Raw genomic sequence first — 57,671 nt, 5'->3', positions numbered from 1 at the left:
CGGTCGCTCGGAATACGCAGGGTGAGGAACTGCCCGGGCTTGTAGGTGAATTTGTCCTTGGCGTCTTCGGGGATATCGAAGACGATCGACCGCGCATCGGCCGATTCTTCGATTACATCCGCCACCGTGAGCAGTACGGATCTGGAGCCGTGGGGCACGTCGACTGTCGTCATTCGGTGGTGTCCTCTCGATCAATTGTAACGTGTTCTAGTTTAGCCATCTCGTCTCGCTTCTGTCGATCTTCGCCTGTCCTGTTCGGCCGTGCAGCACCGGGACCTACCCGATCGGATAGTTCACCTCCGGCGAAGGCAGGGTTCGCGTCGGTATCTGTTCACAGACCGCCTCCCGGCCGACAGAGTTGCCATCAGTGAGACGCCGATCACAGCCGGTGTCCACGCAATCCATCCACACCGAGGAGATACCGATGGCAATCGAGCTCAACCAGATCTGGGAGTTTCCGATCAAGGAGTTCCACCCACTGCCCCGCGCCAAGCTGGGAGTCGGTGCCCACGACATGCTCGGTGTCGAGGCCAAAGAGCTTGGATTCAAGCGCGCCTTGCTTGTTACCACCGGACTTCGCGGATCCGGAATCATCGAGGAACTGATCGGCAAGATCGAATACCAGGGCGTCGAGGTTGTCCTCTACGACAAGATAGAGAGCAACCCCAAGGACTACAACGTCATGGATGGTGCCGCTCTGTATCAGAAGGAAAAGTGCGACAGCGTCATCTCCGTAGGTGGTGGCTCCAGCCACGACGCAGCCAAGGGCATCCGCGTCGTCGTCGCTCATGACGGCCGAAACATCAACGAGTTCGAAGGATTCTCCAAGTCCACGAACAAGCAGAATCCGCCGCATATCGCCGTATCCACCACGGCCGGAACCGGTTCGGAGACTTCCTGGGCCTACGTGATCACCGATACCTCCAATATGGACAAGCCGCACAAGTGGCTTGCTTTCGACGAGGCGTCGACTCCGACTCTGGCACTCGATGATCCGCTCCTGTATTACACCTGCCCGCAACAGTGGACGGCATTCTGCGGATTCGACGTCCTCGCTCACGGCGCCGAGCCGTACGTGTCACGTCTGGACTTCGCACCCTCACTGGGTAATGCCATCTACTCGATCGGCTTGGTGTCCAAGCATCTTCGCGAGGCCGTGTACGACCCGGGCAATCTGAAGGCTCGCGAGGGCATGATGAACGCCCAGTACATTGCGACTCAGGCGTTCAACTCCGGCGGACTCGGCGTCATCCACTCTATCTCGCACGCCATCAGCGCCTTCTACGACAGCGCGCATGGACTGAACAATGCCATCGCCCTGCCGCGGGTGTGGGAATACAACCTGCCTTCTCGCTACAAGCGCTACGCCGAGATTGCCGTAGCCATGGGCGTCGACACCAAGAACATGACTACCGTTCAGGCTGCCGACGCCGCTGTCGAGGCCGCGATTCGACTCGCCAAGGATGTCGGTATTCCCGACAACTTCGGCTCCATCCGATCGGCAACCTACGGCAAGAACCGGATGAACACCGGCAAATACGCAGGCAAGGGCGACGTGATCAAGGGCGACGAGAAGTCGGTACTGAAGATCTCCGAGCATGTCCAGGACGACTGGTGCACACCGGGCAATCCGCGGGAAGTCACCGTCGAGTCCATGCTCCCGGTGATCTCACACGCCATCAACGAGTCCTACTAGTCGGCAGTCTCCAACGTGCTGTCGGTGTGGTCGGGTGCACCCACGTGCACCCGACCACGTCGGCAGGAACGCGGTCGTTCGGGCCACAACTACGAGAAGGACACCAATGACAAGGTTGTCGACAGTGCATAACGACGACGACGAGGGGACCGTCCGATTCGTCGACGCGACGGATCTACAACGAGCATTGGGCGAGCAGAACTACATCGCCGATGACGATCTCGCCACCGTAGTTCATCTGGCGACCGCCTTGGATCGTCCATTGCTGCTGGAAGGCCCAGCGGGCGTGGGAAAGACGGAATTGGCGAAGTCGCTCGCGGCGGCGAGCGGGCGCAAACTCGTACGGCTCCAGTGCTACGAGGGCCTCGATGACAACCGAGCCCTGTACGAATGGGATTATGCCAAGCAGCTCCTGCACGTGCAGATGCTGCGCGAGCATATCGGCGCGCTGACCGAACACATCACCGACATCGACGAAGCGTCGAAGTTGCTGGCAGCCAGAGACTTCGGTCTGTATTCCGAGGCATTCCTCGCCGTTCGACCGTTGCTCGAGTCCGTGCTGTCCGAGGAACCGGTGGTGCTCCTTGTCGACGAGGTCGACCGCACCGAGGAATCGATGGAAGCGCTGCTGCTCGAGGTTCTGGCCGAAAAGCAGGTCACCATTCCCGAAGTGGGCACCTTCACAGCCCGTAGTGACCCGTGGGTCATATTGACCTCCAACGATACTCGCGAACTTTCCTCTGCGCTCAAGCGTCGCTGCTTGCACTTTCATCTCGACTACCCGACGCCGCAGCGAGAGCGGGAGATCGTCACGGCCCGCGCCCCCGAAGTGCCGGTGAAGGTTGCCGCCGACGTCGTGGCTTTGGCCGCCGAGCTGCGCGAACTCCCGTTGCGCAAGAGCCCCTCCATCTCGGAGGTCATCGACGCTGCTCGGATAGCAGCCGTTCTCGGTCATACCGAAGAAACCAAGAAGTACTTGCTTGCCGCCCTCGTCAAATATTCCTCCGATATGAAACTGGCGCTCGCAGGGGCTGTGCCGGACAAGCTCACGACTGCTGAGAGCTCACTCGGAGCACCGATGAATACCACCGCCTCCGCTTTCCGTGGCCATGGTGGCCGCGAAAAGGGCGGCATCGGGATACGAAAATGACTGGTGCACCGACATTTTCACCGTCGATTGTGTTGGATGTACTGTCGGCGGTGTTCGGACGTACGTTGCGGGTCAACAGCGTCGCCTCCTCTCCAGCCGAAGTGATCGAAGTTCGACGCGTCCTCGGCCTGGTAGGAGCCCGCGACCTCACCGTTCTTCGTGCGGCTCTTCGGGCTACGTGCGCAAAATATGCGCACGAGCAGGTGGGTTTCGATCGGGCGTTCGATTCGCTGTTCCTCGTCGCCCGAGGGTCCGCGACGGAGTCGGCCCGTCGAGCGCTGGGTGCGCAGGTGGCCGGTGGGTTGCCGAGTGATCTCGATGTCGGCGCGGATCAGGAAGCGGCGAAGTACGCCGAGTACAACGAGCGAGCAGTGGAAATCGGTGATCTTCTCGACGCCCCGGAAGCGGACAAGGGCTTCAATCCGCACAAGGACGATGACGACATCAGCCTGTCCTCCGAGGATCATGACCTTTCGGTCGACACCGATGGTGACATGGGTAGAAGGGGTGTGACGTACACCGTCGATCTCGAGCGCTCTGGATCGACTGCCGCGGGGGAGTTGGCGTCGAGTACCAGCGGTGCCGTGGCGGGGACGCTCAGTTGGGACGATCCGGCGAGCATTCTGGCGTGGTTCGACGCCTACGACCCGCGCAGCGTTTACGGCGACGGTACCGACTCGGGCCCGTTGTCGGCGGCGCAACTCGACAAAATCACCGACGCGGTCGAAGCTTTCGTAGCTGCGCTCGCCGAGCTGACCGGGACCATGTCCACGCCCGACCCGTTGGGCGTGGCCGATCGTGCCACCGAGCGTCACGCCGAGATCGATCGGGCAAGCCACGAGGTGCTTCGTCGGATGCGAGGCAAGCCACGTCCGAGGCCTCGGGAGCATTCGCGAGGGCCCCTCGACATGCGTCGGACAGTCAGAGCGAGTCTGGGGACCGATGGCATCCCGTTTCACTTGGTGACCAGAACGCCGGTGTCGGACAAGGTCCGGCTGTTGGTTTTGGCAGATGTGTCGCTGTCGGTCAGGCCGATCACGGCGTTCACGCTGCGGCTCGCACAAGCCATGCACAGGAGGGCCCATCGGTGCACCGTGATGGGTTTCGTCGATTCGCCGGTAGATGTGACCACCACACTGCTCGGTAGCACCGGCGATGGTGCATTGGCAGCAGTGTTGGCCGACGAGCGTCTCGATCTCGAAGCGAGCAGCGATTACGGTAAGACTTTCGCGAATCTGCTCGCCGAGTACGGCGATGTTCTGAACAAGCGCACTGCTGTCATCATCGTCGGAGACGGTCGGTGCAACGGTCGACCGCCCGGAATCGACGAGCTCGAGAAGATCCGGTCCAAGGTGCACCGGTTGGCGTGGATCACTCCGGAATCACGACGCTACTGGGATCAGGCGTCCTGCTCGATGGGAGAGTACGAGCGGATGTGCGATCACGTGGTCGTGGCCCGTGACGGTCAGCAGCTGACTGCTCAGGCTGCAGAGTTGGGGCATGCGCTTTCCTGACCGACGCAAGCCCGTGACCTACCCGATCGGGCAGGTCAGCACCCCTCCTGGCGCCCGTGGGGATGATGCTCTTCGACTCGTATGGTTGTAACGTGCATCACATACGATTCGGACACGGTTACGACAGGCATTGCAGAGGCGAGAAGCGATGATCGAAGCGGCAGCGACACGTCAGGCGCTGCACGATCTGCATTCACATCGCAGTTCGGTGGAAACACCCAGAGTCCTCAAGTTCCATGCGCCCGAGATCGTGTTCGGACAGGACTCGTTGGGTGAAGTGGCACATTCGGCCCTTCGATTGGGGGCCAGGCGACCGATGGTGGTCACCGACGCCGGGCTCATCGAGACAGGCTGGGTTGCCCAGTTGATCCAACTGCTCGAAGACCAAGGCCTCGAACCGACTACCTGGAGCGCTCTGACGCCGAATCCCAAGGACGTCGAGATCGAAGCAGGACACGCCTCATATCAAGAGTTCGAATGCGACGTCCTGGTGGCCATCGGGGGTGGTTCGGTCATGGACGCGGCCAAAGGGATCGCAGTTCTCGCCGGCAATGGTGGATCGATACTCGACTACGAGGGAGTGGATCGAGCCACCCGCCCTATCCCGCCGCTCGTGATGGTCCCTACGACGTCGGGTACCGGCGCCGATGTCTCGCAATTCTGCATCGTTACCGATACCGCACGGTCGAGGAAGATCACCATCCTCGGCCGCGGGTTGGTTCCGGACATCACCGTCATCGATCCTCGTCTGTTGACTACGATGCCCGAGTGGCTCAACGCAGCAACAGGTTTGGATGCGTTGACGCACGGCATCGAGGCCTTCGTTTCGCTCGGTCACAATCAACTCACCGATCATCACGCGCTGCGGGCGGTCACCATGGTCACCTCTCATCTCGCTCGTACGATGGACGTGCCGTCGGACATCGTTGCCCGTACGTCGATGGCACAGGCGAGTCTCGAAGCCGGACTGGCGTTCACCAATGCCATTCTCGGAGCGACACATGCGATGAGTCACCAAGTCGGTGGGCTACTGGACCTCCCGCACGGGGTCATCAACGGAGTCCTTCTCCCGCACGTCATCAGGTTCAACGCCGAGGCCGATCCACTACCGTATGTGGCCATCGCGACCAGTCTCGGACTCGACGAGGCTCGCGGACCTGCGGAAGAAGCCGCCTTGGCTGTCGCAGCGCGAGTCGAGCGATTGGCGCGGCAAGTCGGAGTTCCCAAAGGCCTCGGCGACATCGGGGTCAGCGAGCACGATATCGACGTGCTCGCAACCAACGCCCTACGCGATGCATGCATGTCGACCAACCCGCGCCCGGCCACCCACCATGAGATGGCTGAACTGTTCAGGGCGGCGTTGTGACTGCCTCGCAGCCGGATCTCTCGCTACTGACAGGCCTGAGGTCCGGGAAGAACACGTTCTACCCGCAGTATCGCGGTGCGGCTGAGCGGCTGGAGCGGGTGGTGCACGCATTGGAACTGATTTCGCGCGCGCTCGTGCGCACCGTCGACGGCCCGGAAACTCTCATCTGCGCAGTCGCCGAGGCCGCCAGGGCGCATCTGAGCGCGCAATGGGTTGTCTTCGCGCTCGCCGACGGAGCGTTGGGCGACGCCGGCCCGCGGCGACTCGTTCTCGGCCCTGACGCCACCCCATTTCTCGTCGACAACGTAGAAGGCCCACCACTGCCCGAGGACGTCGTCGAGTGCCTGGAGTCGATCAGGCTCGCGACGATCGGCGACGGGCGTGACCCCGTCATCGCAGCCCATCACGCATTCGTCCCCATCGCGCTCGACGGTGGCGTCGTCGGCGCTTTTGCCGCATGGACACCCGACCACCGCGTACTCGACGCGACCGACTCTGCCGTGTTGAGCATTCTGGCGAGTCAAACTGCTGTCGCACTGCAGAACTCGGCGCTGTACCAGAGTCGAAGAGTCCTCCTCGAGCGCGCCGAGAGTGCCTACGACGAGGCACACCGGACAGCAGCCGACCTGGCGATCCGCAACGCCGAACTCGAAGCGACGCAACGCCAACTGGGCGCAGCTCATCGCCATCAGGTTCTCGATGACGAGCGTCATCGTATTGCCCGAGAACTACACGACAGTGTGACACAGGCGGTCCTGTCGGCCGGGATGCAAATCGAATTGTGCCGCAACGACATTCCGGCTGACGAGCGTAGAGAGCGACTCGATCTGGCGAAGGAGTTGACCCGGCGTGCCGTCGAGCAACTGCGTTCGGCGATCTATGCGCTCAACCACGCGCAGGACGCCGACCGCACCTCGCTGCCGGAGATGCTCGAACAACTCTCGATCGTGCGCATGCCGGACGAACTGCGGGTCTCGTTGCGGATAGAAGGTACCCCCCTCGAACTCAGTAGCGAGTGCGAGCACGGACTCCTGCGCATCGCGGGAGAGGCGTTGTTCAACACCGCCGTCCACGCTGGTGCGACGCGGGCGACGCTGCGTTTGGCCTACCGTGAAGATCACGTTCAACTGTCCATTGCCGATGACGGCCAGGGCGATCCCGCGCACCTACGCCTGATGCTTCGGATGGCGGAGAACAACGACGTCGACGGCAGACACCGAGGCCTGGCGAACATGGCAGCGCGGGCGCGTGAGCACGGTGGCGCACTCGAAATTCGTAGAGCCCGAATCGGCGGCGTACGCGTATCTGCGCGCATCCCGTACGAGAGAGTGAGCAAGCCGTGACCGCACATACCGACGTCGTTCGTATCGTCCTGGTCGACGATCACGCCATTCTGCGCGACGGCCTCAGGTCCGTGTTGGAACGTGAACTGGATCTGACCATCGTCGGGGAAGCGTCGTCGCGGGGTGAGGGTCTGGCGGTGGTGGATCGGGTGAAACCGGACATCGTGCTGATGGATCTTAAATTGTCTGCGAGTTCGGACTACGAGGGCCTCGCGCTGTGTGCGCAGCTGTCGGGCGCACACCCCGGCATCGGTCTTCTGGTGTTGACCACCTTCCTCGACGACCGACTGGTCGTGGAGGCAGTGCACGCGGGCGCACGAGGATATGTTGTCAAAGATGTCGACACCACCGAGCTCGTTCGTGCCATCCGCGCGGTGTCACGAGGTGAGAGTGCGTTCGATTCCCGGAGTGCGTCTGCAGTCGTTCGATCTCTCAACGGGCAAGGCTCGAGCGTCGGGAGGCTGACCGATCGTGAACTCGAGGTTCTGCGCCTGCTGGCAACTGGACTGTCCAACAACAGTATCGGCACCAAGCTGTTCATCTCGGCGACGACGGTCAAATTTCACGTCAGCAACCTGATGCGCAAACTCGGTGTCAGCCGTCGAGCCGAGGCGGTCTATGCCGCGAGCAAGCAAGGGCTGATTTGAGGTTTCGGTGCGATGCTTCGGCTCATACCGGAAGCAAAACGGGTGCTTTGTTCAGAACCAGCCACCCGCCGTGGAATTCGGCAACGTCGAAGTCGGTATGGGTAGATCGCCCTAGTTCGATCAAGGCTGCCTCGTCGAAGGTGCGGACGTGGCCATGGCATGCGGTGGCCACGTCTTCGAAAGGTACAGCGATGACCACTCTGGTCCGTGCGATGCGTAAGGCCTCTTCGATGATCCGCGTGCCGGTATCTGCGTCCACGTGCTCGAGGAGGTGCAAGGCCGTCACCGTGTCGACGCTGTTGTCCGCGAGTGGGACATCGGCTGCGTCACAGATCAGTGTCTCGATGGTGACGCCGAGGTGCGGCGCGACTGTATCGAGTAGGCGCATGGTGCCGGCCGACAGATCGGTCGCCGTCACAGTATGTCCGCTCAACGCAAGGCGGAGTGGGAAGAATCCGAAACACGAACCCAGATCCAGAACCGAACCGATCACCAAGTGTTCTGCGCGCTCGTGAATGGATGCGAAATCCGCAACTCCCGACAGCAATTCGTCGAGCGAGTTTCGGTAATACGTGGCCCATGCTTCGACCGGATCGGCAACTGTCGAGCGAACGAGGCCGACCATCACCAGCTCGAACTCCCGCTGAGACAGTTCGGCGTCGACTGCATGTGCGGTGATCTCCCGGACGAGTCTTTCGCCGATGTCCCTCGAGCTCAGGCCGTGGCGGACATCCACCGCGGCGCCGTGGCGCGTCACACCGATGTGTCCGGGGGCTGCCCGCGGAGTGAACGTGACGGTCGTATTTTCGTGAGTCCACGAACCGGGAACGCTGGGCGCGAGGGCGTCTAGTTCGGTCATGTCGATTCTTTCGCGTAAGTGATCGAAGCCGTCGGAGTGCTGGGAATACCGGAATACAGCGTTCTGGTGCCGTCGGACAGAAGCTCGGCGAGGTCGAGTGTGTCATCGGTGAGCCACTGCTCGTATGCAGACATTGCCACACCGAGAACCAGCCAGCCAACCGTTCGGGGAAAGTGATCGCTTGCGTTCGAATCCGTTCGCGCCGCCACGTATTCGGTGATGACACCCCGCCAGCCCTCGTACATGAGCATCGAGTAACCCTGGAGCGCAGGATTTCGCAGAATCAGCTCCATGCGTTGGCGGTGGACCGCGCGTTCGGCCTCGGGGAAAGTGTTGAAATGTAGAAGTGCAGAGCGAATTCCGTCGGCCAGCAAGATGTCATGGGGAAGTGCAGCAAGAAGGCTGCGAAGTGCACCGAGTTGTTCGTCGAAGTCCCCCCACGGAACGGCGTTCTTGGATGGGAAATATCGAAAGAACGTGCGGCGCGCGATGCCGGCGGCTTCGGCGATCTCGTCCACGCTGGTCTCGTCGAATCCGTTCCGAGCGAAGAGCTCGATGCCGAGATCGCTGATCTCACCCCTCGTTGTGGATGGGCGTCGACCTACCCGGCTGGACGGTTTCGTACGACTTTCCACTTTTTCTCTCCGATTGGTGTCATTCTGCACTCGATGCCATTATTGTAGTGAACCAAGTCACGTCCAGCACCGGGTGTGGCGGATCCACATATTTTCACCTGGAGGTAAGCGATGTCCCAGAATTCTAAGACCGACGTTGTCAACGCTGCAGTGATCGAGACCGACCTCGTCGAAGAATCCCTCGTCGAAGAGGTTTCCATCGACGGTATGTGCGGCGTCTACTGACATGTCCGCACCCGTGAAGTCGTCCCAGGAAGCTGCACTGGACCTGGATGCTCGATGGGCTCTTCACCCGCAGGTGGCGCTGCGTCCCGAGTCGTTCGGGGCGCTACTCTACCACTTCGGGACACGCAAACTCTCTTTTCTCAAGAACCGGACGATCGTGACGATCATCGAATCGTTACCCGATCATTCTGACCTGCGGTCCGCGATCATGGCTGCAGGAATCGCAGAATCGGCACTGCCCCAGTACACGCGCGCCCTCGCGACACTGGTCGGTTCGCACATGCTCGTCCGTATCGACGCCTGATCGCCGCACTCACCAGAGAACTCGAGCACGCCGGAAGCAGCCCCTTCCATCGTCTCGCCACACCCATACCGAAGAGGACAACCCGATGACCTCCATGCTTGAAAGGCCTGCGCCACCGCCTGCGGTCGGCAAACTGGTCGATCAGTTCGAACTCGGACTCGACGCACCCATCTGTCTGACGTGGGAACTGACTTACGCCTGCAACCTGTCTTGTGTTCACTGCCTGTCCTCATCCGGCCGGCGTGATCCCAACGAGCTCTCGACCGAGCAGTGCAAGTCGATCATCGACGAGTTGCAGAAGATGCAGGTCTTCTACGTCAATATCGGTGGCGGTGAGCCGACGGTTCGAAGCGATTTCTGGGAACTCGTGGACTACGCGACGGCCCATCAGGTCGGCGTCAAGTTCTCCACCAACGGCGTCAAGATCGACAAGAAGGTCGCTGCCCGCCTGGCCGCATCCGACTACGTCGATGTGCAGATTTCCATCGACGGCGCCACTGCAGAGGTCAACGATGCAGTTCGCGGGCCCGGATCCTTCGACATGGCGATCCGCGCCCTCGAGAATCTGCAGGAGGCGGGGTTCAAAGACGCGAAGATCTCTGTAGTCGTCACCCGCCACAACGTGTCGCAGCTCGATACATTCAAGGCGCTGGCGGACAAATACGGTGCGACGCTTCGGATCACGCGGCTACGCCCGTCGGGACGTGGCGCCGATGTGTGGGACGATCTGCATCCCACGGCCGGCCAGCAGCGAGAGCTGTACGACTGGCTGGTCGCGAACGGCGAGGGCGTATTGACCGGAGACTCTTTCTTTCACCTCTCGGCCTTCGGCGACGCGCTACCAGGCTTGAACCTGTGCGGCGCTGGGCGAGTGGTGTGCTTGATCGATCCGATCGGCGACGTCTATGCCTGCCCGTTCGCTATCCACGAGAACTTTCTCGCCGGAAACATCGTCCGCGATGCTCGTCCCGCGACAGCGACATCTGCGGCTATGGGCGGTTTCCAAACTGTATGGCAGACGTCCGAATTGTTCCAGGAACTGCGGTCCCCACAAACCTCCGGCGCATGTACCAAGTGCGCACATTTCGATTCGTGCCGCGGTGGCTGCATGGCAGCGAAGTTCTTTACCGGCCTCCCCATGGACGGCCCTGACCCCGAATGCGTGATCGGCAACGGCGAGATGGCGTTGGCGGCGGCGGGGGAAATCCCCAAGTCCAGCGTCGACCACTCCCGTACCGGGCAGCGTAAGACACCGAGAGCGTCGGTTCCGCTCACATTGATGATGCGGCCACCGGCCAAGATCTGCGACGAGAATCCTCTCGCAGGAATGGAATAGGAACATATAGCTATGGCCAAGAGTGAGTGGTTCGAGACCGTTGCCGAGGCGCAACGGCGTGCCAAGAAACGTCTTCCGAAGTCCGTGTACGCCGCACTGGTGGCGGGCTCGGAGCGGGGCATCACCGTCGACGACAATACGGCGGCATTCGGTGAGCTCGGCTTCGCGCCGCATGTTGCCGGATTGTCGGACAAACGTGATCTGTCGACAACGGTCATGGGACAACCACTCTCGTTTCCGGTCATGATCTCGCCGACGGGTGTGCAGGCCGTGCACCCGGAAGGCGAGGTCGCTGTGGCCCGTGCCGCAGCTGCTCGCGGAATCCCGGTCGGGTTGTCCTCTTTTGCGAGCAAATCCATCGAAGAGGTCGCGGCAGTGAACCCGCAGACGTTCTTCCAGATGTATTGGGTCGGCTCTCGGGAGGTTCTGCTTCAGCGCATGGAGCGGGCACGTGCGGCCGGCGCGGTCGGGCTGATCATGACGCTGGACTGGTCGTTCTCCAACGGGCGCGACTGGGGCAGTCCGTCGATCCCGGAAAAGATGGACCTCAAGGCGATGTGGCAGTTCGCACCCGAAGGAATCACCCGGCCGAAGTGGTTGTGGGAGTTCGCGAAAACCGGGAAGATCCCTGACCTGTCGACGCCGAACCTGACCCCACCCGGGGGCACTGCGCCCACATTTTTCGGTGCGTACGGCGAGTGGATGGGCACCCCGTTGCCGACCTGGGAGGACGTCGCCTGGCTACGTGAGCAGTGGGGCGGGCCGTTCATGCTCAAGGGAGTCATGCGCGTAGACGACGCCAAGAAGGCAGTCGACGCCGGAGTCACCGCCATCTCGGTGTCCAACCATGGTGGCAACAATCTCGATGGCACTCCCGCGCCGATCCGCGCGCTGCCTGCGATCGCCGAGGCAGTGGGCGACCAGATCGAGATCACTCTCGACGGCGGCATCCGTCGCGGTAGTGACGTCGTCAAGGCAATCGCGCTCGGTGCTCGTGCTGTCATGATCGGCCGGGCGTACCTGTGGGGTCTTTCGGCGAACGGTCAGGCCGGAGTGGAGAACGTTCTCGATATTTTGCGGGGCGGCGTCGACTCTGCTGTTCTCGGACTCGGTCACTCCTCGATCCATGACCTGACTGCGTCCGACGTGGTCATGCCGTTGGGGTTCGACCGAAAGCTTGGTGCAGAGTAGAGAGGTGACTCTGCTGACGGAGCCGATCGTCCTCGGTGGGCGGTCGGCTGCCAGTCGCGTGATGTTCGGTCCGCACGCTACCAATCTGGCCGATGGACGGGCTTTCTCGCCAGAACTGGTCGAGTATTACCGCCGTAGGGCGGGCGTCGGGATCATCGTCACCGAGAATGCGTCGGTGCATCGGTCGGACTGGCCTTACGAGCGAGCGCCTCTGGCATCGGAGTGCGGGCCGGGTTGGCAGGCTGTCGTCGATGCGTGCAGACCGAACGGAACGCTCGTCCTGGCAGGTCTCACTCACACCGGGTCCCAAGGTTCGACCGCGTACTCGCGGGAGGCACTGTGGGGGCCCTCGCACGTCGCCGACGTGGCTTCGCGTGAGTTGCCGATGGCGATGGAACCGGAACACATCCGTGCCGCGGTGGATGGATTCGCTGCCGCTGCGCGCGTTGCTGTCGATGCAGACGTCGACGGCGTCGAACTCGATGCAGGCCCGTCGAGCTTGATACGGCAGTTCCTCTCCGGCCTGACCAATCTACGAGAAGACGAATTCGGTACCGACCGAATGCTGTTCGTACGAAACGTGATTGCTGTAGTGCGGGCCGAGCTCGGGCCCGATCGCATCCTTGCGCTGCGGCTGAGTTGTGACGAGGGAGCGCCGTGGGCGGGTATCACTCCCGCGATCGGTGCCGACATCGCCCGCGAGATCGCGCCGGACCTGGATCTGCTTACCGTCGTTCGAGGTGGGGCGATGGACATGTCCTCCTATCGCCCGGACTTCCACACCGAGCCTGGGTTCAACCGCGACCTGTGCCGATCGGTATCCGACTCCGTCGACGCCGTGGTTCCCGTTGTTCTGCAAGGCAGCATCGTCGATACGGTGATGGCCGATGCCGCACTCTCCGAGGGCGTTGCCGACATCGTCGAGATGACACGCGCGTTGATTGCCGATCCCGATTTGGTATCGAAGTCGCGAGCCGGTGCGAGCCCGCGGCCGTGCATTCTGTGCAATCAGAGTTGTCTGGTTCGGGATCCGCGTAACCCGACCGTGGCGTGCATCGGACGAGCAGGCGATGACCCGGAGCCGGACGGTGCAGGCAAGGTGCTGGTGGTGGGTGGTGGCCCCGCTGGTCTCGAGGCAGCACGTGTATTGGCCCTGCGGGGTCGGACGGTCACCTTGTACGAGCGTAAACCCGTAGTGGGGGGCCTGTTTTCGCTCACGAGCATCGGGGAGGCGTTGACAGACTGGCTCGCCGCCGAGTGCGTCCATCTCGGGGTCGATATCGTGACCGGGATCGAGATCGAACCCAGCGATCTCGAGGCAGAAAAGGATGTCGTCCTAGCAACCGGCAGTGTGCCGAGTCCGCGATCGTTCGAGGTGGCACCAGGCGTGCATTACCTCGATTCCGGCGCTGTTCTGGGCGGTGCAGCACTCGACGAGGGGCCCGTTGTCGTGTGGGATCCGGTCGGTGGTCCCGTGGCTGTCGCACTTGCAGAGCGTTTTGCACAGGACGGTAAAGACGTTTCCGTGGTGACTGTCGATCAGACCATCGGTCGACACCTTTCCTTGTCCGGTGACCTCGCTCCGGCCAACGTTCGGCTGCAGCGCGCGGGCGTCCAGCGTCATCTATTGTCCCGAATTCTGCGTGTCGGCGACGGCGGCGCCGAGGTCGAGGACATACATACCGGGCAGCGTCGCAAGATCGAATGCGCAGTGGTAGTGGACTGCTCGCATCGCTCTGCTGACGATTCCTTGTACGGTCCGAGGCGAGTGACGATAGGGGACTGCGTCGCGCCTCGTTCTGCGGCGGAGGCCATTCGAGACGGATACGACGCCGGAGTGCAGAAGCCCACGGTGTCTGCGCGATGAAGTATCCGCGGCTGTTCGACTCTCTCGACATCGGTCCGTCGACGCTGCGGAACCGAGTTGTCTTCTCCGCGCATTTGACCAACTTCGCCGAGAATGGACTCCCGACGGATCGCCACGCCGCCTATTACGCAGCTCGCGCCGCAGGCGGGGCTGGATTGATCATCGTCGAGGAACAGTCCACACACCCGTCGGATCAGCCGTACGAGAAGATGATCCAAGGATATCGCCGAGCGGTGATACCTGGATATCGAGCGATCACGGACGCCGTACACGCACATGGAGCCCTCGTTCTGGCGCAGGTCAACCACAATGGTGGACAGTCGTCGGGAATGTATTCGGGGCGCGCGGTCCTCGCACCCAGCGCCGTCCCCGATCCGCTCTTTCGCGAGGTGCCGCATTCCCTCGACCGGGTCGAGATCGGCGAGTTGACAGACGCATACGTGCGCGTCGCCGAGCATTGCAGGGACGGCGGATTCGACGGCGTGGAGCTGCAGTGTTCACAGTCCTCGTTGATCCGAATGTTCCTGGCGCGTACGACGAACCATCGCACCGACGAATATGGAGGGAACCTCGAAGGGCGAGCGAAATTTCTGGTGGAGGTTCTCTCGGCGGTTCGCGCAGCGTTGGGACCCGAGATGATCGTGGGGGTGAGGTTGAGCGGGCAGGAATACATCGAGGGGGGCATCGGTCTGGACGAGGCCGTGGACACCGCTGTTCTGATCGAACGAACCGGTTCTATCGATTACATCAATACCGCAATCGGCGTGGCGACCTCGACGCTCCACCTGATCGAGGCATCGATGGCGACGCCCCATGGTTACGCGAACTTCGTTCCCAGCGCGATCCGAGAGCGGGTGTCGTTGCCGGTGATCGGGGTCGGACGATTCACCACGCCGGAGATGGCCGAGCAGGCTCTTGCCGACGGGGTGTGCGATCTGGTCGGCATCGTTCGCGGCAACATTGCAGATCCGGAGTTCGCGAACAAGGCACGTGAAGGCCGTGCGCGAGAAGTCCACACCTGCCTTTCCTGCAATCAGGACTGCATCGGACGCGTCGGGATGAACGCCGCACTGGGATGCGTCGTAAACCCCAGCGCCGGAAGAGAATTCTTGACCGTTCCGCCGTTGCCCGCGGTGAAACAGCGAGTCCTGATTGTTGGAGGGGGACCTGCAGGACTGCAGGCGGCATCGACTGCTGCACACGCAGGGCACGACGTCACGCTGTACGAACGTGAGCCACAGACCGGGGGACAGGTCCGGACCGCTGGACGGGCACCCCACCGAGCCGAATTCGCTGGTGTCGTCGATGTTCTCGAAGCGGAATGCCGCGCCCGCGGCGTCAAAATTCGAACGTGCGTGGAGGTCGACAGAATGCTCGTCCTGACGCAGAAGCCGAATGCGGTGGTGATCGCGACAGGGGCGAGTCCGGTGCGCCCCGTGTGGGCAGGTTCCCACGATCATGTCGTCGACGTCCGTGAGGTCCTCGACGGCACCGTGGCTTTGTCAGGTCGCGTCCTGATCGTCGACGAACTGAGTTTCCACCACGCGACGTCGACGGCAGAATTTCTGGCCGAACGCGGCTGTCAGGTGACGGTATGCACGCCGGGGATGGTCGTCGGGCAGGATCTCGGGCTCACGCTGGACATGGAAGGATGGCGACGGCGAACGCACGGACAGTCGATCACGTGCCTGACCGATGTCGTCCCGGTCCAGCTACAGGCCGGCCTCGATGTTTCGCTGCTCCATCACCCCACCGGTGTGACGGCGAACCACCGGTTCGATTGGATCGTCTGCTCGCTCCATCAGAAGCCGGATGACGCACTGTGGAACGAGCTTAGGGGCGAAGGGTTTTCGGTCGTCCGCATCGGCGACGCCGTCACACCTCGCCGACTGGATTCGGCGATACGTGAGGGGGATCTGGCGGCGAAGGGCCTTGCATCGACGTGACCATGCAGTCGAGACGAACGAACAATTCCGCTACAAATCCACGGTGTCGTTGGTTCCCATATCTGGCTTTTCCCCGGTGATTCGGGATTTCGCGTAGGCGATCAATGTCGAGACCTTCGACCCGGGTGCCGACCAGTATTCGGCGCCTTCGGCCTCGACCCTGATCAGAACGACCTCTTCGGACTCGGGCCCGTTGTCGAACCACGCTGCAGCTGCCTGATTCCACAGGTCCTTCTTTTTCGATTCATCGAGAACGATGTCGGCGCTGCCGGACAACGAAACCCAGGCGGCTCCCGACTGGAATGCAACGTTGACGGAACTGTTCGCTCGCACGTCCAAGACCTTGCGTGAGTCATTACGAGCGAAGAACCATAGATTCCCGTCGAATTCTGTCTCCTGCAACGCCATCGGCCTCGACAACAGGTGCCCATCGCGCCCATGGGTGGTGAACATACAGAGTTTCGAGGCACTCATGAGGCCGGCTACCTTTTCGACGCCGGCCGTTCGGTCTTCAGTAGATGTCATGCAGAGGTGCTTACCCCAGACCTCGATCGGCAAACGCCGATGGGAGGGTGACGATCGGCTATCCGATAGCATCCACGGAATGCTGCCGCCACCCGCCTCCGAGCCGTTGCGACTAGGCATCGGTGGGTGGACGCGAGTGCACGACGCTCAGACCGTCGTCGTGCCCGTCGGATCGTTCGAGCAGCATGGACCGCACCTGCCGATGGACACCGATACCCGCATCGCCGAGGCGCTCGCGATGCGGCTGCCCGGCACTGTTCTTGCTCCGGCTATCGCATATGGAGCAAGTGGGGAGCACGAGGGTTTTCCCGGGACCGTATCTATCGGTTCGGACGCGCTGCACGCGGTTCTGGTCGAGTACGGACGCTCGGCGTGCCGTTGGGCCGAACGTGTCTTGTTCGTCAACGGTCACGGCGGCAACGTCTCGACGCTGATCTCGGCCGTCGGACTGCTGCGTTACGAGGGACGCGATGTCGCGTGGCTACCCTGTGCTGTTCCCGGCGCGGACGCGCACGCCGGCCGGACCGAAACTTCACTGCTGCTCTATCTTTCACCCGACGTCGTCGACATGTCCCGTGCGGAGGTAGGAAATACCGACACTATCGATTCTTTGCTTCCACGCCTGCGTGCGGGGGGTACGAAGGCGGTATCGCCCAACGGGATTCTCGGTGACCCGCGACTGTCCAGCGGGGATGAGGGGGAGGTCGTACTGCAGGATATGTGTGCACGGGGCAGCGCTGCGGTGAGTCGGTGGGCACCGTCCGACAGCGGAATGTTGACGTGATTCGGGTTCCCGATCCGGCCGGTCGAAACCGGCTTCGAGTATGTTCCTCGAAATTTAGGGCAGTGGATGACACATCGGCGCAATGTCCGCTTACGATCACCTGATGGGTCAAGGTCGGTTACCTGATGGATTCGGGGTGCGAGTCGATCCGCGTGTTCGCAAATACTCCGACGGTCGAGTGTTGATCGGTGGTTCACCGACCAGAATGTTGAAGCTTGCACCTACCGCGGCCGCCATGATCGGCGACGGTTTTCTCGAGGTCACCGACTCGCAGTCGGCGCTCGTTGCTCGCAAACTTCTGGACTCGGGAGTAGCCAACCCGCGGCCGATGTCCATTCCGTCTCCGCAGGATGTGACTGTCGTCGTTCCGATGAAGAACAATGCCTCCGGTCTCGGCAGGTTGCTTCCTGCGCTCCACGGCTTGAACGTCATCATCGTCGACGACGGATCCGACGAGCCAGTGACCGCGCCGCCGATGGCCTGGAGCGTCGGTGGGGTGACGGTCCTACGTCACGAGACCTCGCGAGGGCCTGCAGCAGCTCGAAACACGGGACTTCGGAGTGCAACAACGGATTTCGTCGCATTTCTCGACTCGGATGTCGTTCCCCGAAAGGGGTGGCTCGAGGTAATGCTGGGGCACTTCTCGGATCCGGCGGTGGCGCTGGTCGCTCCTCGTATCGTTGCCCTCGAACCCGAGGGCAACGCCTTGGCCAGGTATGAGCATGCTCGCTCCTCTCTCGATCTCGGTCGCCGGGAAGCTGCTGTTCGGGCGGGTAGTTCGGTGTCCTACGTTCCCAGCGCAGCCATGTTGATACGCAGGCACGTAGCCGAGGAATGCAATGGGTTCGACGAATCCATGCATGTCGCCGAGGACGTCGATCTGTGCTGGAGGTTGCAGGAAGCCGGGTGGCGATTGCGATACGAGCCTGTTGCGCACGTTGCTCACGATCATCGAGTGACATTCGGGCGGTGGTTCGGCCGCAAACTGTTCTACGGCACCGGCGCCAGCCCTCTTGCCGAGCGTCACCCCGGAATGGTGCCGCCGATTTCGATGTCACCCTGGACCCTGATCGCCACCTTGTTGGCTATCAGTTTCACCAAGCTCGGGCTGCTGGGTGCGCTGGCGACTCTCGCAGTGACCATCGGTCGACTACGCAAGATGTTCATCGGTCTCGATCAGCCCACGCGCATCGCCGCGATACTCGCCGCCGAAGGATTCATTGCAGGGATTTGGCAACTTGCATCGGCGATGTGTCGGCATTATTGGCCGATAACCCTGCTTGCAGTGTTGCTTTCGAGCCGAATCAGGAAGATCGCACTCGGACTTGCCGTCGCCGAAGCGCTGGCCGACTGGTACAACCACCGCGAACTCGGTGGCTTGGATCCGCTACGGTATGCCTTCTTCAAGCGGGTCGACGACATCGCGTACGGCTCAGGCCTATGGCGAGGTGCCGTCGAGTCTCGGAGCTTGAAGGCGTTGACTCCGCGCATGGACACGTGAGCCCGCTGGAGACTTCGTACGCCGATGTGATCGTCGTAGGTGGCGGCTCTTGTGGCTCCGTTGTGGCATCGCGAGCTAGCGCGAATCCGGATTGTCGGGTAGTGCTTCTCGAAAGTGGGCCCGGGCTCTCGAGCGATGGGACGTATCCGCCGGAGATCCTGAACGCACATGTCCTACCGGTTGGGCCCTCGAGCCCTTGGACGTCGTCGTATCGTGCGGAACTGACGCCGGAGATCACCCGCTGGATCTCACGGGGTCGAGTCCTCGGAGGCTCTGGTGCAGTCAACGGCGGGTACTTCGTGCGGGGTAGGCCGCGAGACTTCGATGCCTGGCCGGCTTCCTGGTCTTACGACGAGGTGTTGCCTTTCTTTCTGAAGTCGGAAACCGATCTGGACTTCTCGGGCGAGTGGCACGGTCGAGGTGGTCCGATGCCGGTAGCGCGGACCCCTCGCAGGGCACAAAACGAGTTCACGAAACTGTTTCACGACGCGGCGACGACGCTCGGCTACCCCCGGGATCCGGACATGAACGATCCGACTTCCTCGGGCGGAATCGGCGCGGTTCCACTCAATGTCGTCGACGGCCGCAGAGTGAATGCTGCTGCAGCGTATCTACTCCCGGTACTCCACCGATCCAATCTGGATGTCTTCACTGAATCCACGGTCGTTGCAGTGCTTTTCGATCGAACCAGTGCAGCGGGTGTGGAAGTAGTTCGTAACGGACGTGTTTCAAGGATTCTGGCTCCCCAGGTGGTTCTGTGTACTGGGGCGGTCCGTACTCCGCAGCTGCTCATGCTTTCGGGGATCGGTCCGGCAGATCATCTTGCGGGGCTAGGAGTTCCAGTCGTTTTGGATCATCCGTACGTGGGCCGCGAGTTCAGTGATCATCCGGAAGTCGGCGTCCACTATCGAACACCGTTGCCCTTCGAACCTGCATCGCCCCTTCAGGAGGTGCTGCATGTCGATGATCTGGAAATACGTCCGTACACAGCGGCATTCGATCGACTGATCCCCGGACTGCCGATCGGTGACCCGATGATCGGTATCGGCCTGATGACGTCCGACAGTCGCGGCGACATCACGTTGGTGTCAGCGGACCCCATGGATGGCCCGCTCGTGAGATATCGATATTTGGAATCGGCGGGCGATCGTCGCGCAGTCCGGGCAGGACTCGATCGTGTTGCCGAATTGATCGGACGGCTATCGAGGCGCCATCCGATCGAGGTGCTCGATGTCCTCGGCGACCCTCTGCAGAGTCGACTGGGTACCTCGCTTCATCTCTCGGGGAGTTGCGCGATGGGCAACGACAACGGCGTTCTCGACGATAGGTTGCAGGTGCGGGGGTTCGAGGGTCTGATGGTGGCTGACACATCTGCCTTTCCAGCTGTTCCTACGCGTGGACCGCATGCGACTGCAGTCATGCTCGCCGAGCGTGCTGCGGACTTCCTTTCGGCGTCCGTCACGTAAGGCCTCTTCTCGAGGTATGAGCTGTCGACCACACGCTCGAGGCTGGGCGCGGTAAAGTCATGGCTGTACCCTGAACTGTGTGAGCTGCGTTACAGTGGCGTGAACATGTGGGAAGGCGTGCATCGGAATGACAGCTAGATTTCCAGGGCAGGGCAACCCCTGGATTGCCGTTCGCCCAGGTGAAGACGTCGATGTTCTCGCCCGTCAGATGTCCACCGCACACCGACTCTTCGTCGACGACGAACCGCCGTCGTCCGATTCCGTCCGATCGGTAGTCCTGGACTCGTGGCTGCGCAGCCGAACCAAGGGTGTGAATCCGGACGGTGGAAGCGATTCGCTCGCCCTTTCCGGCGCCGAACTCGAGCGATATCGCGACGGTCACCCGATGTCGATCATTAGGCCGGTCATCCGCAAGCTGCTCGTCGAGGACGCAGCAGACACCGGTCTACTGGTTGCGATTTCCGATGCCGAGGGCCGGTTGTTGTGGGTGGAGGGCGATGCGACCGCCAAGGATCGCGCTCTCACCATGAACTTCGCCGAGGGTGCCGATTGGAGTGAAGAGTCCAAGGGAACCAATGCGCCGGGGACGGCGCTCGCCATCGATCATTGCGTCCAGATCTTCGCGGCCGAGCATTTTTCCCGTTCGGTGCACGAATGGAGTTGCTCGGCGGCTCCGGTGCATCATCCGACGAGTGGACACATTCTCGGCGCTATCGATATTACCGGTGGTCCGAGAGTTGCTGTGCCCGAGGTGCTCTCGCTGATCCGTGCGACCGTGGCGGCCGCCGAGTCCGAGCTTCGGGTACATCTGATGAATTCACCGAAGTCGCTGGGGGACACAGCCCCTCGGCTCGAAGTGCTGGGGAGTGGGCGGCCAGGGTTGGTGCGTGGCAGCGGTAGGATGGCGCTGTCGCAACGGCATGCGGAAATATTGTTGCTGCTGGGTGATCATCCTGAAGGTCTCAGCTCGGATCATCTCGCTGTGCTACTCGATGAACACGAGCTCGACTCCGTGACGATCCGTGCCGAGATGTCGCGTCTGCGGAAGACCTTCGGCGCGTCCGGGCTCGCATCTCGACCGTACCGATTGGTCGGGGAACTGGCCTCGGACGTAGGTGATATTCGCCGGGCGCTCGACCGTGGTGACGTCGAGGCAGCGATGCGGATCTACTCGGGTCCGGTGCTTCCTGGATCTTCGGCGCCTGGCATCGACGAAATTCGCGAAGAACTGCGATCCAGGATGCAAGCAGCCCTGCTTCGTGTCGGTGACCCTGTCTTGCTTGCCCAGTGGACCTCCTCGATCCACGGTCGTACCGACGTAATTGCCTGGGAGGCGTATCGGGCCACTTTGAACGCAGATTCTGCGCTTTACGGCCAGGTCAACGCACGTATCGATCTACTCGACCGTCAGTTGGGTGTCTGATTCGATCCATGCGCACCGCAGCAACGTAGTTGCAACGTTGCTCGACCTAGTGTTCTGAATCACATCAGTTCGGTTGATCAGAAGGAGTCACTAGATGTCCGTCTATGCCCGTCCCGGTACGGCCGAAGCAATCATGTCGTTCCAGCCACGCTACGAAAACTGGATCGGTGGAGAATGGGTTCCGCCGGTCAAGGGGCAGTACTTCGAGAACCCGACCCCCGTCACCGGTGAGAACTTTTGCGAGGTTGCTCGCTCGACCTCCGAGGACATCGAGCTGGCTCTCGATGCTGCGCATGCCGCCGCTCCCGCATGGGGTAAGACATCCGCTGCCGAGCGCGCCGTGATCCTCAACAAGATCGCGGACCGAATCGCCGAGAACCTCGAGTCAATCGCGCTCGCCGAGTCCTGGGACAACGGCAAGCCGATCCGCGAAACCCTCAACGCCGATATCCCCCTGGCAGTGGACCATTTTCGTTACTTCGCGGGTTGCATTCGTGCACAGGAAGGTTCGCTTTCCGAGATCGACAACGACACCGTCGCTTATCACTTTCACGAGCCACTCGGTGTGGTCGGCCAGATCATTCCCTGGAACTTCCCGATCCTCATGGCGGTCTGGAAGCTCGCGCCCGCACTTGCTGCCGGTAATGCCGTCGTGCTCAAGCCTGCCGAGCAGACGCCGGCCTCGATCCTCCATTTGATATCGATCATCGGTGACCTCCTGCCGCCGGGAGTGCTCAACATCGTCAACGGTTTCGGCGTCGAAGCAGGCAAGCCACTTGCCTCCAGCCCCCGGATCGCAAAGATCGCCTTCACCGGAGAAACCACCACAGGCCGCCTGATCATGCAGTACGCGTCGCAGAACCTGATTCCGGTCACACTCGAGCTCGGTGGCAAGAGCCCCAACGTCTTCTTCTCCGACGTCCTTGCCCACAACGACGACTACCAGGACAAGGCGCTCGAAGGCTTCACGATGTTCGCGCTCAATCAGGGTGAGGTGTGCACCTGCCCGTCGCGTTCCCTCATCCAGGCCGACATCTTCGACGAGTTCCTTGCCCTCGCCGCGATCCGCACGAAGGCTGTGCGTCAGGGTGATCCGCTGGACACCGAGACGATGATAGGTGCACAGGCCAGTAACGATCAGCTCGAGAAGATCTTGTCCTACATCGAAATCGGCAAGGGTGAAGGTGCGCAGGTCGTCACGGGCGGCGAGCGCGCCCAACTCGGTGGAGATCTCAACGGTGGCTACTACATGCAACCGACGATCTTCACCGGCAAGAACAACATGCGGATCTTCCAGGAAGAGATCTTCGGGCCGGTCGTTTCGGTGACGTCGTTCAAGGATTACGACGAGGCCATCGACATCGCGAACGACACGCTCTACGGACTCGGGGCGGGAGTCTGGTCGCGAGACGGAGGAGTCGCCTACCGCGCCGGCCGCGACATCAAGGCTGGTCGAGTGTGGACCAACACCTACCACCAGTACCCGGCACACTCCGCGTTCGGTGGGTACAAGCAGTCGGGTATCGGACGTGAGAATCACAAGATGATGCTCGATCACTACCAGCAGACGAAGAACCTTCTGGTGAGCTACGCCCAAAAGGCTCAGGGCTTCTTCTGATGGCCGGCAGGCCTGCGGCTCCGGCCCCGCCTGCGCGTCTGCGAGCAACCGCCGGGGCGATGGAGCTTCTCTGTCGCCTCGGTGGTACCCACGGCGAACTGATGATGCATCAGTCCGGCGGGTGCTGTGACGGGTCGTCGCCGATGTGCTATCCCGCAGGGGAATTCATCGTCGGTGACCGGGATGTGTTGTTGGGTCTTCTGGATCTACGTCTCGGCGTGGGAGATATCCCGGACGACCTTCCCGAAGGCAGTGACGCCGTTCCGGTATGGATATCTGGTTCTCAGTTCCAAGCGTGGAAGCACACTCAACTCGTACTGGACGTCGTGCCGGGACGCGGTGGAGGCTTTTCCTTGGAATCACCCGAGGGCGTACGTTTCCTCAGTCGAGGACGTGCGTACACGGCAATAGAGAACGACCTTCTCGAGCAGTATCCGCCTCTTGTCGGCCTCGACTGGGAAGAGGGGCGCAGGCCCGAAGTTCCCGACGACATCCTGGTGGTTGCCCAAGCTGCCGATGCATGCCCGGTACCCGGGATGCTCCAGGGCTGACGTCGTTCCGAGGTCGAACCGTCGATCGCGCGCACGCTCTGGTGACTGGAGCGTGCGCGCGAGACCGAGAGGGTTGTTGTAAACGCTGTGCTGACAGTCGCGGAACCGGACGAGGGTGACATCGGTGACGTCAACCGAGTGACGTAGTACGCCGTAATTCTTTCGTCATCGAAAGATGACATCTCGCTTACACAGCGGGCCTACCTTGAGCCGACTCGCGCAACCCACGCGCGAGAACCTCCACTTGCACGAGAGGATTTTCATGTCTGTCAGCGATCCGACGGCATCACATCACGGCGGTGTCGATTCACACGTCGAAGGTGGCGACTACCTCGCCAAACGAACGTTGAAGAAGGGCACGGCCGGTTGGGTTCTCCTCGCCGGACTCGGCGTCAGTTACGTTATCTCCGGGGACTATTCGGGGTGGAACTTCGGTCTCGAACAGGGCGGATTCGGTGGGCTTCTCATCGCGGGCGTACTGATCGCGGGAATGTATTTGGCGATGGTGCTCGGGATGGCCGAGATGTCCTCGGCGCTTCCGGCCGCGGGAGGCGGCTACACCTTCGCCAGGCGTGCACTCGGGCCGTGGGGTGGGTTCGCCACCGGTACGGCAATTCTTATCGAATACGCGATAGCTCCGGCCGCGATCGCCACCTTCATCGGGGCCTACGTCGAATCCCTCGGCCTTTTCGGAATCACCGATGGATGGTGGGTATATCTGGCGGTGTACGCCATCTTCATCGGCATCCACCTCACCGGCGCTGGTGAAGCGCTGAAAATCATGTTCGTCATCACCGCCATCGCGTTGGTCGGATTGGTGATCTTCGTCCTCGCCGCACTCGGCAAGTTCGACGCGAGCAACCTCACCGACATCGCCCCGACGGATGCAGCAGGCGCGTCGAGCTTCCTGCCGTTCGGATACCTCGGAATCTGGTCAGCGGTCCCATTCGCCATTTGGTTCTTCCTCGCAGTGGAGGGAGTGCCGCTCGCCGCGGAGGAGGCCAAGGACCCGACCAAGAACGTCCCGCGCGGAATTATCGCTGCGATGGGCATCCTGCTCGTCACCGGGGCCTCGGTGCTCTTCCTCGTCACGGGCGCAGGCGGGGCCGAGGCGATGCAGTCCTCCGGCAATCCACTCGTGGAAGCGCTCGGCGACAGTGGAGCAGCCAAGGTAGTGAACTACATCGGACTTGCCGGTCTCGTCGCGAGCTTCTTCTCGATCATGTACGCCTACTCGCGGCAGTTGTTCGCGCTCTCTCGTGCCGGATATCTACCGAAGACGCTCTCTGTCACCAACTCTCGCAAAGCTCCAGTCCTTGCCCTCATCGTGCCCGGCGTCATCGGTTTTCTGCTTTCGCTGACGGGACAGGGTGCGATGTTGCTCAACATGGCAGTGTTCGGCGCCGCGTTGAGTTACGTTCTGATGATGATCAGCCACATCGTGCTGCGTCGCAAAGAACCGGATATGGAACGCCCGTACCGCACTCCCGGTGGCATCGTCACTACCGGCTTCGCGCTGGTAATCGCAGCGTTGGCCGTCGTCGCAACGTTCCTGGTCGACAGTACTGCCGCGCTCTGGTGCCTGGGAGTATTCGCTGCTTTCATGCTGTACTTCGGTATCTACAGCCGCCATCACCTGGTTGCGAACTCGCCCGACGAAGAGTTCGCAGCGTTGGCGAAGGCAGAAGCAGAGCTCGAATGACCATCTACACGCAGCAGATATCGGGCACCACCTACCAGTTCGACTCTCTCGTGGAACTGATGGCCAAAGCGACGCCTTTGCGCTCGGGCGACGAATTGGCGGGGTGCGCAGCACAATCCGACGCAGAGCGTGCCGCAGCACAGTGGGCACTGTCGGAAGTCTCTCTCGGAGTATTCCTGCAGGACCTTGTGGTTCCCTACGAAAGCGACGAAGTCACCAGACTCATCATCGACTCGCACGACCGAGTCGCGTTCGGCGCAGTCTCGCATCTCACGGTAGGGGGACTCCGTGACTGGCTTCTGAACACCGCCGCCTCGACCTCGGCTGCTGCGACGCTACGCGCAGTGGCACCCGGGCTCACCCCCGAGATGGTGGCGGCGGTCAGCAAGATCATGCGGAACCAGGATCTGATCGCAGTGGCACGTGCTGTCGAGGTCACCGCAGCATTCCGCACGACGATAGGCCTGCCGGGAACCCTCGCGACGAGGCTGCAACCTAATCATCCGACCGACGATCCACGCGGTATCGCGGCGGCAACGTTGGACGGGTTGCTGTTGGGGTCGGGGGACGCCGTCATCGGAATCAACCCGGCAACCGATTCACCTCACGCGACGTCGGATCTATTACATCTCCTCGACGACATTCGTCAGCGCTTCGAGATCCCGACCCAGTCCTGCGTCCTCTCGCACGTCACGACGACGATGGAGCTGATCGAAAAAGGTGTTCCCGTCGACCTGGTCTTTCAGTCCGTCGCGGGCACCGAGGGCGCTAATTCTGGTTTCGGCGTGGATGTTTCGCTCCTCCGTGAAGCCAACGAAGCAGGTCGATCGCTGCACAGGGGAACCGTCGGCAACAACGTCATGTATCTCGAGACCGGCCAGGGTTCAGCGCTGAGCGCCGGCGCGTACCTTGGAATGGGAGGAAAACCAGTCGATCAGCAAACGCTGGAGACGCGGGCTTATGCGGTATGTCGCGACCTGGAACCGTTGCTGGTCAACACCGTCGTCGGATTCATCGGACCCGAGTATCTGTACGACGGTAAGCAGATCATCCGCGCCGGCCTCGAGGACCATTTTTGTGGAAAGCTGCTCGGCCTACCGATGGGTGTCGACGTGTGCTATACGAACCACGCCGAGGCCGACCAGGACGATATGGACACACTGTTGACGCTGCTCGGAGCGGCCGGAGTGGCCTTCGTTATCGCCGTTCCCGGTGCGGACGATGTGATGCTCGGCTATCAGAGTTCGAGTTTTCACGACGTCCTGTACGTGCGCCAGGTGCTGGGGTTGAAGCCCGCGCCCGAATTCGCCGTCTGGCTCGATCGCCTGGGCATGGTGGACTCCCATGGCCGGATACTCGACGTCGATGCAACGGGTTCCCCGTTGCGAGCGCTGACGGGTACGCGATGACCGAGATCGAACCCACCGACTTCTGGGCGGACCTGAGGCTGAGTACGCAGGCACGAATCGGATTGGGCCGCACCGGCGATTCACTGCCGACGCGACGGGTTCTGGAGCTCAGATCTGCACATGCCGCGGCTCGCGACGCCGTCCACACGCCACTCGAGGTGGACTCTTTCACCGTCGCCGTCGAGCGGGTCGGGCTCGGTGCTCCTGCCATCGTGACATCGAAGGCGACATCGCGCGCGGAGTACCTCCGCAGACCGGATCTCGGCCGAGAGCCCGAGGATCTGTCTTCGATCACGCCGGGGAAGTTCGACATCGGATTCGTGCTGAGCGATGGACTCTCGCCGCGCGCACTGACCGATCATGGAACCTCGATGTTGGAGGCTCTTGTGGAGGAATTGGCAGACCTGTATTCGATGGCCCCGCCGGTAATTGCGACCGAGGCTCGGGTGGCACTGGGCGATCACATCGCAGAGGCGATGGGGGTGCGCACTGTCGTCGTGTTGATCGGTGAACGCCCTGGGCTGTCGGTGGCGGACAGTCTGGGCATCTATCTCACTCATCTGCCTGCGCCAGGCAGATCGGACGCCGACCGAAACTGCATCTCGAACATTCATCCACCAGAAGGATTGGGCTATCGACAGTCCGCCAAGATCGTTGCCGGACTCGTGCGGGGTGCGCGCCGCCTGGGACGTTCGGGTGTGGCACTGAAGGACACTTCCCGAGCGGACGTTCTCGAATCCTCGGAAACCATGACACTCGACTGAGTACCCCTCTTCGGGGGTAGTCCTCAGTGATCCAGCTCACTATCGTGTAAGTCATGGAGAGACTCAGTCATGCGTCAGGAGCGTCGTCTCGGCCGCTGCTCGAAGACACTATCGGAGCAAACCTGGATCGAACTGCATCGCTGTACGGTGGGCATGATGCGTTGATAGATGTCGTGTCCGACCGACGGTGGACCTATTCGGAGTTACTCGCGGACGTAGAGCTGTTGGCGGCGGGCCTGCTGGAGCAAGGCGTCGTGAAGGGTGATCGCGTCGGTATATGGGCGCCGAACTGCCCGGAGTGGGTATTGGCGCAATACGCGAGCGCCAAAATCGGAGCCATTCTGGTCAATATCAATCCGGCCTACCGTACGCACGAGTTGCGGTTCGTACTGAAGCAATCAGGCGTGTCGGTCCTGTTGTCGGCGCAGGAGTTCAAGGGAGCGGACTACGCGGCCATGATCGAGGAGGCCCGTCCGAAAGCTCCTGATCTGCGAGAAGTCGTCTACATCGATAGCTTCGGGTGGGAATTGATGACCGACCGCGGGCACCGCGCGCTGGCCGATCGACCACGAATGGTCGCCGACGTGCAGGACCAACTGCGGGTCGACGATCCGATCAACATCCAATACACTTCGGGTACAACAGGATTCCCCAAGGGTGCCACGCTGAGTCACAGCAACATCCTGAACAACGGATTCTTCGTCGGCGAGTTGTGCCACTACACCGCCGAGGACCGAGTGTGTATACCGGTGCCGTTCTATCACTGCTTCGGCATGGTCATGGGAAACCTTGCCTGCACAAGTCACGGCAGCGCGATGGTGATCCCTGGGCGTGCATTCGAACCTGCTGCCACGCTCGCGGCCGTCGAGAAGGAGCGGTGCACATCGCTGTACGGAGTTCCGACGATGTTCATCGCCGAACTTGCACTGCCTGAGTTCGATTCGTTCGACCTGTCGAGTCTGCGCACCGGCATCATGGCCGGTTCGCCGTGCCCTGCGGAGATCATGAAGCAGGTGATCGACAGAATGGGAATGAGGGAGGTGTCCATTTGCTATGGCATGACCGAGACTTCGCCCGTCTCGCTTCAAACTCGCAGCGAGGACACCATCGACCAACGAGTCTCGACGGTGGGTGCAGTAGGTCCACACCTCGAGGTGAAGATCGTCGACCCGACGACCGCGGAGACCGTATCGCGCGGTGAGCCGGGGGAGCTGTGCACACGAGGCTATTCCGTCATGGCCGGGTACTGGCAAAATCCAGAAAAAACTGCCGAAGCCATCGATGCCGAAGCGTGGATGCACACCGGTGACATCGGTGTCATGGATGCTGACGGTTACGTCGCCATCACTGGGCGGATCAAGGACATGGTTATCAGAGGGGGTGAGAACATCTACCCCCGAGAGATCGAGGAGTTTCTGTACTCCCACCCCGATATCCTCGATGCTCAGGTGATCGGAGTTCCCGATGTGAAGTACGGGGAAGAACTGATGGTGTGGATCAGAATGCGGGACAACGCAGTGCCGCTCGATGCCGCTGCGGTTCGAGCATTCAGCGAGGGCAAGCTTGCTGCCTACAAGATCCCGCGATACGTGCACGTCGTCGATGAATTCCCGACAACGGTCACCGGAAAGGTGCGGAAAGTCGAGATGCGTGAGAAGTCCATCGGAATGCTGGACATTCAGTCGCAGTGACTCGCGACGCGGATCGGGCGCCGTCGGGAATACTGGATCATATGACCGATACGCAGTGGACGCCGTCGACCGAGGACATCGAAAATGCTCGCATCACGGACTTTCAACGCTACGTGCAACGGCGACACGTTCTCGACCTGACCGACTATCGATCGCTGTGGGCATGGTCCACCGAGAATCTCCCCGATTTCTGGCGCGCGGTATGGGACTACTTCGAGATCATCGCCGCCGATCAACCCATCGCAACTCTCGAATCGACCGACATGCCAGGGGCACAGTGGTTCACCGGTGCGACCCTGAACTACGTCGACCAGGTCGAGCGGCACGTCCGAACCGATCGGCCTGCGATCCTGCACGCACACGAGGACGGAACGGTCACCAGACTCTCCTGGCATGAGTTGGCTCGGCAGGCAGCATCGCTGGCCGAGACGTTGAAGTCACGAGGCGTAGCGAAGGGAGACCGCGTCGTCGGCTACCTTCCCAACATTCCCGAGACCGTCATCGCGTTTCTTGCGGTGGCAAGCATCGGTGCGGTGTGGTCGGCCTGTGGACAGGACTACTCCGCATCTGCCGCATCGGATCGCTTGGGGCAACTGGATCCGAAGGTGCTGATCAGCGCCGATGGATATTCCTACGGCGGCAAATTCCACGACAAGACTGCGGACGTGAGCGCGTTGCTCGAGAACTTGCCGACGGTCGATCTCGTCGTCCAGGTCGGCGCGCATGTCACGGCAGGATCCATCACATGGGACGAGGCCACTGCCGGAGAGTGCGTGTGGACCAGCGTTGCCGTTCCTTTCGACCACCCGCTGTGGATAGTGTTCTCCTCGGGTACCACGGGATTGCCCAAGGGGATCGTGCACAGCCATGGTGGAGTGCTGCTCGAACATCTCAAGTCCGTTGGGCTGCAATCGGATATCGGACCGAACGACACGTTCTTCTGGTACACGAGCCCCAGTTGGATGATGTGGAATTTTCAGGTGGCAGGACTCCTCGTCGGTGCCACCATCGTGACTGCGTCCGGTAGCCCGGGTTTCCCGACGGCCGATGCGCTGTGGAAAATCGCTTCTGCACAGAAGGTCACCTTCCTGGGAACCAGCCCGGGGTACGTGCTGTCCTGCATCAAGGCGGGTTCACACCCCGGTGAAGATCACGACCTCGGTGCGCTGCGGGCGATCGGCATCACCGGGTCTTCGCTACCGGCCACATCGTCGATCTGGTTGGCGGACAACATCAGCCGTGACGTCCCGGTATTCTCGATCTCCGGTGGGACCGATGTCGTCTCGGCGTTCGCAGGTGGGGTGCGTACGGTGCCGGTATGGCCGGGTGAACTGTCGGCCCCGTACCTCGGCGTCGCGTTGGCCGCGTACGACAACCAGGGTCGCTCGGTAACCGGCGAGGTAGGCGAACTCGTCATCACCGAGCCGATGCCGTCGATGCCCAGTCGGTTCTGGAACGACGAGGACGGATCGCGCTATCACGACGCGTACTTCGATACCTTCGACGGAGTGTGGCGCCACGGAGACTGGATTACCGTCACCGAGCATGGCAGCGTCATCGTTCACGGGCGTTCCGATTCGACGTTGAACCGCAACGGTATTCGAATGGGTAGTGCCGACATCTACCAGGCCGTCGAATCCTTACCCGAAGTGGTCGAATCCCTCGTCCTCGGTGTCGAATTCGATGACGGTAGTTATTGGATGCCGTTGTTCGTAGTGCTGGCCGAGGGTGTCGAACTCGATGAGCCGCTACGGGGACGGATCAAGGCGGTCATCAAGGAGCAGGCATCACCTCGGCATGTACCCGACGAGATCATCGCCGCTCCCGGAATCCCACACACCAGGACGGGGAAGAAGCTCGAGGTTCCGCTCAAACGAATCTTTCAGGGCGATGACGCCGCACGCATTCTCGACCGCTCGGCCGTCGATGCACCGGATCTGGTGGATTGGTTCGTCGAACGTGGACGAGATCGCAATCGCTGATGCTTCACCTTCTTCGGAGACTCCCACTCGGCCGGCCCACGCTTTCACGGCACGAGTGTTCTAGAGTCCGGAGGTGCTGATCAGAAACGTGGTTCTCGCCGCGGGCGGCCCGACCTTCGAAGTGCAGACGGTTGGTGGTCGGATCTCCGAGGTGATCCGGGCCGGGGTCGCATCGCGCGCTACAGAGGGCGAGATTGTCGACGGTCGAGGAGGGGCGTTGTTGCCCAGTTTCGTGGACAATCACGTGCATCTGACGCAGTGGACCGCATCGTCGACGCGGATCGATGTCTCGGACGTAGATTCTGCCGCCGCCGTCGCGGACATCCTTACGCGCTCCGAGGAACGGCACGGTCATGGAATCTTGCGCGCCCAAGGTTTTCGCGACGCGCTGTGGCCCGACGTGCCACACAAGGATGTGCTGCAGAGGGCCCTACCGGACCGCCTCGTGGCGATAACGAGCATGGATTTGCACACGCTGTGGCTCAGTCCGGCACTTCTGGACGAACTGTCCATCGATCATCCGACGGGGATATTGCGCGATCACGACTGCATGGAAGGTCTCGGTGCTCTCGACCGGTTGGCCGATACCGAGCAAGGTGATCGCAGCGTCCTCGACGCCACCGCCGAATTGGCTCGACGAGGCATCACCGCCGTGACCGATTTCGAGTACGCGGACAACAGAGCTGTCTGGCTGCGTCGCGCCGAGGTCGGACAGTCGTCCGTCGACGTGTCCATCGCGGTGTGGCCGGAATGGCTCGAACACGAGTTGTACGTCGGCGCGAGGACCGGCGATCGCATCGGTGACGGGCGGCATCTTTCACTCGGCCCGCTGAAAGTGATGTTCGACGGTTCACTGAACACCCGAACCGCATGCTGTCACGAGGCGTATCCCGACGGTTCCGGAACCGGCATACTTCTCGAGACACCCACAGACCTTCGCGCACTGATGAGGCAGGCATCCGAAGGCGGGATCCAGTCGGCTGTTCACGCCATCGGTGACCGCGCGAACTCACTCGCACTCGACGCATTCGAGGCCATCGGAGTTGGTGGGCGGATCGAGCATGCTCAACAGGTCCTGCCGGCCGACGTGCAGCGGTTCGCCGCGGCAGGCGTCGCAGCATCCATCCAGCCTCAACATGCAATGAGCGACCGTGACGTCGCGGATGAACTGTGGCGTGGTCGAGCCTCGATCTCGTATCCGTATGCCTCGCTACATCGCGCGGGCGTGGAGCTGCTGTTCGGCTCCGACGCCCCGGTCAGCCCGCCGTCGCCGCTCGATGCCGTCGCCGATGCCGTGTGGCGTACCGACGACGATCGCCGGCCGTGGCAGGTCGAGGAGGCGCTACCGCTGGACGTCGCCTTGGCCGCGGCCTGCGGTGGCCGCCGATCGGTCGGAGTCGGGGATGTGGCGGATCTGGTGATACTGGCCGAACACCCCGCGAATCTCGGAAACCGCGACCTGCGCGCGGATCCGATTCTGGCCACTGTCCGCGCAGGAAAGGTCACATTCGAGCAGGCTGGTCCACTATGAGTGGAGATGCGGAGCGAGGTAGTTGGCGCATCTACGAGGGCTCGGTGCTACCCGCGCCGCTGGCTGCGGCCCTCGCCGCGTTCGTCGAGCAGGGTTACCACGGGGCTTCGGTGCGTGAGATCGCAGCTCGCGCCGGACTGTCCGTACCAGGGCTTTATCACCATTTCCCGTCGAAGCAGGCCCTTCTGGTGGGGCTGATGAAGGCCGCCATGGCCGATTTGCTCCAACGGTCGAGGATCGCGGAAGCAGAAGCTGGGACTTCGCCCAGCGCCCGGTTCGATGCCGTCGTCACTTCGTTGCTCTTGTTCCACATGTATCGCCGGGATCAGGCGTTCATCGGATCGACCGAGATCCGCAGCCTCGAAGCCGACAACCGAAGTGACTACATAGGTCAACGCGACGAGCAACAGCGCATGCTCGACACGATCGTCCACGACGGCGTCGAGTCGGGCGATTTCGACACTGAGCATCCGAAGGATGCCTCTCGGGCGGTGACGACACTGTGTGTCGGAATCGCAGGATGGTATCGGCCCGACGGTCCACTCTCGGCGCCAGAACTTGCAGCAGTGTATTCGACCATCGCACGGAGAATTGTCGGTGGTAGTCGATAGTCTCGCGAGATGACAACACTGGCGGATAGTGAGGTTCGTGAATTTCTCGGTTACGGCACGAGAACCGGCAAGCTCGGTTACGTCGCGGCGGACGGGCGGCCACTGGTGGTGCCGATCTGGTTCGTTCTCGCGGACGAGACGATCGTGTTCAACACTGGTGCCGATACGGCGAAGGGGCGCGCGATCGCACGTGACCCGCGTGTCGCGTTGTCGGTGGACCTCGAAGAGCCGCCCTACGGATTCGTGCAGATCCAAGGAATCGCCACGACGTCCGAGGAGCCGGAAGACCTTGTGCGTACCGCCACCGAGATCGGGGCCCGATACATGGGAGCCGACCGCGCCGCAGAGTTCGGCAAGCGCAACGGGGTGCCCGGTGAACTGGTGGTTCGTATTCATCCGACCAAGGTCATCGCCTCACTGGACATGACCTCCTGAGCGGGTGTTCGCACAGGCCTCGCCGAGTTGGAGTCGATCGTCGGCAGCACTGTAGATTGGACCGGTGCCGAATTCAGGAAAGAAGAACAGCGGCGTGATCTCAGATCGCCGGCTCGTGCACACTGCCGAGCGTTCGGCCGACCGTATAGATGTTGCTGGCGGGGGCCCAGCGGATCAGTAAGCAGATGTAACGATCGCAACCGGATTCGGAGATGTACTGCAAGGTAACTTGGCTCTGATCGGTGTGCGTTCTTTTCGACTGCGCAACGAAGAATGAGATTGTTGTATTCGGTGCTTGATCGTCCGCTGCACTCAGAAGTCGATCAGGGGCGTGTGATTGTGGGAAAGAGAGGCTTCGATTGGACCCGCTAGGTTCGGCAGGATCAGGTCAGGATGCGCAGGGGGGCCGCGCGTCGTCGTTTCCGCTCTCTCCTGCTCAGCTCGGGATGTGGTTCGCGCAACACGTCGATCCGTCCGTTCCCGCAAACATCGCGCAGTACGTCGAACTACGTGGTGCTCTCGACATCGACCTTCTGCAGCGAGTGTCGTCCGAAGCTGCGCTCGAGATGCAGTCCGGGTTCGTTCGTATCGTCGAAGTCGATGCAGAACCGCGGCAATTCGTCGATCCCACCCTCGACGACGAACTCGGATACCTCGACCTACGCGGTGAGGACAACCCACGAGCAGTAGCGCACGCGTGGATGCGAGCCGACTACAGCGCTCCGATAGACATGCTCACCGACCGGTTGATCGCCGCGACGGTGCTGCACCTCGAAGACGACCTCTTCTTCTGGTACGAGCGCGTCCATCATGTCGTGCTCGACGGATTCGGTGCGGTCACGTTCATGAATCGTGTCGCGGAGCTCTACACCGCGGCCGCGAACGGTACCGAGCCGAAGAAGAATCTGTCCTCGGACCTGACCAAGGTCTACGACCTCGACGTTGCATATCGGGACTCGACGCGCTTCGAGACCGACCGCGAGTACTGGGCGGATCGAGTAGCGGGGATCGAGACCGTGACGAGCCTGGCCGGACGTAGTGCGGCGCCTGCACCTGTCAGCCAGATCGACACCACGGCGTTGTCGGCGTTGCACGCCGCGCGGATCGAGGACTTGACCACTGCGACGGGTTCAACGCTGGCCAGTGTGGTGATCAGCGCGTTCGCTGCCTACCTGGCCCAGATGACGGGACGCGAGGACGTCGTCCTGAGTCTGCCGGTCACCGCCCGCACCACGGCAGTACTTCGCCGCTCGGGTGGAATGGTCTCCAACGTCGTACCACTGCGCCTCGACGTGTCGCGAGACACCACGGTCGAAGAACTTCTGGCACGCATCGGTACCGAAGTGACCGGTGCCCTCAGGCACCAGCGTTACCGCCACGAAGATATCCGCCGTGACGCCGGTGGTGCCGGCGGGCAGGCGTCGTTCTTCGGACCCTGGGTCAATATCATGCTGTTCTTCAGTGAGTTGCGCTTCGGTTCGATGGTCGGCGGAATCAACATCCTGTCCACCGGTTTGATCGAGGATTTCGGGCTCAACCTCTATCAGAGCGTCGCCGGCAGCACGACTCACGTCGATTTCGAGTCGAATCCGAACCTGTACGACTCCGAAGAATCGGCACGCAATCACGCACGCTTCATCGACTTCCTCGACCGGTTCGTCGCGGCAGGGCCTAGCGCTCGAGTATGGGACCTCGAGCTTGCCACCGCCGACGAGAGATCCTCTGTACTGGAGATCTGGAACGAGACAGAACACGAGCTGGTCCAGCGGACACTTCTGTCGGACTACCATGCCCGCGTCGACCTCGATCCAGAGAGCACAGCGCTCGTCTACGAAGGCTTGTCGCTCACCTACGGCGAACTCGGCTCACGCGTGAGCGGTCTTGCCAGAATGCTGATCGCCAAGGGTGTAGGCCCGGAGACACTGGTCGGATTGTCCATTCGCCGATCACTCGACCTGATCGTTGCGATGTACGCGATCGTCGAAGCCGGAGGCGCATGGGTACCGCTCGATCCGGATCATCCCGCCGATCGCACTGCATACATTCTCGACTCTGCGCAACCATTGTGCGTTCTCGTCGTCTCGCGCGACGGGGTGGAACTACCGGACGGCACCGACACGGTGCAGGTCGACCTTCTCGACTACGCAGCGCTGAATTCTGCACGCGTTCAAGAGCGCGATCTCCTCTCCCCGCTGCGACTCGACAACACCGCATACGTGATCTACACCTCGGGCTCCACTGGCCGACCCAAGGGCGTCGCCGTCACTCACGCGGCGATCGACAACCAACTCCAGTGGATGCGCTCGGAGTACGAACTCGACGCCACCGACGTCTACCTGCAGAAGACGGCGACGACGTTCGACGTCTCACTGTGGGGCTTCTTCCTGCCCCTCCAGGTCGGTGCCACCATGGTGCTGGCCACTCCCGACGGACATCGGGACTCGGTCTACGTCGCGGACAAGATCGCCGAACACAGTGTTACCGTCACCGACTTCGTGCCGTCGATGCTCACGGTGTTCGTCGCGAACGCACCGATCGGAACATGCGGGTCGTTGCGGCATGTGTTCGTCATCGGTGAGGCGTTACCGGTGGAAACAGCAGCAGCATTTCGTGAGCTGACCGATGCCGGGTTGCACAACTTGTACGGTCCCACCGAAGCGGCAGTCTCGGTGACGTACTACGAAAGTGGTGTACAGGACGAAAGAACTGTTCCCATCGGAGTTCCCGAATGGAACACCAGGGCTTTGGTACTCGACGGCCTACTCCGGCCCAGCCCGATCGGAGAAAGCGGCGAGCTCTATTTGGCGGGCGTGCAGTTGGCTCGTGGATACGTCGGCCGGCCCGATTTGAGCTCGGACCGCTTCGTCGCCAACCCTTTCGGGAGCGCGGGGGAGCGGATGTACCGCACCGGCGACCTCGTGCGTTGGCGCGCGGACGGCACCATCGACTACATCGGACGGACCGACTTTCAGGTCAAATTTCGTGGGCAGCGCATCGAGCTCGGTGAAATCGAGACGGTTCTTCTTGCACACCAGTCCATCTCGCAGGCCGTGGCGCTCGTCGTTCCCACTGCGACCGGCGAGCAACTTGTCGCCTACGTGGTACCCGGTCCAGGCGCTACGGTCGACGCAGCCGAGGGGGCCGAGTTCGCGTCCCGATCACTTCCGTCGTACATGGTGCCTTCCGCGATCGTCGTTCTCGACGCACTACCGCTTAATACGAGCGGTAAGCTCGATCGAAAAGCGTTGCCGGAGCCGGTGTTCAGCAGTGCCAAGAAATATCGAGCTCCGCAGACGCGAGTGGAGTACGTGGTCGCAGGTGTCTTCGAAGACGTCCTCGGCGCATCGCACGTCGGTCTCGATGAGGACTTCTTCGAACTGGGCGGTAACTCGCTGATCGCAACGCAACTCGTCACGCGGGTAGGAACTGCCCTCGGAATCCGTCTCGGTGTCCGAGAGTTGTTCGAAGCGCCGACGGTCGGTGCGCTCGCATCGCGCGCCGAGACAGCGATAGAACAGGGATCCGCAGGCCCACCACTGACTGCCGGTCCTCGGCCGGATGTTCTGCCCCTGTCCCTTGCCCAGCAACGTATGTGGTTCCTCAACCGGTTCGACCCGGATACCGCTGCATACAATCTCCCGTTCATGGTGCGACTGACCGGCGACGTGAACGAAGTGGCGCTGTCCCAGGCATTTGCGGACGTGGTCGCTCGTCACGAAACGCTGAGGACGGTCTACCCGCAGGTCGACGATGCCCCACAACAATTGATTTTGCGGACCGAGGACGTCTTGTCGGAACTCTCGGCCGCATCCGTCGACGAGACTTCGTTGGTCACCGAATTGGTGGAGTTCGCTCGCGGCGGATTCGACGTCGCAGTCGCTGCACCGATCCGGATCGCACTGTTCAAGATCTCCGATTACGAGTACGTGCTCGCCATGGTGTTGCATCACATCGCGGCGGACGGGTCTTCGTTCGGTCCACTCGCCCGCGACATGATGGCTGCATACGAGGCCCGGTCGAACGGACGGGCACCCGCGTGGGCGCCTCTGCCGATCCAGTATGCGGACTACGCGTTGTGGCAACGTCGACTCCTCGGACTCGAAAGCGACAGCGCTTCGCTGTCCGCTCAGCAGATCGAATTCTGGGTCCAGGCCTTGGATGAGCTACCCGATCAGCTCGACCTTCCATCGGATCGCCCCCGTCCGTCGGTAGCGACCAACGGTGGAGCAAAGAGCCGCTTCACCATCGACGCCCGCATCCATCGCGGTCTCACCACTGTGGCGCGCGCGCACCAAGCTTCGCTCTTCATGGTCGTGCAGGCCGCGTACGCGGTGTTGCTGTCGAGGCTGAGCGGTACCACCGACATTGCGATCGGCGCGCCGATTGCAGGCAGAGCCCATGAGCAGCTCGACGACATCATCGGCATGTTCGTCAATACGCTGGTCCTTCGTGCTCGGGTGGAGCCCCACGATTCGTTCGACGATCTACTCGATCAGGTACGCAACACCAACCTATCGGCGTTCGCGCACGCAGACATCCCCTTCGAGCGACTCGTCGAGGTGCTCAATCCTGCTCGATCGACTGCCCGGCACCCGCTGTTCCAGGTTGCGCTCTCCCTGGAAAAAGCGCGTGTGAGCGAGCTCAGCTTCGCCGGTCTGCAAGTGACCGCGCAGGAACTCGATGTTCCGATCGCGAAATTCGACCTTCAGCTCTGGCTCACCGAGCATCAGGACGATTCCGGGGAGCCGGGACGAATCGAAGCCACCTTCGAGTACGCCACGGACCTCTTCGACGCCTCGACGATCGAGGGATTCGCCGACAGGTTCCTGCGCATTCTCGAGGCCATCGTTGCAGATGCATCGGTTCCGTTGGGCGTCATCGATATTCTGGCTCCGGACGAGTCCGAGACGTTGACGACCATTCACGGTGGCCGCGTCGAATCGCGACGACTTCTGCCAGAATTCTTGGCGGCCGGTGTGGCTGTCAACCCGGACGGCATCGCGGTGCACACGTCTGAGGAGACGGTGACGTACCGAGAACTCGACGAGCTCACCGATCGATATGCTCGGTACCTGATCGATCGAGGCGTGGGCCCGGAGTCCGTTGTCGCACTGGCATTTCCGCGCTCGCTGGAGATGGTCATCTCGATGTGGGCAGTGGCGAAAGCTGGTGCCGCGTGGGTTCCCGTCGATCCCGAATACCCCACCGACCGGGTGCGGCACATGCTCTCGGACTCAGGGGCCCTCGTAGGGATCACCTCGTCGACTCGCGTCGACGAACTACCCGGCACGTGCGAGTGGTGGGCAATCGACAACGCCGAGTTCGAGGAAGCTGTCGCCGGCTATCCGGCCGACGGTGTGTCCGACGAGGATCGGACCGCGCCACTTCGCCTGGACCACCCCGCGTACATCATCTACACCTCCGGCTCTACCGGCCTGCCCAAGGGCGTCAGTGTCACCCATCGAGGCCTGTCCGGTCTGATCGACCAGTCGGTAGACCTCTATCGGGTGACGCCTGCGTCGCGGTTCCTTCACGTGATCTCCCCGAGCTTCGACCCATCTGTTCTCGAATGGGCACTCACTGCCTCGGCTGGAGCAACTCTGGTCGTGGCCCCGCCGTCGATCATCGGTGGCCCCGAACTTCATCGACTCCTTGCCGATGTTGCTGTCACACATGCGATCATCACGCCGGCCGTACTCGGCTCCGTCGACCCGGTCGGCCTCGACGACCTGGAATTGTTGTCCGTCGGTGGTGAGGCATCCGCGGCCGATCTGATCGCGCGCTGGGCACCGGGCCGCCGCTTCTTCAACGCATACGGACCGACCGAAACAACGATCGTATCGACGCGCGGTGAACTGTTCGTCGGCGAGCCGATCACGGTAGGTAGGCCTGTACCTGGTGTCGGCGCCCTGATTCTGGACTCCCGCCTGCAGCCGGTCCCTGCCGGTGTTGCAGGTGAGCTCTATCTGTCGGGCGACGCCGTCGCACGTGGCTATTTCAAGCGTGCAGGATTGACTTCGGATCGGTTCGTCGCCGACCCGTACAGCAACGCGGGGACGCGAATGTACCGCACCGGCGACATCGTTCGATGGACGAAAGACTTTGCCATCGAGTACGTGGGGCGCTCGGACTTCCAGGTGAAGGTTCGCGGCTTCCGTATCGAGCTCGGGGAGATCGACGCAGCGCTCGAGACGTTCCCCGCGGTCACCTTCGCAGCGACACTCGGACGCGAAATACAGTCGGGTCAAACGGCTCTCGTGTCGTATGTGCACGGTTCGGTGAGTATCGACAAGGACGAACTGTCGAAGCACGTGGGACGCCTGCTGCCGAACTACATGGTGCCTTCGGTGATCGTCGTTCTCGACGAGGTTCCGTTGACACCGATCGGCAAACTGGATCGCCGGGCCCTTCCGGAACCGGAACTCGGCATCAGCTTTCGTCAGTTCCGTGCCCCGACGACACCGATCGAGGAAACTGTTGCGACAGTGTTCAGCGATGTCCTCGGCGTCCCCGTCGTCGGCCTCGACGACGACTTCTTCGAACTCGGCGGCAACTCGCTACTGGCAACTCAGGTGGTCTCTCGGCTGGGCGTCGCGCTGGATGCCAGTGTTCCCGTACGCATGGTGTTCGAGGCATCTTCGGTAGCGCTTCTCGCAGTACGGGTGGAGCAGTCAGCGGGCGAAGGCGGGCGCATCCCGTTGGTCGCCTCGACCCGTCCCGACCAGGTACCACTGTCGTTGGCACAGCAACGGATGTGGTTTCTCAATCGATTCGACACCGATTCCACTGCTTACAATATTCCGTTCGCGCTGAGACTGACCGGCGAGCTGGACGTGGCGGCACTTCAAGTCGCCATCATGGATGTAATCGATCGACACGAGTCGTTGCGGACCGTCTACCCGGACACCGTCGACGGCCCGAGACAATGCATCCTCGACGCGGCCCAGACGGTCCCTAGTCTCATGCCGATTCAGACGTCGGCGGCGGACATCCAGCGACAGGTCTTCGCGCTGGCTTCCACCACGTTCGACGTGACGGTGAATGTCCCCATACAAGCCCGACTGTTCGAGATCGGGCCGCGCGAACATGTGGTCGCGATGGTGGTGCACCATATATCGGCCGACGGCTGGTCGATGGGGCCCCTCGCTCGCGACATCATGATCGCCTACGCCGCTCGGACGGCATGGGAGCATCCAGCATGGTTGCCGCTGGCCGTTCAGTACGCCGACTACAGTTTGTGGCAGCGGTCGGTTCTCGGTTCGGAGAAGGATTCGACTTCGCTTATCTCGAGCCAGGTCCACTACTGGGCCGACATGCTTGCAGGGCTACCGGATCAGCTCGATCTGCCGACCGACCATCCGCGGCCTAGTCGTCAGTCCTACAAGGGTTCCTCGGTTCGTTTCGAAATCCCTGCCCACATGCATCGTGAACTGTCGCTTCTGGCGCTTGCCCACAATGCGTCCCTGTTCATGGTCGTGCACGGCGCCCTTGCCGTTTTGCTCTCGAGATTGTCCGGGACGAGCGATATTGCCATCGGTACTCCCGTTGCCGGCCGCGGGGACGCCGCGCTCGACGATGTGGTCGGGATGTTCGTCAACACCTTGGTGCTCCGCACCGACGTCGACGCTTCGACATCGTTCTCGGAGCAGATCGGTCGCGCGCGGGAAGTCGCGTTGGGCGCATTCGGTCACGCCGACCTGCCCTTCGAGCGCCTCGTAGAGGTGCTCAATCCGACACGTTCACAGGCGCGGCATCCGCTTTTTCAGGTGATGCTGTCCTTCGAGAACCTCACTCGAACCCACGTCGATCTGCCCGGTCTTTCCGTGGACAGCGTCGCTCTCGATGCGGAGGTCGCCAAGTTCGATCTACAGCTCAACGTCGTCGAGTCGATCGGAGACGACGGTCGGGGGCAGGGCATGTCCGCCGAATTCACCTACGCGATAGATCTTTTCGATGCGGAAACTGTGCGCAGTTTCGCGTCGCGGTTCGTTCGCGTTCTCGAAGCGGTCGTGGCAGATTCATCGGTCGCGGTAGGTGACATCGATCTGCTGGACATCGGTGAACGCAAGCGAGTCGTATCGACGTGGAACAGAACTCGGCACGATGTCGCTCCCGGTCTGACACTGGTGGATCTGTTCGATCGCCAGGTCGAGGCCACACCTGAGGCATCGGCGCTGGTGTACGAGGACGAGAGGCTCACCTACTCGGAATTCGATTCGCGAGTCAATCGCCTTGCGCGGCATCTGATCTCGATCGGCGTAGGCCCGGACATGTTGGTGGGGCTTGCAATCGGCCGCAGTGTGGAGCTGCTGGTCGGCATGTACGCCATCGTCAAAGCAGGGGCCGGATACGTACCGATCGATCCGACGCAGCCGACCGAGCGCAACGAGTACATCATTGCCACCGCGTCCCCTGTCTGTGTGTTGTCCACGATGCGGGATCACCTGGATCTCGGGGTCATCGACGTCATCGACATCGATGACCTGAACGTCGACGGGTATTCGAACGCGGCCGTCTCGGACGATGACCGGCTGTGCCCGCTACGGGAATCGAACACGGCATACGTGATCTTCACCTCTGGTTCGACAGGCCGGCCGAAGGGTGTCGCGGTGGCGCATTCGGCCATCGTGAATCGTCTGCTGTGGATGCAGAACGAATACCCGATCGACGCGGCCGACGTCGTGCTCCAGAAAACTCCGTCTACGTTCGACGTCTCGGTGTGGGAGTTCTTCTGGGCTCTGCAGAACGGTGCCTCGGTGGTCGTTGCCGCGCCCGACGGCCATCGAGATGCCGCTTATCTCCTCGAGCTCGTTCAGCGCGAGCAGGTTTCCGTCGCGCACTTCGTGCCGTCGATGCTGGCGGTGTTCGTGCCGGAGGTCGAGGTCCGCCGAGCCGCGGGTAGTTCGTTGCGTCTGGTGTTCGCATCGGGTGAAGCGCTCGCTCCGACGACCGCACAGTCGTTGCGTCGAGCGTTGCCCCGTGTCGCCTTGCACAATCTGTACGGTCCAACCGAGGCCGCGGTCGACGTTACTTACCACCCGGTCAGCGACGTCGACACTGTAGTGATGCCGATCGGTATGCCCGTGTGGAACACCTCGGTGTTCGTGCTCGACGCGCGACTGTCGCCCGTGCCGGTGGGTGTCGCTGGTGAGCTCTATCTCGCGGGTGCCCAGTTGGCCCGTGGATACGTCGGTCGCCCAGACCTCTCGGCCGACCGCTTCGTCGCAAATCCTTTCGCGCAGTCCGGAAATCGGATGTACCGAACCGGTGACGTCGTGCGGTGGAATCGCGGCGGTGAACTGGAGTACATCGGTCGCAGCGATTCGCAGGTCAAGCTCAGGGGTCTGCGCATCGAGCTCGGTGAGATCGAAGCCGTCCTACTCGAGAACACCTCGATCCAGCAGGCGGCTGTCTCGGTGCGCGGCGAGCAGTTGGTGGCCTATGTGGTCACTGCTCCCGACACCGACCTCCGTCCGGTACGAGAGATGTTGGCGTCACGGCTGGCCGAGTACATGGTCCCGTCCGTGTTCATGCCGTTGACAGAATTCCCACTGGGTGCGACGGGCAAGCTCGACCGTCGAGCACTTCCGGATCCGGTGTACGTTCAGCGCGAGTACCGCGAACCCGTCTCGCCGACGGAGCAGGCAGTCGCGAGCGTCTTCGCCGAGGTACTCGACGCGACCGAGGTCGGACTCGACGACGATTTCTTCGAACTGGGCGGCAACTCTTTGATCGCGACGCGTGTCGTGACTCGGCTCGGCGCAGCCCTGGATGCCGAGATCGGCGTCCGTACGTTGTTCGAGAATCCGTCTGTAGCCGCTTTGGCTCGCGCAATCGCCGAGCGGGCAGGTGCCGGACGCCGTAGGCCTTTGGTGCCGCAGGTCCGCCCTGAACTCGTTCCCCTCTCGCTCGCCCAGCAGCGCATGTGGTTCCTCAACAGGTTCGATACTGCTTCCGGGGTCAACAATATTCCTGTGGCAGTGCGCTTGTCCGGTCTGCTCGACCGACAGGCTCTCAATGTGGCCGTTGCGGACGTGTTGGATCGGCACGAGTCCCTCCGCACTATTTTCCCGGAGGTCGACGGGTCCGGCCATCAGTTGATACTGCCCACCAATAAGGTGATTCCAGATCTCGCGCCGATCGAGATCTCCGGGGACGACATTTTCTCGGTTCTGGAAGAGGTGGCGACGACTGGTTTCGACGTCACCGTCGAACTTCCGTTACGTGCGCGTCTGTTCGAAATCAGCCCGACCGAACATCTTCTGGTGCTGGTCGTTCATCACATCTCCACCGATGGCTTTTCGATGGGCCCACTGACCCGCGACATCATGACTGCCTATATCGCCCGGTCCGAAGGCGTGCAACCGAATTGGTTGCCGCTACCGGTTCAGTACGCGGATTACAGCTTGTGGCAGCGAGACATGCTCGGGCACGAGAGTGACCCGGAATCGCTGTTGACGCAGCAACAGAACTACTGGAAGTCCGCGCTCGCAGGAATACCTGCTCAGTTGGATCTGCCGGTCGATCATCCGAGGCCCGCGGTCGCATCGAACCAGGGTGCGGGCGTGAGCTTCCTCGTCGGGCAGTCCACCGTGGACGTCCTGACCGATCTTGCGCATCACCACGCCTCCTCGCTGTTCATGGTCATGCATTCGGCTTTTGCCGTTCTGCTCGCCCGCCTCTCGGGGACCGAGGACATCGTGGTCGGAACTCCGGTGGCTGGACGCGGTGAGTCCGCTCTCGACGATCTGATCGGCATGTTCGTCAACACGCTGGTTCTGCGCACACCGGTGGACATGCGTGCACGCTTCGATGAGGTGCTCGCGGCTACGCGTACGACAGACTTGCAGGCTTTCGCCAACGCAGATGTCCCGTTCGAACGACTCGTCGAGGTGCTCAACCCTGCTCGATCACAAGCGCGACACCCGCTGTTCCAGGTGATGCTCTCGTTCCAGAACATGGAGCTGACCGACCTCGAGCTTCCAGGACTGTCGGTCTCGATGGTCGACTTCGAAACCAAGGGTTCGAAGTTCGATCTCCAGCTGACCATCAGTCAGAAGACCGATGAGCACGGAACCGACGCCGGCTTGTCCTGCCTCTTCACCTACGCAACCGACCTCTTCGACGCGGCCACCGTAGAGGCGATGGCGGCTCGCTTCCAGCGAATCTTGCGAGCGATCGAAGTCGATCCGGCAATTATCGTGGGCGACATCGATTTTCAGGCACCAGAGGAGTACAACCGGCTCGTTCGCACGGTCAACGATACCGAGCATGCGGTCGACGACACCGAGACCCTCGCTTCCTTGTTCGACGCGCAGGTCGGGCGTACTCCGAATGCGCCTGCACTGGTGCTCGCGTCGGAGACCGATGCGCCGTCGCCGGTCCTTACCTACGCGGAGTTCGATGCGCGAGCGAACGCCCTCGCTCGGTATTTGGTGGGCCGAGGTGTCGGCCCCGAATCCACCGTGGCATTGGTAGCGCGGCGTTCGTTCGAGCTGCTGATCGGCATGTACGCGATCATCAAATCAGGCGCAGCGTACGTCCCCCTCGATCCTGATCAGCCCGCCTCGCGTAACGAGCACATCCTGGCGAGTGCTCGGCCAGTTCTCGTCCTCGCCACCGAGGACACCGCGAACTCGATCACGGCGGATGCCCCGGTCTGTGTGTTCGACAAGCTCGATCTCGATGATGTGTCGACGTCTGCGATCACCGACGCGGACCGGACGCGTCCACTCCGACCGGACAATCCGGCCTACCTCATCTTTACTTCGGGATCGACAGGTTTGCCGAAGGGCGTCTCGATCAGTCACCGCGCGATCGTGAATCAGATGCTGTGGCGCCAGGAGATCTACCGGCTGACTGCTGCCGACGTGTTGATCCAGAAAACGCCGGCGACGTTCGACGTGTCCGTATGGGAGTTCTTCTGGGGACTGGAGAACGGCGCGTCACTGGTGATCGCTCCCCACGATGCGCATCGTGACCCGGGCCGGATCACCCGCATCATCGAGCGTGAACAGGTGACACTCGCGCACTTCGTACCCTCTGTGCTGTCGGTGTACGTCACCGATGTCGATACCGATGCTTGCCGGTCCCTCCGACTGCTGTTCGTCGGCGGCGAGGCTTTCACGCCTTCGGCCGTAGCTCGGGTTCGACGGGTCTTTCCTGGCGCCGAGTTGCACGACCTGTACGGACCTGCAGAGACTGCAGTCGACGTCACCTTCCACGCCGTCACCGACGTCGATACCGAGACCGTTCCCATCGGTGTGCCGCTGTGGAACACGCGCGCATACGTGCTGGATCAACGGTTGCACTCGGTGCCCGCCGGGGTGCTGGGGGAGCTGTACATCGGCGGCGTGCAGCTCGCTCGCGGATACGCGAGTCGGGCCGACTTGACAGCTGAGCGTTTCGTGGCAGATCCCTTCGGCGAGAACGGTGCTCGACTCTACCGAACCGGTGACGTCGTACGCTGGAATTCCGCCGGCGAACTGGAGTATGTGGGTCGGAGCGACTTCCAGGTCAAGCTTCGAGGCCAACGTGTAGAACTCGGCGAGATCGAGTCGAGCGTTCGCGCGGGCGCCGAGAACGTCGACGACGCGGTCGTAGTCGTTCATTCCGATGCTCGCGCAGGCGACCGACTGATCGCCTACGTCGTGCCCCGGCCAGGTCACGGTGTCGATACCGACGCGCTTCGTGCGGCAGTGAAGATGTCACTGCCGTCTTACATGGTGCCGTCGGTGTTCGTAACGTTGGACGCATTCCCGCTCAACGCGAGCGGCAAGTTGGACAGACATGCCCTACCGGTGCCCAGTGCCGAGGTTGTGCAGTTCCGCGCACCAGTCACACCGATCGAGGAGATCGTCGCTCAGGTATTCACGAACGTCCTGGGCACGGCTAGGGTTGGTCTCGACGACGATTTCTTCGAGCTCGGTGGGAACTCACTGGTTGCCATGCAATTGGTTTCGAGGTTGGGGACCGCGCTGGACTCGAGTGTCGGAGTGCGAGAGCTGTTCGAGAATTCGACGGTCGGTGCGCTGGCCGCCAGCGTCGAGCGCAAGGCCGGGACCGGTGGCCGCAAGGCTCTCGGTCCACAGAATCGTCCGGCGTTGATCCCTTTGTCCCTTGCACAGCAACGGATGTGGTTCCTCAACCGATTCGATCCGGAGTCGGCAGTGAACAACATTCCGGCGGCAATCAAGCTGACCGGAGCTTTGGATGTCGCGGCGCTCGCTGCGGCGGTAGGCGATCTGACGAGCCGTCACGAGTCGTTGCGTACCGTCTATCCGGACCACGATGGATCGGGCTACCAGAAGATCCTGTCCGTGGGCGAGGTCACCCTCGATCTGACACCGGTGGACGTTTCGGAGGATGACCTGCCGACGCGGATGTACGAGTTGGCTGCGACCGGATTCGATGTCACCCTGCATGTTCCGTTTCGAACGCAGCTCTTTCGGATCGGTACCCATGAGCATGTGCTGATGTTCGTAGCCCACCACATAGCGGCCGATGGATTCTCGATGGCTCCGCTGGCCCGCGATGTCATGACGGCGTACGTGGCCCGATCAGAGGGTCACGAGCCAGGCTGGCCGATGCTCGAGGTCCACTACGCCGACTTCGCCATCTGGCAGCGCGAGGTGTTGGGGTCCGAATCCGACCCAGGCTCGCTACTCGCTCAGCAAGAGACATTCTGGCGCGACGCGCTCGCCGGGCTACCTGACGAGGTGACGTTGCCGACCGACCGTCCGCGTGGCGAGACGGCTTCGGGGCACGGGGCCGTGGTGTCTTTCGACGTCACCGCCGATGTACATCGCCGACTCTCAGCACTCGCGAGGGACAACAACGCGTCGTTGTTCATGGTCGTCCACAGTGCGGTTGCCGTGATGCTGGCCCGTATGTCGGCGACGGACGATATCGCGATCGGCACACCGATTGCGGGTCGCGGCGATGCTGCTCTCGACGATGTGATCGGAATGTTCGTCAACACGCTGGTCCTGCGCACCGATGTGGACGCAGCGAGTACTTTCCGTGAACTCCTCGTGACAGCGCGTGAGGTGGACCTGGCTGCATTCGCGCATTCCGATATTCCGTTCGAGCGTCTGGTGGAGGTGCTCAATCCCGAGCGCTCGCAAGCCCGTCACCCGCTCGTTCAGGTATTGCTCGCGTTCCAAAACATCCGACGGACTGGATTCGACCTACCTGGGCTGACCGTCGCGCCGGTGGATGTCGACGCGGCGACCGCGCGTGCGGATCTGCAATTGACGGTCACCGAATCGGCGGCTGTCGACGGGACCCCGGACGGTCTGCGAGTTTTCTGGACCTACGCAACAGATCTCTACGACCGAGCCACGGTGGAAGAGTTCGGCGCTCGGTTGCTGAGAGTGCTCGACGCGGTTGTCGAGGACGAGCACATCGTGATCGGCGAGATCGATCTGCTCGGGGCCGAGGAGCGGGTGCGTGTGACGTCGACGTGGGCGGGTGTCGACGGGATCGATCCGTCGGTGTCGACGCTGGCCGAGATGTTCGACCAACAGGTCCTGCGGTCGCCGCAGTCGTGTGCGGTGGTGTTCGGCGAGGAGCGATTGAGCTATCGAGAGCTCGACGATCGCTCGAATCGCCTTGCACGTCACCTGATGTCGACCGGGGTCGGCCCGGAGTCGTTGGTCGCTGTGGCATTGCCACGATCGGTGGATCTCGTCGTCACGTTGTTGGCTGTGATCAAAGCCGGCGGTGGGTACGTACCGGTTGATCCGACGAATCCGGCAGACCGCATCGCCTACGTCTTGGCCGATGCTGCACCGACTGCATTGGTGACCTGGTCGGGACGCGAATTTTCAGTGCCTGCAGGGTTGGGCTGCGTTGAGATCGACGCCGTGGACTTGTCGGTTTTCGGTTCCGCTGCGGTGGACGATGTCGAGCGAGCTCGTCCGCTTCGTCCCACGGATGTTGCATACGTCATCTACACCTCGGGATCGACGGGTCGCCCCAAGGGCGTAGTAGTCCCACATGTCGCGGTTGCGCGTTTGATGGCCAACACAGATGGGCTGTTCGAGTTCGACAGCAGTGATGTGTGGACGCTGTTCCACTCGTACGCATTCGACTTCTCGGTGTGGGAACTGTGGGGGCCATTGCTTCACGGCGGCACGCTCGTGGTGGTGGACTACTTCACCTCACGGTCGCCGGAGGCGTTCCGTGAACTGTTGATTCGTGAAAACGTCACCGTCCTGAACCAGACCCCGTCGGCGTTCTATCAGCTGGCAGCGGTGGACCGAGTCAGCACTGCCAGTGAGGGGAGCTTGCAGCTCAGATACGTGATTTTCGGTGGTGAGGCGCTCGAACTGCGTCGACTGTCGGATTGGTTCGATAGACACGGCGAGAACGGTCCCGAGTTGGTGAACATGTACGGGATCACCGAGACGACCGTGCATGTGTCGCATCGTCGGATCGACCGCGAGTTGGTGTCGAGTGCTACGGGATCGGTAGTGGGCGCGGCTATCCCAGGGCTACGGGTCTATGTTCTCGATTCGCGGCTCGCGCCGGTTCCGGTTGGTGTTGCGGGCGAAATGTATGTTGCGGGTGGGACGTTGGCTCGCGGGTACCTCGGTCGAACGGACCTGACGGCAACGCGTTTCCTCGCCAACCCCTTCTCCGGTACTGCGGCGCACGCTTCTGGTTCGTTGATGTACCGCACCGGTGATGTGGCGAGGTGGACCATCGATGGTGATCTCGAGTTCGTCGGTCGTGCTGATGATCAGGTCAAGATTCGTGGCTTCCGTATCGAGCTCGGTGAAATCGAATCCGCGCTGTCGAGTCAGGATCCGGTGGGCCAGGTAGCCGTTGTGCTTCGAACCGATCGGCACGACACGCATCAGTTGGTTGCTTACCTCGTACCGGTCGTGGGTTCGAGCATCGACGTTCAGAAGCTCCGTACCGAAGTGGCTGCTGTGCTGCCTGAATACATGATTCCCTCGGCCTTCGTCGTGGTGTCCGAGATTCCGTTGACCGTGAACGGAAAGCTGGACCGTCGCGCGTTACCGGAACCGGTGTTCGAGGTTCGAGAGTTCAAGGCGCCGACTACACCGATCGAGGAGATCGTCGCGGAGATTTTCGCCGACTTGCTCGGCGTCGACCGAGTCGGTGTCGATGACGACTTCTTCGAACTCGGCGGTAACTCGCTGATCGCCACGCGAGTGGTGTCGAGGATCGGTGCAGCGGTCGATTCGGTTGTCCCGGTGCGTGCGTTGTTCGAGTCACGAACAGTGGAGAGGCTCGCGCTCGAGGTCGAGCGGTCCGGAAAGTCCGGGAGAGTAGCGCTGGTCGCGCGCACGCGCCCGAACGAGATCCCACTGTCGTTGTCTCAGCGTCGTATGTGGTTCCTGAACAGGTTCGACCCCACCTCGACGGCGTACCTCGTTCCGTTTGCGCTGCGCTTGTCCGGAGAACTGGATGTAGCAGCTCTCGGGGCGGCCGTCGCCGATCTCATCTCTCGTCATGAGTCGCTTCGAACCGTGTATCCGGAGTCGGAGAACGGTCCGGTGCAGAAGATTCTGCACCCGTCTCGGTCGATTCCCGAACTGCCGGTATCAGATGTCGCTCCCGACGCGTTGTCCGAGCACATCGCTTCGCTCGCGTCGACACAGTTCGATGTGACGACAGAGGTACCGATGCGGATCGAGCTCTACCGAACCAGTGCCACCGAGCACGTGCTGGCGATGGTTGCGCATCACATCAGTGTCGACGGGGTATCGGTCGGTCCGCTGGCTCGCGACCTGATGACCGCATACGCAGCGAGGGCGACCGGCACCGAGCCGGGTTGGACTCCGTTGCCGGTGCAGTATGCCGATTTCAGCCTTTGGCAGAGCGATGTGCTCGGCTCCGAAGAGGACGCGAACTCGACTGCGGCTCAGCAGATCAGCTATTGGACCGACGCACTCGCTGACCTCCCGGACGAGCTGACCCTTCCGTCCGATCGCGCGCGGCCGGCAACGCAGTCTTTCGCCGGTGGCAGCGTCGAGTTCGAGATCGATGCCGAGCTACACGAAGGTCTGCGCGATCTGGCACGCAAGCAGGGCGGCACCCTGTTCATGGCGGTACACGCGGCCTTCGCCGGATTACTCTCGAGGCTCTCCGGCACAGGTGACATCGCTGTCGGCACACCGATCGCCGGTCGCGGTGATCGCGCGCTCGACGACCTGATCGGCATGTTCGTCAATACGCTGGTGCTACGGACACACGTGGACGGCGCACTGCCTTTCGCGGAACTCATCGACCGCGCCCGTGAGGCAGACCTCGGCGCCTTCGCAAACGCGGACGTGCCGTTCGAACGGCTGGTGGAAGTTCTCAATCCTGTCCGTTCGACTGCACGGCACCCGCTGTTCCAGGTCGGGTTCTCCTTCCAGAACCAGGGAGTCACCGAGGTGGCGCTTCCGGGTCTCGATATCGCAGCATTGGATATCGAATCCGGTGTGGCGCAGTTCGATCTGCATCTGATCGTGGTGGACCGCTATTCGGAGAGCGGAGTGCCTGCAGGGATGTCGGCAGAGTTCACCTACGCGAAGGATCTCTTCGACCACACGACCGTGAGTACGATCGCGACACGGTTCGTCCGGCTGCTCGAATCTGTGGTCGAACGACCCGACGCACGAATCGGGGACATCGATTTACTCGGTATCGCCGAACGCGAACTCGTACTCGAATCATGGAATTCGACCGACCACTCCGTTCACAGCGAAGCCACGTTGGTCTCGTTGTTCGACGAGCAGGTCGCAATCCGTCCGGACTCGACTGCGGTTGTCGAGGGCGATCAACGCTGGACATTCCACGAATTCGATTCGAGGGTCAACAGATTGGCCCGGTATCTGATCGCGCGCGGGGTCGGACCGGAGACGTTGACAGCGTTGGCGATACGTCGGAGTGCCGATCTGGTCGTCGCGATGTTCGCCGTCGCGAAAACGGGTGGTGCTTATGTGCCACTCGATCCCGATCAGCCGCTCGAACGTGTCGAGTACATTCTCGAGACTGCTGGGCCGGTACTGCTGCTGTCCAAGTCGAGTGACGGTTCGCGATTCTCGGACCACTCCGTCCTCGACATACCGATGGCGGATATTGCAGGCCTCGATCTGTCCGTGCATTCGGATGCGCCGATCACCGATGCGGAGCGGGCGGCACCTTTGCGCGCAGGCAACTCCGCCTACGTGATCTTCACCTCGGGATCGACCGGACGCCCCAAGGGCGTCGCCGTTTCCCACGCTGCGATCGCCAATCAGCTGATGTGGAAGCGAACGGAGTTCGATCTCGGTTCGCAGGATTCGATTCTGTTGAAGACCTCGGCAACGTTCGACTTGTCGGTGTGGGAGTTCTGGTCGGCCCCGACGTCAGGGGCAACCCTCGTCATCGCCGGACCGGACGAGCACCGCGATCCTGCACGGGTCAACGACATCATTCGGAAGGAGTCGATCACCACGCTCCATGTCGTGCCGTCGATGCTGACCGCGCTGATGGTCGACGGAGATGGCGTCCTTCCTCCTTCGTTGAAGCGTGTGCTCGCGATCGGTGAGGCACTGCCAGGAGATACTGCTCGGCGTTTCGTCGAACACAACGAAGGTGCCTTGTTCAACCTGTACGGCCCCACCGAGGCTGCGGTGTCGGTGACCTCGCACCGAGTACGATCCGACGAGAGTGCGCGCGTCCCGATCGGTCGGCCGGAATGGAATACACAGGCGTACGTGCTCGACACACGGCTACACCCCGTCCCGGCAGGAACTATCGGTGAGCTGTATCTTGCGGGCAAGCAGCTTGCGCGGGGATATCTCGGCCGTCCCGATCTGACCGCTGATCGCTTCGTCGCCAATCCTTTCGACCCCAGTGGCGGACGGTTGTATCGTTCGGGTGACCTTGCATTCTGGGATGTACACGGCGAACTCGTCTTCGCGGGCCGCTCCGACTTCCAGGTCAAGATCAGAGGCTTCCGGATCGAACTCGGCGAGATCGAGGCGGCAATGCGTGCGCTGAATACGCTCGCCGATTCGGCGGTGATCATGCACTCCGACGCCCTCACCGGGGATCGACTCGTGGGTTATCTGGTTCCCTCCGAATCCCGAACGATCGACATCGACGAGGTACGGACAGCGTTGGGTACGTCCTTGCCGTCGTACATGGTGCCGTCACACTTCGTCGTGCTGACGTCCTTACCGCTCAACGCCAACGGCAAGCTCGACAGGGCGGCCCTCCCCGCTCCCGTCTTCGAATCGACCGAGTTCCGCGCTCCGACCGATCCAGTCGAACAGATCGTGGCGCGGGTGTACTCCGAGCTTCTAGGAGTTGCTCGCGTCGGACTCGACGACGACTTTTTCGCTCTCGGTGGCAATTCGCTGGTCGCAACTCAGCTCGTGGCTCGGCTCGGGGCCGCACTGAATGCGTCGATCCCGGTGCGCTCGGTATTCGAGGCGCCGACGGTCGGTGCGTTGGCAGCGCGGGTGGAGTCGCACGTCGGGCAGGGAGCGCGTGTGCCTCTGATCGCACGCCCTCGTCCGGAGTCCGTTTCGCTGTCGTTGGCCCAGCAGCGCATGTGGACCCTCAATCAAGTGGATCGAACGTCCGACGCCTACAACATTCCAGTAGCCATCAGACTTACCGGCGCGTTGGATGTCACGGCGTTGCGAGCTGCAGTGGGCGACCTGTTCCGTCGGCACGAGATACTGCGAACGAGGTATCCGGATACCGATCACGGCCCTGTCCAATCCGTGGTTCCGATGTCCGAAGTCCTACCAGGTCTCGAGGTTCGCAAAATCTCGGCCGCCGAGGTACCGGTTGTCGTCGGAGACGTCGTCACCGCCGGTTTCGATGTCGCGGCGCGAGTGCCCGTTCGAGCCGAGCTCTTTTCGATCAGCGAGACGAACGAGTCGGAGTTCGTCTTGGTGTTCGTTGCCCATCACATCAGCGCCGACGGCTTCTCCATGCGCCCGCTGATCAGGGACGTCATGACTGCCTACATCGCTCGGACGGCCGGCGATGCGCCGCTGTGGACGGAACTGCCTGTGCAGTATGCCGATTACGCGTTGTGGCAGCGGGAGGTCCTCGGATCCGAGGACGATCCGGACAGTGTGTTGTCCAAGCAGATCGACTACTGGGCCGAGACTCTGGTCGGCGCACCCGAGCAGATCGCGTTGCCGACCGACTTTCCGCGCCCTGCTCGAGCATCCTTGCGTGGTGGCCGCTCCGAGTTCACGGTCCCGTCCGACATAGCAGCGCGTGTACAAAAAACTGCTCGCGAACACAATGCGACAGTCTTCATGGTTGTGCACGGCGCTTTGGCGGTGCTGCTGTCGAAGCTGAGCGGTGATCAAGACATCACCGTGGGAACCCCAGTGGCGGGACGTGGCGATGCCGCGCTGGACGACCTCGTCGGCATGTTCGTCAACACGCTGGTGCTCCGGACGAAAGTCTCGCCGAGCACGACCTTTGCCGATCTGTTGACCGAAGTACGAGAAACCGATCTGTCCGCGTTCGCTCACGCCGATGTCCCTTTCGAGCGGGTCGTCGAAGTGGCAGGTCACAAGCGCTCGGCCGCCTACAGTCCTCTGTTCCAGGTCATGTTGACCTTCCAGAACCTTGCCACTGGCACGTTCGCCTTGCCTGGCCTGAAGGTGTCGGCTTTGGAGAGCGGACTGGAGCAGGCCAAGGTCGACCTGCAACTGACGGCGGTCGAACGTTTCGACGAGTCGGGAGATCTGACCGGGATCGACGCCGTGTTCAACTACGCCACGTCGTTGTTCGAGTCGAAGACGATCGAATTGTTCGCGCAGCGTTTCACCCGCGTGCTCGACCTCCTCACATCAGACCCCAGCAGTGTCATTCGGGCGGTGGACATTCGGTCCGAGGCCGAACGTGCAGGGCCTGCACCCAAACCGAAGACGATCGACGACCTGCCCGAATTGGTCTCGGCCGCCGCCGCAGTTGCCGCATCGTCCATTGCGTTGTCCCACGCCGGAACGAGCGTCACCTTCGGGCAACTCGACGAGAAACTGTCGGCCGTCTCGAAATCGACCGGGGGAGCACTGAAACCAGAGGCGGTTCTGTCGGTGGCGCTGACAGGCCTTCTACCAGGAATATTGCCTGCACTGGGTGCCGATGGCTTCGCCGCAACGGTTGCGTCACTGATCAGTGACGCCCAGGCTTTCATCGCTGATCCGGGAGGACCCGGTGTCACCATGCAGTGACCTACACGGGCCTGATCGTGAACTTGGAGTCGAAGCCGGTTTGTGTCGCAGCGTTTCGTAGGGTGTCTCGTGTACGCGATGCATCTCGGCGCGTCCCGCGGCGGTTAGTAGGAGGAACACTCAGATGTCGAATGGTCGGCCGAACACTCGAAGCCAGGGCGCTGCCGGCAGCGTAACCGTGGACGAGCTTCCAGGAGTGATCTCTGCAGTTGTCGATGCTGCGCCCGATCGCATCGCATTGACCCACGGCGGGACAACCGTGACCTACACGACGTTGCATGCCGAGCTGACTGCGCTCGAGGCCGCCATGGGTGGTGCACTGGGGACCGAGGCGCTCGTCACCGTCGTGCTGTCCAACGTTCTTCCCGGCGCACTCGAGTCCGGTGGCCTCGCCGGTATCGTCGAGTCGATTGTCGTCGACGCCTCCGAGGTGTTGGGGGATCTGACTCCTGCAGGCCCGCCGACGCTCGTATCCCGCTTCGAGGAACAGGTCGCCCTTACTCCGGATGCAATCGCCGTCGAGTTCGAGGGCACAAGCTTGACCTACGCGGAATTCGATTCTCGAGCGAATCGACTCGCCCGCCATCTCGTGTCGCTGGGAATAGGCCCGGAGTGCCTCGTCGGACTGGGGATCAGACGGTCGCTGGAGCTACTCGTCGGCATGTACGCGATCGTGAAATCGGGAGCAGCGTACGTTCCTCTCGACCCTGATCATCCGGCAGAGCGTTTGGCGTACGTGCTCGACGTCGCACAGCCGGCAGCCGTACTCGGCCTGTCCACCGAACCTCTCGACCTGCCGGCCGGGGTCGGTGTCATCGAGATCGACCTGTTGGAACTGGACGGATTCGACGCGACCGCCCTCGCCGACAGCGACCGGATGCGGACGTTGTCGGACGATTCGTTGGCCTACGTGATTTTCACATCAGGGTCCACCGGACGCCCCAAGGGTGTGGCAGTTTCACATCGCGCGATCGTCAGCAATGTGCAATGGCGTCAAGATCACTACGTTCTGACACCGAACGATGTAGTGCTGCAGAAAACACCGTTCACATTCGATGTCTCGGTGTGGGAATTCTTCTGGCCCTTGCAGATCGGTGCCAGACTCGTCGTTGCGACGCACGATGGACATCGTGACCCCGCGTACCTAGCTCGTGTGATGACCGAACGCGGGGTCACCGTGGCCCACTTCGTACCGTCGATGCTCGCGGTGTTCGTCGCAGAACCCTCGGTCCGCGAGATCGAGACGTTGCGATATGTCTTTGCGTCCGGTGAGGCGCTTCCAGCCCAGACCACGACGCGATTCCATACCGTCAGCTCGGCAGAACTGCACAACTTGTACGGTCCGACCGAGGCCGCGGTGGATGTCACGTACTACGAGACTGCCGATGTGGAATCGGGATCCGTCCCCATCGGCCGGGCCGTGCACGACACCTCGCTCTACGTGTTGGACGACGGACTCCGACCGGTCTCGACCGGTGTCGAAGGTGAGCTCTATCTTGCGGGCATCCAACTTGCACGTGGCTACGTAGCGCGACCGGACCTGACAGCCGATCGGTTCGTGGCTGATCCGTTCGACGACGGACGCCAGATGTACCGGACCGGCGACCTGGTCCGGTGGGCACCTCGCGATGGGGTCGACATGCTGGAATACGTGGGACGCACCGACTTCCAGGTGAAGCTCCGTGGTCTTCGTATCGAGCTCGGCGAGATCGAAACTGCAGTTCTCGAGCATCCTTCGGTCGCGCAAGCAGTTGCCCTCGTCCACACCGACGACTCGCTGGGCGATGTCCTTCTCGCGTATGTGGTGCCCGCGCAGGGCGAGTTCATCGATCAGGAGTCGCTTGCGCAGGCTGTCGCTTCCCGACTGCCGGAATACATGGTCCCCGCGTTGTTCGTCGCAGTCGAGGAGTTCCCACTCGGTTCCAGTGGCAAACTCGACCGAAGAGCTCTCCCCGCTCCCGACTTCTCCTCGTTGGCAAGCGAATACAGGGAGCCGTCCACCGATACCGAGCTGGCGCTTGCCGAGGTGTTCGCTGAGGTGCTCGGTTCCGAGGCCATCGGTGCCGACGACGATTTCTTTGCGATCGGCGGTAACTCGCTGATCGCTACCCGGGTGATCTCGCGCATCAATGCGCGATTCGACATCCGTATCGACGTTCGAGACTTCTTCGACGCGCCGACGGTCGCGGGACTCGCGATACTCGTCGACGCCGCAGTTGCGCAGGGGGGCGGGGGAAGAGCACCGCTCGTTCCGCAGGATCGGCCGGATGTTGTTCCGTTGTCGTTGGCGCAGCAGCGGATGTGGTTCCTGAACCGGTTCGATACTGCTTCTGCAGTGAACAACATTCCGGTGGCGATCAGGCTGACCGGTGAGCTCGACGTCGCTG

The 57,671-nt window shown here is 61.9% G+C and carries 32 protein-coding genes (1 of these 32 running past the window's edge); 28 read left to right on the top strand and 4 right to left on the bottom strand.

Annotated features, from left to right (window positions below):
- A protein-coding gene (locus tag O1W68_RS00160; RefSeq protein WP_269300899.1) for a ferredoxin--NADP reductase crosses the window boundary here: on the bottom strand, window positions 1-173 show its beginning. The gene continues 883 nt to the left of window position 1, outside the view; only the first 173 of its 1,056 coding nucleotides appear in the window; the start codon lies at window positions 171-173; the stop codon falls past the left edge of the window.
- A gap of 251 nt (window positions 174-424) precedes the next feature.
- On the opposite strand from O1W68_RS00160, the gene mdo reads away from it, so the two are divergent.
- The 6 genes from mdo (at window position 425) to O1W68_RS00130 (ending at window position 7,716) form a co-directional block, all read left to right on the top strand.
- Window positions 425-1,696 carry an NDMA-dependent methanol dehydrogenase gene (mdo, locus tag O1W68_RS00155; RefSeq protein WP_084348011.1) on the top strand — a complete coding sequence of 424 codons (1,272 nt, stop codon included), beginning with the start codon at window positions 425-427 and terminating at the stop codon, window positions 1,694-1,696.
- Between the two features lie 106 nt (window positions 1,697-1,802).
- Complete coding sequence (locus tag O1W68_RS00150) at window positions 1,803-2,846, top strand: MadB family AAA-type ATPase (RefSeq protein WP_269300898.1); 1,044 nt, start codon at window positions 1,803-1,805, stop codon at window positions 2,844-2,846.
- Window positions 2,843-4,360, top strand: coding sequence for a MadC family VWA domain-containing protein (gene madC / locus O1W68_RS00145; RefSeq protein ID WP_269300897.1), 1,518 nt, complete (start codon window positions 2,843-2,845; stop codon window positions 4,358-4,360). Before O1W68_RS00150 ends, madC begins: the two co-directional genes overlap by 4 nt.
- Before the next feature lie 148 nt (window positions 4,361-4,508).
- Window positions 4,509-5,726 carry an iron-containing alcohol dehydrogenase gene (locus tag O1W68_RS00140; RefSeq protein WP_269300896.1) on the top strand — a complete coding sequence of 406 codons (1,218 nt, stop codon included), beginning with the start codon at window positions 4,509-4,511 and terminating at the stop codon, window positions 5,724-5,726.
- Window positions 5,723-7,069 (top strand): MadS family sensor histidine kinase, encoded by a 1,347-nt coding sequence (locus O1W68_RS00135; RefSeq protein ID WP_269300895.1) that lies wholly within the window; start codon window positions 5,723-5,725, stop codon window positions 7,067-7,069. The genes O1W68_RS00140 and O1W68_RS00135 overlap by 4 nt, the downstream gene beginning before the upstream one ends.
- A complete protein-coding gene (locus O1W68_RS00130) occupies window positions 7,066-7,716 on the top strand; it encodes a MadR family response regulator transcription factor (protein WP_269300894.1) in 651 nt (216 codons plus the stop codon). Before O1W68_RS00135 ends, O1W68_RS00130 begins: the two co-directional genes overlap by 4 nt.
- A gap of 22 nt (window positions 7,717-7,738) precedes the next feature.
- On the opposite strand, the gene mftM is transcribed toward O1W68_RS00130, so the two are convergent.
- Entirely contained in the window at window positions 7,739-8,575 is an 837-nt protein-coding gene (gene mftM / locus O1W68_RS00125; RefSeq protein WP_269300893.1) for a mycofactocin oligosaccharide methyltransferase MftM, read from the bottom strand.
- A complete protein-coding gene (gene mftR, locus O1W68_RS00120; RefSeq protein WP_269300892.1) occupies window positions 8,572-9,210 on the bottom strand; it encodes a mycofactocin system transcriptional regulator in 639 nt (212 codons plus the stop codon). Before mftR ends, mftM begins: the two co-directional genes overlap by 4 nt.
- 111 nt (window positions 9,211-9,321) lie before the next feature.
- On the opposite strand from mftR, the gene mftA reads away from it, so the two are divergent.
- The 6 genes from mftA to O1W68_RS00090 all read left to right on the top strand — a co-directional run bounded on the left by mftA (window position 9,322) and on the right by O1W68_RS00090 (window position 16,079).
- Entirely contained in the window at window positions 9,322-9,435 is a 114-nt protein-coding gene (gene mftA, locus O1W68_RS00115; RefSeq protein ID WP_084348019.1) for a mycofactocin precursor MftA, read from the top strand.
- A 1-nt stretch (window position 9,436) separates the two neighbouring features.
- Window positions 9,437-9,739 carry a mycofactocin biosynthesis chaperone MftB gene (gene mftB / locus O1W68_RS00110; RefSeq protein WP_269300891.1) on the top strand — a complete coding sequence of 101 codons (303 nt, stop codon included), beginning with the start codon at window positions 9,437-9,439 and terminating at the stop codon, window positions 9,737-9,739.
- Between the two features lie 85 nt (window positions 9,740-9,824).
- Window positions 9,825-11,075 carry a mycofactocin radical SAM maturase gene (gene mftC / locus O1W68_RS00105; RefSeq protein ID WP_136169615.1) on the top strand — a complete coding sequence of 417 codons (1,251 nt, stop codon included), beginning with the start codon at window positions 9,825-9,827 and terminating at the stop codon, window positions 11,073-11,075.
- A gap of 12 nt (window positions 11,076-11,087) precedes the next feature.
- On the top strand, window positions 11,088-12,266 hold the full coding sequence (gene mftD, locus O1W68_RS00100; protein WP_269300890.1) for a pre-mycofactocin synthase MftD: 1,179 nt from the start codon (window positions 11,088-11,090) through the stop codon (window positions 12,264-12,266).
- Window positions 12,267-12,270: 4 nt separating this feature from the next.
- The gene (locus tag O1W68_RS00095) at window positions 12,271-14,133 is read left to right on the top strand and encodes a mycofactocin system FadH/OYE family oxidoreductase 1 (protein WP_269300889.1); all 1,863 of its coding nucleotides are present in this window, start codon (window positions 12,271-12,273) and stop codon (window positions 14,131-14,133) included.
- A complete protein-coding gene (locus O1W68_RS00090; RefSeq protein WP_269300888.1) occupies window positions 14,130-16,079 on the top strand; it encodes a mycofactocin system FadH/OYE family oxidoreductase 2 in 1,950 nt (649 codons plus the stop codon). Before O1W68_RS00095 ends, O1W68_RS00090 begins: the two co-directional genes overlap by 4 nt.
- Window positions 16,080-16,109: 30 nt before the next feature.
- Here O1W68_RS00090 and O1W68_RS00085 read toward each other — a convergent pair whose 3' ends face one another.
- A complete protein-coding gene (locus O1W68_RS00085; RefSeq protein ID WP_269300887.1) occupies window positions 16,110-16,604 on the bottom strand; it encodes a pyridoxamine 5'-phosphate oxidase family protein in 495 nt (164 codons plus the stop codon).
- 79 nt (window positions 16,605-16,683) lie between these two features.
- Between O1W68_RS00085 and mftE the strand changes: the two genes are divergently transcribed.
- The 16 genes from mftE to O1W68_RS00005 all read left to right on the top strand — a co-directional run.
- Window positions 16,684-17,388, top strand: a complete 705-nt coding sequence (gene mftE, locus O1W68_RS00080) for a mycofactocin biosynthesis peptidyl-dipeptidase MftE (protein WP_269300886.1) — start codon at window positions 16,684-16,686, stop codon at window positions 17,386-17,388.
- 103 nt (window positions 17,389-17,491) lie between these two features.
- Window positions 17,492-18,889 carry a mycofactocin biosynthesis glycosyltransferase MftF gene (mftF, locus tag O1W68_RS00075; protein ID WP_269301737.1) on the top strand — a complete coding sequence of 466 codons (1,398 nt, stop codon included), beginning with the start codon at window positions 17,492-17,494 and terminating at the stop codon, window positions 18,887-18,889.
- Window positions 18,886-20,355, top strand: coding sequence for a mycofactocin dehydrogenase MftG (mftG, locus tag O1W68_RS00070; protein ID WP_442972255.1), 1,470 nt, complete (start codon window positions 18,886-18,888; stop codon window positions 20,353-20,355). The genes mftF and mftG overlap by 4 nt, the downstream gene beginning before the upstream one ends.
- 127 nt (window positions 20,356-20,482) lie before the next feature.
- A complete protein-coding gene (locus O1W68_RS00065; protein ID WP_269300885.1) occupies window positions 20,483-21,778 on the top strand; it encodes a helix-turn-helix domain-containing protein in 1,296 nt (431 codons plus the stop codon).
- Window positions 21,779-21,872: 94 nt separating this feature from the next.
- Entirely contained in the window at window positions 21,873-23,396 is a 1,524-nt protein-coding gene (gene adh, locus O1W68_RS00060) for an aldehyde dehydrogenase (protein ID WP_269300884.1), read from the top strand.
- Window positions 23,396-23,947: a DUF779 domain-containing protein gene (locus tag O1W68_RS00055; protein WP_269300883.1), complete on the top strand. Its 552-nt coding sequence runs from the start codon at window positions 23,396-23,398 to the stop codon at window positions 23,945-23,947. Before adh ends, O1W68_RS00055 begins: the two co-directional genes overlap by 1 nt.
- Window positions 23,948-24,209: 262 nt before the next feature.
- A complete protein-coding gene (gene eat, locus O1W68_RS00050; RefSeq protein WP_269300882.1) occupies window positions 24,210-25,649 on the top strand; it encodes an ethanolamine permease in 1,440 nt (479 codons plus the stop codon).
- Window positions 25,646-27,058 carry an ethanolamine ammonia-lyase subunit EutB gene (locus O1W68_RS00045; RefSeq protein WP_269300881.1) on the top strand — a complete coding sequence of 471 codons (1,413 nt, stop codon included), beginning with the start codon at window positions 25,646-25,648 and terminating at the stop codon, window positions 27,056-27,058. Before eat ends, O1W68_RS00045 begins: the two co-directional genes overlap by 4 nt.
- Window positions 27,055-27,822, top strand: a complete 768-nt coding sequence (gene eutC / locus O1W68_RS00040) for an ethanolamine ammonia-lyase subunit EutC (RefSeq protein WP_269300880.1) — start codon at window positions 27,055-27,057, stop codon at window positions 27,820-27,822. Before O1W68_RS00045 ends, eutC begins: the two co-directional genes overlap by 4 nt.
- 53 nt (window positions 27,823-27,875) lie before the next feature.
- Window positions 27,876-29,513: an AMP-binding protein gene (locus O1W68_RS00035; RefSeq protein WP_269300879.1), complete on the top strand. Its 1,638-nt coding sequence runs from the start codon at window positions 27,876-27,878 to the stop codon at window positions 29,511-29,513.
- A gap of 41 nt (window positions 29,514-29,554) precedes the next feature.
- Complete coding sequence (locus tag O1W68_RS00030; protein ID WP_269300877.1) at window positions 29,555-31,495, top strand: acetoacetate--CoA ligase; 1,941 nt, start codon at window positions 29,555-29,557, stop codon at window positions 31,493-31,495.
- 73 nt (window positions 31,496-31,568) lie between these two features.
- A complete protein-coding gene (locus O1W68_RS00025; RefSeq protein ID WP_269300876.1) occupies window positions 31,569-33,026 on the top strand; it encodes an amidohydrolase in 1,458 nt (485 codons plus the stop codon).
- Complete coding sequence (locus O1W68_RS00020; protein WP_269300875.1) at window positions 33,023-33,637, top strand: TetR/AcrR family transcriptional regulator; 615 nt, start codon at window positions 33,023-33,025, stop codon at window positions 33,635-33,637. The genes O1W68_RS00025 and O1W68_RS00020 overlap by 4 nt, the downstream gene beginning before the upstream one ends.
- 9 nt (window positions 33,638-33,646) lie before the next feature.
- Entirely contained in the window at window positions 33,647-34,072 is a 426-nt protein-coding gene (locus O1W68_RS00015) for a PPOX class F420-dependent oxidoreductase (protein WP_269300874.1), read from the top strand.
- Between the two features lie 359 nt (window positions 34,073-34,431).
- Complete coding sequence (locus O1W68_RS00010; RefSeq protein WP_269300873.1) at window positions 34,432-55,284, top strand: non-ribosomal peptide synthase/polyketide synthase; 20,853 nt, start codon at window positions 34,432-34,434, stop codon at window positions 55,282-55,284.
- A 124-nt stretch (window positions 55,285-55,408) separates the two neighbouring features.
- Window positions 55,409-57,671 (top strand): amino acid adenylation domain-containing protein (locus O1W68_RS00005; protein ID WP_269300872.1); only part of this gene is annotated, 2,263 nt, incomplete at its 3' end.

The organism is Rhodococcus sp. H36-A4, from assembly GCF_027158005.1.
Lineage (GTDB): Bacteria > Actinomycetota > Actinomycetes > Mycobacteriales > Mycobacteriaceae > Rhodococcoides.
This window is presented reverse-complemented; position numbering and strand designations above follow the sequence as displayed.

Coding starts and splice junctions, on each gene's coding strand:
- mftF (WP_269301737.1), top strand. CDS start 17,492: ATGGGTCAAGGTCGGTTACCTGATGGATTCGGGGTGCGAGTCGATCCG.
- O1W68_RS00140 (WP_269300896.1), top strand. CDS start 4,509: ATGATCGAAGCGGCAGCGACACGTCAGGCGCTGCACGATCTGCATTCA.
- O1W68_RS00065 (WP_269300885.1), top strand. CDS start 20,483: ATGACAGCTAGATTTCCAGGGCAGGGCAACCCCTGGATTGCCGTTCGC.
- O1W68_RS00020 (WP_269300875.1), top strand. CDS start 33,023: ATGAGTGGAGATGCGGAGCGAGGTAGTTGGCGCATCTACGAGGGCTCG.
- mdo (WP_084348011.1), top strand. CDS start 425: ATGGCAATCGAGCTCAACCAGATCTGGGAGTTTCCGATCAAGGAGTTC.
- O1W68_RS00055 (WP_269300883.1), top strand. CDS start 23,396: ATGGCCGGCAGGCCTGCGGCTCCGGCCCCGCCTGCGCGTCTGCGAGCA.
- mftD (WP_269300890.1), top strand. CDS start 11,088: ATGGCCAAGAGTGAGTGGTTCGAGACCGTTGCCGAGGCGCAACGGCGT.
- O1W68_RS00090 (WP_269300888.1), top strand. CDS start 14,130: ATGAAGTATCCGCGGCTGTTCGACTCTCTCGACATCGGTCCGTCGACG.
- O1W68_RS00030 (WP_269300877.1), top strand. CDS start 29,555: ATGACCGATACGCAGTGGACGCCGTCGACCGAGGACATCGAAAATGCT.
- mftM (WP_269300893.1), bottom strand. CDS start 8,575: ATGACCGAACTAGACGCCCTCGCGCCCAGCGTTCCCGGTTCGTGGACT.
- O1W68_RS00085 (WP_269300887.1), bottom strand. CDS start 16,604: ATGACATCTACTGAAGACCGAACGGCCGGCGTCGAAAAGGTAGCCGGC.
- O1W68_RS00045 (WP_269300881.1), top strand. CDS start 25,646: ATGACCATCTACACGCAGCAGATATCGGGCACCACCTACCAGTTCGAC.
- eutC (WP_269300880.1), top strand. CDS start 27,055: ATGACCGAGATCGAACCCACCGACTTCTGGGCGGACCTGAGGCTGAGT.
- mftE (WP_269300886.1), top strand. CDS start 16,684: ATGCTGCCGCCACCCGCCTCCGAGCCGTTGCGACTAGGCATCGGTGGG.
- mftB (WP_269300891.1), top strand. CDS start 9,437: ATGTCCGCACCCGTGAAGTCGTCCCAGGAAGCTGCACTGGACCTGGAT.
- madC (WP_269300897.1), top strand. CDS start 2,843: ATGACTGGTGCACCGACATTTTCACCGTCGATTGTGTTGGATGTACTG.
- O1W68_RS00035 (WP_269300879.1), top strand. CDS start 27,876: ATGGAGAGACTCAGTCATGCGTCAGGAGCGTCGTCTCGGCCGCTGCTC.
- O1W68_RS00015 (WP_269300874.1), top strand. CDS start 33,647: ATGACAACACTGGCGGATAGTGAGGTTCGTGAATTTCTCGGTTACGGC.
- mftC (WP_136169615.1), top strand. CDS start 9,825: ATGACCTCCATGCTTGAAAGGCCTGCGCCACCGCCTGCGGTCGGCAAA.
- mftA (WP_084348019.1), top strand. CDS start 9,322: ATGTCCCAGAATTCTAAGACCGACGTTGTCAACGCTGCAGTGATCGAG.
- adh (WP_269300884.1), top strand. CDS start 21,873: ATGTCCGTCTATGCCCGTCCCGGTACGGCCGAAGCAATCATGTCGTTC.
- O1W68_RS00150 (WP_269300898.1), top strand. CDS start 1,803: ATGACAAGGTTGTCGACAGTGCATAACGACGACGACGAGGGGACCGTC.
- eat (WP_269300882.1), top strand. CDS start 24,210: ATGTCTGTCAGCGATCCGACGGCATCACATCACGGCGGTGTCGATTCA.